Origin of the sequence: Enterococcus canintestini (genome assembly GCF_001885735.1) — a bacterium.
Classification (GTDB): domain Bacteria; phylum Bacillota; class Bacilli; order Lactobacillales; family Enterococcaceae; genus Enterococcus_C; species Enterococcus_C canintestini.
Genome location: NZ_JXKG01000002.1, coordinates 115,344 through 173,014 on the forward strand (window position 1 = coordinate 115,344; position 57,671 = coordinate 173,014).

At 36.7% G+C, this 57,671-nt stretch carries 47 protein-coding genes (2 of these 47 cut by a window edge); 36 read left to right on the forward strand and 11 right to left on the reverse strand.

Translation table 11 applies throughout. The features are described from left to right. Positions 1-365 carry the 5' portion of a hypothetical protein gene (locus tag RU96_RS02030; RefSeq protein WP_071863884.1) on the reverse strand. Its footprint begins 82 nt before the window's first position, so the window shows 365 of its 447 coding nt (coding positions 1-365); it begins with the start codon at positions 363-365; its stop codon lies off the left edge, out of view. A 101-nt stretch (positions 366-466) separates the two neighbouring features. Beyond that, positions 467-994 carry an HdeD family acid-resistance protein gene (locus RU96_RS02035; protein WP_071863885.1) on the reverse strand — a complete coding sequence of 176 codons (528 nt, stop codon included), beginning with the start codon at positions 992-994 and terminating at the stop codon, positions 467-469. Positions 995-1,151: 157 nt separating this feature from the next. Between RU96_RS02035 and RU96_RS02040 the strand changes: the two genes are divergently transcribed. Further along, complete coding sequence (locus RU96_RS02040; protein ID WP_071863886.1) at positions 1,152-1,628, forward strand: hypothetical protein; 477 nt, start codon at positions 1,152-1,154, stop codon at positions 1,626-1,628. 49 nt (positions 1,629-1,677) lie between these two features. Here RU96_RS02040 and RU96_RS02045 read toward each other — a convergent pair whose 3' ends face one another. Further along, the gene (locus RU96_RS02045; protein WP_071863887.1) at positions 1,678-2,274 is read right to left on the reverse strand and encodes a nitroreductase family protein; all 597 of its coding nucleotides are present in this window, start codon (positions 2,272-2,274) and stop codon (positions 1,678-1,680) included. Between the two features lie 171 nt (positions 2,275-2,445). Between RU96_RS02045 and lepB the strand changes: the two genes are divergently transcribed. From lepB to pheT, 6 genes are all read left to right on the forward strand, one after another. After that, complete coding sequence (lepB, locus tag RU96_RS02050; RefSeq protein ID WP_071863888.1) at positions 2,446-2,997, forward strand: signal peptidase I; 552 nt, start codon at positions 2,446-2,448, stop codon at positions 2,995-2,997. 130 nt (positions 2,998-3,127) lie between these two features. Beyond that, positions 3,128-6,670 (forward strand): PD-(D/E)XK nuclease family protein, encoded by a 3,543-nt coding sequence (locus RU96_RS02055; RefSeq protein ID WP_071863889.1) that lies wholly within the window; start codon positions 3,128-3,130, stop codon positions 6,668-6,670. Then, complete coding sequence (addA, locus tag RU96_RS02060) at positions 6,663-10,340, forward strand: helicase-exonuclease AddAB subunit AddA (protein ID WP_071863890.1); 3,678 nt, start codon at positions 6,663-6,665, stop codon at positions 10,338-10,340. The genes RU96_RS02055 and addA overlap by 8 nt, the downstream gene beginning before the upstream one ends. 60 nt (positions 10,341-10,400) lie before the next feature. Next, positions 10,401-10,724, forward strand: coding sequence for a winged helix-turn-helix transcriptional regulator (locus tag RU96_RS02065; RefSeq protein ID WP_071863891.1), 324 nt, complete (start codon positions 10,401-10,403; stop codon positions 10,722-10,724). Positions 10,725-11,068: 344 nt separating this feature from the next. Next, positions 11,069-12,112, forward strand: coding sequence for a phenylalanine--tRNA ligase subunit alpha (pheS, locus tag RU96_RS02070; protein WP_071863892.1), 1,044 nt, complete (start codon positions 11,069-11,071; stop codon positions 12,110-12,112). A gap of 6 nt (positions 12,113-12,118) precedes the next feature. Continuing rightward, positions 12,119-14,536 (forward strand): phenylalanine--tRNA ligase subunit beta, encoded by a 2,418-nt coding sequence (pheT, locus tag RU96_RS02075; RefSeq protein WP_071863893.1) that lies wholly within the window; start codon positions 12,119-12,121, stop codon positions 14,534-14,536. A 47-nt stretch (positions 14,537-14,583) separates the two neighbouring features. Here the strand turns inward: pheT and RU96_RS02080 are convergent, their stop codons facing one another. Both RU96_RS02080 and trpS read right to left on the reverse strand, forming a co-directional pair. After that, positions 14,584-15,258, reverse strand: coding sequence for a YoaK family protein (locus tag RU96_RS02080; RefSeq protein ID WP_071863894.1), 675 nt, complete (start codon positions 15,256-15,258; stop codon positions 14,584-14,586). A 166-nt stretch (positions 15,259-15,424) separates the two neighbouring features. After that, a complete protein-coding gene (trpS, locus tag RU96_RS02085) occupies positions 15,425-16,435 on the reverse strand; it encodes a tryptophan--tRNA ligase (protein ID WP_071863895.1) in 1,011 nt (336 codons plus the stop codon). A gap of 339 nt (positions 16,436-16,774) precedes the next feature. Here trpS and RU96_RS02090 point away from each other — a divergent pair, with 339 nt between their 5' ends. From RU96_RS02090 to cbpB, 8 genes are all read left to right on the forward strand, one after another. After that, positions 16,775-17,512, forward strand: coding sequence for an amino acid ABC transporter ATP-binding protein (locus RU96_RS02090; protein WP_071863896.1), 738 nt, complete (start codon positions 16,775-16,777; stop codon positions 17,510-17,512). A gap of 46 nt (positions 17,513-17,558) precedes the next feature. Further along, positions 17,559-18,365 (forward strand): transporter substrate-binding domain-containing protein, encoded by an 807-nt coding sequence (locus RU96_RS02095; protein ID WP_071863897.1) that lies wholly within the window; start codon positions 17,559-17,561, stop codon positions 18,363-18,365. 12 nt (positions 18,366-18,377) lie between these two features. Continuing rightward, complete coding sequence (locus RU96_RS02100; protein WP_071863898.1) at positions 18,378-19,025, forward strand: amino acid ABC transporter permease; 648 nt, start codon at positions 18,378-18,380, stop codon at positions 19,023-19,025. Positions 19,026-19,040: 15 nt separating this feature from the next. Further along, positions 19,041-19,697: an amino acid ABC transporter permease gene (locus RU96_RS02105; RefSeq protein WP_071863899.1), complete on the forward strand. Its 657-nt coding sequence runs from the start codon at positions 19,041-19,043 to the stop codon at positions 19,695-19,697. Positions 19,698-19,918: 221 nt separating this feature from the next. Then, entirely contained in the window at positions 19,919-20,731 is an 813-nt protein-coding gene (racE, locus tag RU96_RS02110; protein ID WP_071863900.1) for a glutamate racemase, read from the forward strand. 4 nt (positions 20,732-20,735) lie between these two features. Further along, positions 20,736-22,091, forward strand: coding sequence for a ribonuclease PH (rph, locus tag RU96_RS02115; RefSeq protein ID WP_071863901.1), 1,356 nt, complete (start codon positions 20,736-20,738; stop codon positions 22,089-22,091). A gap of 43 nt (positions 22,092-22,134) precedes the next feature. Further along, positions 22,135-22,647 (forward strand): metallophosphoesterase, encoded by a 513-nt coding sequence (locus tag RU96_RS02120; protein ID WP_071863902.1) that lies wholly within the window; start codon positions 22,135-22,137, stop codon positions 22,645-22,647. Between the two features lie 98 nt (positions 22,648-22,745). Further along, a complete protein-coding gene (gene cbpB, locus RU96_RS02125; protein WP_071863903.1) occupies positions 22,746-23,243 on the forward strand; it encodes a cyclic-di-AMP-binding protein CbpB in 498 nt (165 codons plus the stop codon). A gap of 86 nt (positions 23,244-23,329) precedes the next feature. On the opposite strand, the gene RU96_RS02130 is transcribed toward cbpB, so the two are convergent. From RU96_RS02130 to fabI, 3 genes are all read right to left on the reverse strand, one after another. After that, entirely contained in the window at positions 23,330-24,244 is a 915-nt protein-coding gene (locus RU96_RS02130) for a mechanosensitive ion channel family protein (RefSeq protein WP_071863904.1), read from the reverse strand. A 113-nt stretch (positions 24,245-24,357) separates the two neighbouring features. Beyond that, the gene (locus RU96_RS02135; protein WP_071863905.1) at positions 24,358-26,076 is read right to left on the reverse strand and encodes a Na/Pi cotransporter family protein; all 1,719 of its coding nucleotides are present in this window, start codon (positions 26,074-26,076) and stop codon (positions 24,358-24,360) included. Between the two features lie 267 nt (positions 26,077-26,343). Beyond that, positions 26,344-27,099 carry an enoyl-ACP reductase FabI gene (gene fabI, locus RU96_RS02140; RefSeq protein WP_071863906.1) on the reverse strand — a complete coding sequence of 252 codons (756 nt, stop codon included), beginning with the start codon at positions 27,097-27,099 and terminating at the stop codon, positions 26,344-26,346. A gap of 203 nt (positions 27,100-27,302) precedes the next feature. On the opposite strand from fabI, the gene fabZ reads away from it, so the two are divergent. Further along, a complete protein-coding gene (gene fabZ / locus RU96_RS02145) occupies positions 27,303-27,737 on the forward strand; it encodes a 3-hydroxyacyl-ACP dehydratase FabZ (RefSeq protein ID WP_071863907.1) in 435 nt (144 codons plus the stop codon). A gap of 396 nt (positions 27,738-28,133) precedes the next feature. Here the strand turns inward: fabZ and RU96_RS02150 are convergent, their stop codons facing one another. Then, complete coding sequence (locus RU96_RS02150) at positions 28,134-28,871, reverse strand: peptidylprolyl isomerase (protein ID WP_071863908.1); 738 nt, start codon at positions 28,869-28,871, stop codon at positions 28,134-28,136. Positions 28,872-29,057: 186 nt separating this feature from the next. Here RU96_RS02150 and RU96_RS02155 point away from each other — a divergent pair, with 186 nt between their 5' ends. The 17 genes from RU96_RS02155 to pcp all read left to right on the forward strand — a co-directional run bounded on the left by RU96_RS02155 (position 29,058) and on the right by pcp (position 48,328). Further along, entirely contained in the window at positions 29,058-30,149 is a 1,092-nt protein-coding gene (locus RU96_RS02155) for a DUF871 domain-containing protein (RefSeq protein WP_071863909.1), read from the forward strand. A gap of 191 nt (positions 30,150-30,340) precedes the next feature. Next, positions 30,341-30,961: an NUDIX hydrolase N-terminal domain-containing protein gene (locus RU96_RS02160; protein WP_071863910.1), complete on the forward strand. Its 621-nt coding sequence runs from the start codon at positions 30,341-30,343 to the stop codon at positions 30,959-30,961. Between the two features lie 19 nt (positions 30,962-30,980). After that, on the forward strand, positions 30,981-31,913 hold the full coding sequence (locus RU96_RS02165) for an alpha/beta hydrolase (RefSeq protein ID WP_071863911.1): 933 nt from the start codon (positions 30,981-30,983) through the stop codon (positions 31,911-31,913). 90 nt (positions 31,914-32,003) lie between these two features. Beyond that, entirely contained in the window at positions 32,004-33,317 is a 1,314-nt protein-coding gene (gene obgE / locus RU96_RS02170; protein ID WP_071863912.1) for a GTPase ObgE, read from the forward strand. A 160-nt stretch (positions 33,318-33,477) separates the two neighbouring features. Next, complete coding sequence (locus RU96_RS02175; protein ID WP_071863913.1) at positions 33,478-34,050, forward strand: DUF1269 domain-containing protein; 573 nt, start codon at positions 33,478-33,480, stop codon at positions 34,048-34,050. 85 nt (positions 34,051-34,135) lie between these two features. Next, complete coding sequence (rnz, locus tag RU96_RS02180; protein WP_071863914.1) at positions 34,136-35,074, forward strand: ribonuclease Z; 939 nt, start codon at positions 34,136-34,138, stop codon at positions 35,072-35,074. A 5-nt stretch (positions 35,075-35,079) separates the two neighbouring features. Then, entirely contained in the window at positions 35,080-35,871 is a 792-nt protein-coding gene (locus RU96_RS02185; RefSeq protein WP_071863915.1) for an SDR family NAD(P)-dependent oxidoreductase, read from the forward strand. Between the two features lie 300 nt (positions 35,872-36,171). Beyond that, positions 36,172-38,472, forward strand: a complete 2,301-nt coding sequence (gene recJ, locus RU96_RS02190; RefSeq protein WP_211269889.1) for a single-stranded-DNA-specific exonuclease RecJ — start codon at positions 36,172-36,174, stop codon at positions 38,470-38,472. Between the two features lie 11 nt (positions 38,473-38,483). Beyond that, the gene (locus RU96_RS02195; RefSeq protein WP_016171893.1) at positions 38,484-38,996 is read left to right on the forward strand and encodes an adenine phosphoribosyltransferase; all 513 of its coding nucleotides are present in this window, start codon (positions 38,484-38,486) and stop codon (positions 38,994-38,996) included. Positions 38,997-39,308: 312 nt separating this feature from the next. Beyond that, positions 39,309-40,202, forward strand: coding sequence for an oxygen-dependent tRNA uridine(34) hydroxylase TrhO (gene trhO / locus RU96_RS02200; RefSeq protein ID WP_071863917.1), 894 nt, complete (start codon positions 39,309-39,311; stop codon positions 40,200-40,202). 188 nt (positions 40,203-40,390) lie between these two features. Beyond that, positions 40,391-41,554, forward strand: a complete 1,164-nt coding sequence (gene hemW / locus RU96_RS02205) for a radical SAM family heme chaperone HemW (protein WP_071863918.1) — start codon at positions 40,391-40,393, stop codon at positions 41,552-41,554. A gap of 167 nt (positions 41,555-41,721) precedes the next feature. Next, positions 41,722-42,762 carry a heat-inducible transcriptional repressor HrcA gene (hrcA, locus tag RU96_RS02210; protein ID WP_071863919.1) on the forward strand — a complete coding sequence of 347 codons (1,041 nt, stop codon included), beginning with the start codon at positions 41,722-41,724 and terminating at the stop codon, positions 42,760-42,762. A 33-nt stretch (positions 42,763-42,795) separates the two neighbouring features. Further along, positions 42,796-43,335 (forward strand): nucleotide exchange factor GrpE, encoded by a 540-nt coding sequence (gene grpE / locus RU96_RS02215; RefSeq protein ID WP_071863920.1) that lies wholly within the window; start codon positions 42,796-42,798, stop codon positions 43,333-43,335. Between the two features lie 46 nt (positions 43,336-43,381). Further along, positions 43,382-45,211, forward strand: a complete 1,830-nt coding sequence (gene dnaK, locus RU96_RS02220; protein ID WP_071863921.1) for a molecular chaperone DnaK — start codon at positions 43,382-43,384, stop codon at positions 45,209-45,211. Between the two features lie 143 nt (positions 45,212-45,354). Beyond that, positions 45,355-46,521, forward strand: coding sequence for a molecular chaperone DnaJ (dnaJ, locus tag RU96_RS02225; protein ID WP_071863922.1), 1,167 nt, complete (start codon positions 45,355-45,357; stop codon positions 46,519-46,521). An 83-nt stretch (positions 46,522-46,604) separates the two neighbouring features. Next, complete coding sequence (locus RU96_RS02230) at positions 46,605-47,669, forward strand: iron-containing alcohol dehydrogenase (RefSeq protein WP_071863923.1); 1,065 nt, start codon at positions 46,605-46,607, stop codon at positions 47,667-47,669. 11 nt (positions 47,670-47,680) lie between these two features. Beyond that, the gene (gene pcp / locus RU96_RS02235; protein ID WP_071863924.1) at positions 47,681-48,328 is read left to right on the forward strand and encodes a pyroglutamyl-peptidase I; all 648 of its coding nucleotides are present in this window, start codon (positions 47,681-47,683) and stop codon (positions 48,326-48,328) included. A 54-nt stretch (positions 48,329-48,382) separates the two neighbouring features. Here pcp and RU96_RS02240 read toward each other — a convergent pair whose 3' ends face one another. Further along, complete coding sequence (locus RU96_RS02240) at positions 48,383-49,120, reverse strand: amino acid ABC transporter ATP-binding protein (RefSeq protein ID WP_071863925.1); 738 nt, start codon at positions 49,118-49,120, stop codon at positions 48,383-48,385. 1 nt (position 49,121) lies between these two features. After that, positions 49,122-51,272, reverse strand: a complete 2,151-nt coding sequence (locus RU96_RS02245) for an amino acid ABC transporter substrate-binding protein/permease (protein WP_071863926.1) — start codon at positions 51,270-51,272, stop codon at positions 49,122-49,124. A 366-nt stretch (positions 51,273-51,638) separates the two neighbouring features. On the opposite strand from RU96_RS02245, the gene uvrB reads away from it, so the two are divergent. The 3 genes from uvrB to RU96_RS02260 all read left to right on the forward strand — a co-directional run. Beyond that, positions 51,639-53,633, forward strand: coding sequence for an excinuclease ABC subunit UvrB (gene uvrB, locus RU96_RS02250; protein ID WP_071863927.1), 1,995 nt, complete (start codon positions 51,639-51,641; stop codon positions 53,631-53,633). Between the two features lie 52 nt (positions 53,634-53,685). Further along, positions 53,686-56,505, forward strand: a complete 2,820-nt coding sequence (uvrA, locus tag RU96_RS02255) for an excinuclease ABC subunit UvrA (protein WP_071863928.1) — start codon at positions 53,686-53,688, stop codon at positions 56,503-56,505. Positions 56,506-56,684: 179 nt separating this feature from the next. Beyond that, positions 56,685-57,671 carry the 5' portion of a carboxylate--amine ligase gene (locus RU96_RS02260; protein WP_211269892.1) on the forward strand. It continues 225 nt past the right edge of the window, so the window shows 987 of its 1,212 coding nt (coding positions 1-987); the start codon lies at positions 56,685-56,687; its stop codon lies beyond the right edge, outside the window.

A 57,671-nucleotide genomic window follows, 5' to 3' on the forward strand; every position in this document is an offset into this window, starting at 1 on the left:
TGTAGTAACTCTTTTGGTGCTTGATTTTTTTCTTGCATTCTTTTGGCAAGGAGTAAAATACACCGTTCTTTATCCAAACGATTTTGCGTGCGGTATAAAGTAGCAACACGCTCGATGTATTCATAGCGTTGGTAGTGGGTCGCCTCACATAAGTAGATGAGTAGATCCTCGGCTTGATCATATTGTTTTAAGTAAAAGTAATTTAAAGCTTCACGGTAAAGTTTCAACTCAAAATCTTCTTTATCAGCGTTAAAAGGATGATTTTCTAACCATTCTTTGACTGAAACTTTCCGTAAAATTTGGCCATTATCGTCTTTTACAATGATTACGGGTTGTTGTTTTTGTTGGCTTTTTTCAATTGGCATATTTTCACCTCCTAGTCCATTATTCATAACAAAAGTATTATAAAGGAAAAGGATTAAAAAAAGTGTTCATATTCTTTAAAAAGATTGTCATAATTAAAATTTTAATTATTTCTTAAGCGGAAAAAATCGACTAAACGCGAAATGCCTAAAACAACAAGCACACCTCCAAAAATTTGGAAAACAAGTAAAACACTGCGGAAAGGATTGAACAGTAATAAAGCACCTACAATCATTAATAAGATGCTAAAAACAAACCAACCTGTCCGAGCTACACCATCTTTTTTCAGTTGTAGTTCTTGAACTAATTGTGTGATACCGCTAATTAAAATAAATAGACCCAAGAAAACAGGAATAATAGAGACGAGTCCTTTGGCAAAAATTAAAATTAAAAGAGCGGCCACTAAAAGTAAGATACCTGTTGTTAATTGTGAACCTGAATGTCCTTGCTTTTGCGCGCGATAATGGTTAAATAGATTAATTGCGCCCATAATAGCAAAAAAGGCAGCGAAAATGTAGACAATCATGTTGAAAAAAGGTTCTGGCTTAATTAAAATCAAAATCCCCAAAATACCATAGGCAATCCCACTTAATAAAAAATTCTCACGAAATGTTTTAAAAAAATTATCCATTATAAAAACCCCTTTTCTTCTATTCTCTTTTTTATTGTAACGAAAAGTGACGAATAAAGGAAATAGTAGGTTTAGTTGAGGTGGATAAAGTTAGAGGACTTCAAATTGGGCTACCAATCTTTTTATGGTAAGATAAATGAGAGAGGAGGTAATTATAGTGACGACGTTTACCATTTTACTGTTTGTTTTTGTGGTCGTTTTATTTGCCTATTTGTTTTTGATCGAAAAAGAAATTGTTTTTAAATCACGCCGCAAATCCACCAGTTTTTATCTCATTTTATTGTTAGGCGTGGGAACGATTGTCATGGCTCTATTAAATCCGACAACTTTAGATGAAAATATGCGCAGGATATTGGCGGGACTGATTATTTTAAGTTTTTTAATGGATGCCAAAGGTTTTGCAGAAAATCATATTAGTGTGAATGCGATGGATAAAAAGGGAATTCCTTATAGTGAAGTGGAACGAATTGTTTTGTTAAAAACAAAAAATCAAGTGAAAGTTAATTTCTTTCGCCGCGGGATGCGCGGGCCATTGTTTGTGTTAAATGAACCGTTAGAAGAGATTGTTGAGTTTTTAGCAACGCATTTAAAAGAAGGTACGCCCATCGATATTTTATTAGACGAAAAAAAATAGACTAGTGCCAAACGATCCGTTTAGCAGCTAGTCTATTTTTGTATTCAAATTATTTAAAAGTTAAGAAACGTTCGTCGTCACTTAAGAAATCTTTTTCGCCAGCTTCAGCTTCTTTTGAGCCAAATACTAATTGTGAACGTAATTGCCAGTTGGCAGGAATATTCCATTCTTTAGCAACAGCTTCATCAATAACTGGGTTGTAGTGTTGTAAGTTAGCACCAAGACCGGCTTCTTCTAAAGCAGTCCAAGTGTTAGCAGTAGCAATACCATTTGATTGTTCTGCCCAATCTGGGAAGTTGTCAGCATATAATGCAAATTCTTCTTGTAAGTTTTTCACTGTATCCGTATTTTTAAAGAATAACACAGTACCAAGGCCTGCTTTAAAACCAGCTAATTTAGCTTGTGTATTTGGAAAAGCTTCTGCAGGTGTTAATGGTTTTAATGCCTCTTCAGTCATTTCCCATAATTTTTCATGTGCGTCACCAAATAAGATGACAACGCGAGGAGATTGTGCGTTAAATGCAGTTGGACTATATTTTACTGCTTCTTTAATAATTTCTTCAATCTCTGTTTCCTTAAGGTTAACGTTACGTCCTAATGCGTAGATTGAACGACGATTTTTGATTGCTGCTAAAAAGTTTGACATATAATAACCACCTTTTTTTATTAAGTAACAACGTTAGTATACATACTTACATTTAGTTAGTAAAATAATATGCTCACTTAAATTTTTCTTATTACTAGTCGCAAATTTTGGTGAAAAAAAGAGTCTATGGTAAAATTATAGTACGAAACTTGAGGAAGAAGGATAAAACGTTTGAAAAATAAAAATTATGAATGGCTGAAATCAGCGCTTTTTTTAATCGGCTTAGTTGTCATTTTAGTAGCAGTGCGTTTATTTATTTTTACTCCCGTTGTAGTAAAAGGAGATTCAATGGATCCCACACTACAAGATGGCGAACGGGTCATTGCTTTGTTAAATACGAAGGTAAAACGTTTTGATATCGTTACTTTTCCAGCTCCTGATGAGCCTGATAAGTACTATATTAAGCGGGTGATTGGGTTACCAGGAGATGAGGTTAGCTATCAAAATGATCAACTGTTAATTAATGGTAAAAAAGTAGCCGAACCTTATTTGGAAGAATACAAAAAACAGTTGTCTGATGGTATGCCACTAACATTAAGCCCAAATCAAGAACCGAACTTTAGTTTTGAAAAAGTGCCGGCCGGTAAAATTTTAGTCTTAGGAGATAATCGTCGTATTTCAAAAGATACGCGTTCGATTGGATTCATTGATGAAAAGACGGTTTCTGGTGATGTGAAATTTATTTTTTGGCCCTTAAAAGAAATAGGTTTTATTAACAAGTAGTTATGAAATTAAAGCAAAATAAAAGTTGACGATTGACGCGATCCGTTCAATTTGTCGGCTTTTTTTTGTTATACTATGATAGTACCTGTACTAGGATAACTTCAACTTAATGCAAGAAAGGAAGTTTGAGATGACGTTACAATTTTTAATTGGTAATGGTGCTTTGGATCATCGCCAAATTTATATAAAAAAAGCGCAAGAATGGCTCAGTCAAGATGAAGAAAATCAGGTTTTCTTTCTGGTACCTAACTATAATAAATTTGAACAAGAACAAGAAATTTTAAAGGCTTTAAAACCAGCAGGGGCAGTATCATTTTCGACTATTCGCGCGCAAGTCTTTAGTTTTTACCGCTTGGCGTGGTTTTATCTGCAAAAAACAGGCCAACTGGCTAATCAAACATTATCTGAAGCAGGTAGTTTGATGCTTTTGCAAAAGGTATTAGAAGAAAGTAAAGAAGAGTTATTACTTTATCGTGGCGAAGTAGAAAAAGCCGGTTTTTCCGCTAAATTATTAGGGTTATATCAAGAATTACAGGTGGGAAATTTAACACCAACAGATTTAGTTACTTCATTATCAAGTCAGGGTCAGCAGGCAAATGCCGATCAAACGTTAAAATTCGCGGAATTGAGTTTGGTGTTGAGTCGTTATGAAAACGAGTTAACAAAACGCCAACTACAAGTGGTGGACCCACTGGCTTTATTAACTGATTATTTTCAAGCTACAACAACTAATGGTCTTTTTGAAGCCCCTGATTTAACCAAAACCTTATTTATTGCCACCGACTTTCAAGAACTATATGCCCAAGAGCGCTGTCTATTGACGACATTGGCGCAAAAAGGGCACTTGTTAATGGATTTAGTTTTAGATAAAGCTTATGTGGAAACAGCGCCAGAAGTACTCGATTTATTTTACGATACTGGGAAAATTTACTACCAACTGTTACATGCGGCCCGCGAAAACGGCACAAAAGTATTAGTCGATTTAAAAGCTGCTCAAAAAAAGGAAGCAACTTTGCAAATTCCAGTTGAAGAATTTTGGCGTCAAACGCAAAACGATGGCAGTAAAGCTGTGGCTGCGTTACCCAAAGAAAATATTCATCTTTTTCAGGCGTTAAAACCAACTGATGAAGTGAATCGTCTTGCAATTGAAATTCGTAAACTGGTTGCAAGTGGAAATTATCGCTATCAAGACATTCAAATTTTAACCAATGATTTAGAAACTTATGGGCACTTAATTCCACCGGTCTTTCATGAATTTGAGATTCCTTTTTACTTGGATCAACAAGTTTCTATGGCGCAACATCCATTGGTGGAATTTTTACAAGCGTTGTTTGCTTTAGGGGAGTACCATTACCGCTTAAGTGATATTATGCGTCTATTAAAAACGGAATTGTTTATTCCAGATTATTTTTTTGAAAATACCACAACGGGTCTACAAGATTATCGTAATATTGTAGATCAGACGGAAAACATTGCTTTAAAGTTTAACTTTCAAGGGAGTTTTTGGACGCGAGTAGAAGATTGGCAGATTGTTCAATATGATTTTGAAAATGAAACACAAGAAGATGTGGATGAATTAACCACTAATAGTAATCGTTTACGGCAAGCTTTTTCTCAGCAGATTGGGGGATTTTTACAACGACTTGAAAAAAGTCGGACGGCAAAAGAAGCCGTAGTCGCCCTTTATCAATTTTTAATCGCTATTAAAGCAGATGTACGCGTTAAAGAATGGCGTGAAAAAGATATTGCCACAGGAAATTTAGAATTGGCCCGCAATCATGAACAGACTTGGTCGGCTTTAATGGCTTTAATGGATGATTATGTAGAGATTTATGGTGAGGATCCATTTAATTTAGCTAATTTTAGTTTACTTTTTACTACTGGTTTAGAAAATACTTTTTATGGAAAAGTTCCTTCTGCAATAGATCAAGTGCAGCTAAATCAATTAGGCCTCGCTCGGATTGGTCAAGCTAAAATTACTTTTGCCATTGGCTTGAATGATAAAAATTTTCCTGCGCCAGTTTCAGATGATAGCTTATTAACTATTGAAGACAGAGTCGTTTTAAATACTGCTTTAACCAATGACAAACAGTTGCGGGATTTAAGAGAAGAAAGTGTTTCAAAAGCTCCTTTTGTCGCTTATAAAGTTTTTTTATCTGCTTGTGATGAACTTTTTTTAAGTTATGCTATAAATCATGACACGGAGCAAAATTTACGTATTTCGCCGTATCTCCAACGTTTTGTTACGCGCGGCAATCTAGCTGTCGTGGCGCTAGAGGAATTGTCAATTACCAGTGAACCGGAAAATTTTGTGGCGACGTATCGTAATTTAGTTGGGCAATTAAATTTATTGTATCGATATGCAAAAGATGAGAAGTTGTCGCTAAGTGCAAAGTGGCGTACCTTAGAAAAAATGTTATTGGAGTCGACTTATCATAATTTGGCACAGCGAGCTTTTGAAAGCCGTGACCATGTGAATCTACCGGTTACATTACCTAAAGAAGTCGCTGAAAAACTATATGGTAAAGATTTATATTCCTCAATTTCACAAATGGAAAGTTTCTATCAGTGTGGCTATCGTTATTTCGCCAACTACGGATTACGCTTAAAAGAACGTGAGCTTTTCGGTTTAGATTCATTGACAACGGGTACATTGTTCCATGATGCGCTAGATCAATTTTTACAGGCTGTTTTTTCCAAACAGAAATTATTAGTCGAATTAGACGAACAAGAAGCACAACAGTTAATTGATACAGTTTTACAACAAATCTTTGCCGAACCGCGCTTTATGATTTTAAAAAGTTCAGCGCGTATGCATTATTTGCGTTACCGTTTGGCAAAGACAATTAAAAAAGTGGTTTGGGCGCTACAAAAGCAAAGTCAGCGGACTAAAATGACACCTTTGGCAACGGAAATCGTTTTTGGTCAATTGGCCGGGACAAATGGTATCAAAGGAATCGAGGAGCCTTTATCAACTGGCGGGAAATTAGCGGTGCGAGGAAAAATTGACCGTCTGGATATCGCTACGACTCCAGAGCATACTTGGCTTGGGGTAATCGATTATAAATCTGGTGCCAAAGACTTTAATTTAACTGATGCTTACTTCGGTTTAGCGATGCAGTTGTTAACTTATTTAGATGTTGCGTTAGTGAATGCGGCGGAATTAGTAGGAAATAAAAATGTTAAAGCAGCAGGCGCTTATTATATGCGAATTCAAGATCCGGTTTTAAAAGCAGAAGAGGCAAGTTTAGCTGAAGTTTTAAAAGCATATAAATATAAAGGAATTTTCTTAGAAGATAGTGAACTCTATCCTTTATTTGATGAGACATTAGCGGTAAAAGAACGCTCTGTCATCTATCCAATCTTAAGTAATAAAGATGGTGTATTAAATAAAGAAAGTAATTCAAAAGCATTTTATAAAGAGGATGATTTAACGTTATTGCGCCGTCATAATCGCAATTTAATGAAAAATGCAGCCGAAAACATCGTGACAGGACAGATTACTTTAAATCCTTATAAAAAGAGCAGTGGAGAAAAAGCGTGTACGTTTTGTCCATTTCGAAGTTTATGTGGTTTTGATGCTATGTTAAAACAAAATGATTACCACGAAATTCCAACTTTAGCAAAAGATGAAATTTTAAATGAAATAAAGGAGGAAAACGGCGATGTCTAAAATAAACCCAATTATTCCAGTGCGACCAGAAAATGAACGCTTTACTGATCGTCAGTGGCAAGCCGTTTTTGATGGTGGAAATAACTTATTGGTTTCCGCTTCAGCAGGATCAGGCAAGACCACGGTTTTAGTCAGACGAGTGATTGAAAAACTGAAAAGTGGCAGTGATATTGATCGTTTATTGATTGTTACTTTTACAGAAGCTGCGGCAAGTGAGATGAAAGAGCGGATTGAAAAAGCATTGCGCCAAAGCATTAATGAAGAAGGAAATAGTCAACTGCGCGCGCATTACGTCAAACAACTCGTCCTTTTACCACAAGCCAATATCTCGACACTGCACGCTTTTTGTATGACTGTGATTAAACGATTTTATTATCTTATTGACTTAGATCCGGTTTTTCGCCTGTTAAGTGATGAAACGGAAAAATTGTTATTACAAGAAGAAGTTTGGACGCAATTAAGAGAAGACTATTATGCCAGTGATGATGAAGTGTTCTTTAAATTAACGGAAAATTTTGGTAGTGATCGGTCTGACGAAGGTCTGACGGATTTGGTTATGCGTTTGTATCAATTTGCTTGTGCAGCACCTGATCCTAATGCGTGGCTGGAAAAATTGCCGGAAAATTACCAGGCAAAAGAGGGATTCCAAAATACTGCCTTATACCAAGAAAACATTAAGCCTGCTGTATCGGCAGAATTAGAGTTAGCGCGAGTAAACTATGCTAAAGCTATTGCTATGTGCCAAAATGAAGAAAAACTCTTAAAAGACTTGGAATTGTTAACGAATCAATTAGATCAAGTAAACCGGATATCTACAGCTATTTCAAATGATGATATGACTGCTCTTTTTGCTCAAATGGAAGGCTTGGATTTAAAGACGAATATTCGAAAAAAAAGAGGAGAACTTGCTGAACTTTCCGTTAGTGTAAAAGAATTACAAGCAACCGCCAAAGAAAGTGTCAGTCAAGTTACGACATATTTTCCTTATCCAGAAGCGGTTATGAATGATTTGTTGGCTAAATCTTATGATCTTGTCGTAAAAATGAGCGAGGTGACAAAAGCGTTTAGCCGCGCTTACACGCAAAAAAAATTAGCGAAAGGCGTATTAGATTTTAACGATTTAGAACATTATACGTTAGCAATTTTGGCAGCTCCTCAAAGTCCAGCCGCCAATTATTACCAAGCTAAATTTACTGAAGTGATGGTTGATGAATACCAAGACGTCAATCGTTTGCAAGAAGCTATTTTGAGCTATGTTAGAGACAATACCGAAAATGCTGGGAATATGTTTATGGTCGGAGATGTTAAGCAGTCGATTTATGCTTTTCGTTTAGCAGATCCCACCTTATTTATCGAAAAATACAATAGCTATCACCACGAAGATAATGGACGGCGAATTGTTTTATCAGAAAATTTCCGTTCCCGTAAAGAAGTCCTAGATTTTACTAATTTAGTTTTTGAGCAATTAATGGATGAACGCGTCGGCCAGATAAATTATGATGAAGCCGCGGCGTTAGTCGCAGGTTTTCCTAACTTTCCTGCCAGTGATGCATTTCAGACGGAATTACTTATTTTTGAAAAAGGTGGCAAAGAGGATGTTAAACATTTTGAAACGCGCCAAGCTGGTGAAATCCAATTAACTGCCTTGAAAATAAAAGAGTTAATGACGCAATCGTTTGAAATTTATGATAAAGAGAAAAAACAAATGCGTCCGGTAGAATATGGAGATATCGTTATATTGACTCCCACAAAAGGAAACAATCAGATAATTGTGGATACTTTTTATGAGCTCGGGATTCCTTTAGAAATTACGGATGCAGAAAGTTATTTCCAAACTACGGAAATTCAAACAATTATTAGTTTGTTAAAAATTATTGACAATCCTTATAATGACATTCCGCTAGCATCCGTTTTGCGCTCGCCAATTGTCGGTTTATTAGAAGACGAATTGGCACAAATTCGGTTGCAAAATAAAACTGGTTTTTATTATGAAGCTTTAAGAGATTATGAAAGTTACGGCACCGATGAGCAATTAAAAGCTAAAATACAAGTCTTTTTAGCACAGTTGGAAAGCTGGCGGGCTTTTTCAAAACGCAATGCGTTACCTGATTTAATCTGGCGTCTTTATGAAGAAACGGCTTATTTAGATTATTGTTTAGGTTTACCAAATGGTATCCAACGTCACGCAAATTTAATTGCTTTAGTTGAGCGGGCAAAAAATTACGAAAAAAGTAATTTTCGTGGCTTATATCAATTTATTCGTTTAATTGAAAAAATGCAGGAAAAAGATTTGGATTTAGCCGAACCTGCTACAAAATCAGTGGAAAATGCTGTACGGGTGATGACAATCCATGGTAGTAAAGGATTAGAATTTCCGCTTGTCTTTTTATTGGATATGGCCAGAGATATTAATCGCCTTGATTTTAACCGTAATTATATTTTTGAAGAACATTTGGGAGCCGGCATTAAATACATTGATCAAATGCGTCAAGTGAGTTATGAAACAATGCCCTACCAAGCGATAAAACAAGTCCGTTTAAATAAAGCTTTTTCCGAGGAAATGCGCAAACTGTATGTTGCTTTAACGAGAGCAGAACAAAAATTGTATTTAGTTGGCTCTTATGAAAGTAAAGAAAAGGCCTTACAAGCGTGGCAAAGTGCCCTTACGCAAGAAAGTCGCATCTTAAATCCCGCATTACGCTTAAAGGGAAGCCATGTCTTACTAAACTGGGTTGGCATGACTTTGATGCGTCATCCTGATATGGAGGCTATTTTTACTGAGGCCAAAGATCGTAGTTATACTGTGGAAAGTCCCGCGCATTTTACTATTCAATGGTTTGACCAAGAAGATGTGAAAAACTGGCGAGAAAACTACGAAAAGCTAGAAAATTCATCCGTTGCAACTCCTGAAGAAAATCTTTCATCAGATATAACAAGAATAAAGGAACGTTTAGATTTTATTTATCCTTATGAAAAAGCAACCCAAACTACTAGCTATCAGTCAGTAACCGAAATTAAGCGCGTGTTTGAAGATCCTGATAACACCCAGGAAAATCGCTTGGATTGGCAAAGTAATTTGGAAAAACAACAGACAGTAAATCGTTATACTGCAGAAAGTTTAGCAGTGCCAAAATTTGTGGCAGAAACCACGCAGGATGCTGCCAGTGTTGGAACGGCTACCCATACAGTTTTACAATTATTAGAACTTACACAAGCGCCGACTGAAACAACATTAGAGCAGTTTATTGCAAAATTAGTAGCTAACGGAATTTTAACCACGGAATTAGCACAAGAAGTTTCCATACCAGATATTCTTTGGTTTTTTAATACGCCATTAGGACAAGAGTTGCTCAGCCAACCTGAAAAAGTTCATCGGGAAGAACCGTTTGCCATGTTGCAAAAAACGACAACAATTTTTAAAGATTACGATAATAGTGTCGATGAATTGTTAATTCACGGTATTATCGATGGCTATGTATTAGATGATGAAATTTTACTTTATGATTTTAAAACGGATCATCTATGGCAAGGCAATGAAGCCGAATTGGTAAATCGTTATCAAGGGCAAATTAATCTTTATCGTCAAGCATTGACAGAAACTTATCAGCGCCCTGTTACAAAGAGTTATCTGATTTTTTTAAAGGGACGTAAAATAATTTCACTTTTGTAATCTTTTGTGCTTACAAAATGTAAGAAGCGTGCTATAATGTGACAAAAGAGGTGACCGAAAGTGGAACAAGTTGTAGAAACTGAATTTTGTTTGTGTCCAAAATTTGAAAAAGCTTTTTCAATTTTGGGAAAGAAATGGAACGGTTTGATTCTCGATGTATTATTAGAAGATGGGTCCCAACGCTTTGTTGATCTGGCAAATAAAATTCCCGAAGTAAGTGATCGAGTTTTAGTGGAACGTTTGCGAGAATTAGATGCTGAAGGTATTGTTGAAAAAGACGATAACTTATATCAGTTAACTAAAAAAGGCCGCGATTTAGAAACTAGTTTAATTGCTGTTAAAGATTGGGGCAATAAATGGATTGATGCTTCAGAATGCAGTTGATTTTCAGACAAAAGTTTTGTAAACTAAATACAATTAAATAAAAAGCAATGATGGAAACAAGTAATTTGGTTGATACGAAAAAAGGGAGACCTGTCATAGACTGAAAGCAGGGGTCGTAATCGAAAAATGAAATTCACTTCCTAGCTTGCTTAGTGAGAGCTAAGCCGGTTGTCTAGCAATCGTTATTAAAATAAAGTGCGTTGATTTTTGACGAATTAGGATGGTATCGCGAGACCTCGTTCCTTTAGGAATGAGGTCTCTTTTTTTTTGATAAAATAAAGATTTTCTTAGGCTTTAAGCTTAAATAAAAAATGAGAAAGTCTTTTCATTAAGGAGGAACAAGAATGTCATTACAAGCCAAGTTGGAATCATTGAAAAATGAAACTATGGAAAAAATTGACAACGTAAGTGATTTACAAGCGCTAAATCAAATTCGGGTAGAAACGTTAGGAAAAAAAGGCCCGATTACTGAGGTATTGCGTGGAATGAAAGATTTATCAGCCGAAGAACGTCCCAAAGTGGGAAGTTTTGCTAATGAAATTCGTGATGCATTAACAAAAGCCATTGAAACGCGTAAAGAAGTATTAGAAGAAGCGGCATTAACCGCTGCGCTTTCAAAAGAAAGTATCGATGTTACTTTACCAGGACAACAGATAAATAAAGGAAATCGCCATGTTTTAACCCAAATTATGGAAGAAATTGAAGATATTTTTGTCGGCATGGGCTATCAAGTTGTCGAAGGTTATGAAGTTGAAAGTGACCATTACAACTTTGAACGGATGAATTTACCAAAAGATCACCCAGCCAGAGATATGCAAGATACATTTTATATTTCCGATGATATTTTAATCAGAACTCATACTTCACCAGTCCAAGCACGGACAATGGAAAAACATGATTTTTCTAAAGGACCGTTACGAATGATTTCTCCAGGAAAAGTTTTTCGCCGTGATACTGATGATGCTACGCATAGTCATCAATTCCATCAAATTGAAGGTTTAGTTGTTGATAAACACGTTACGATGGGGGATTTAAAAGGAACTTTAGAGGTTATGATGCAAAAAATGTTTGGGGAAGATCGCAAAATTCGCCTGCGTCCAAGTTATTTTCCTTTTACCGAACCTTCTGTAGAAGTGGATGTAAGTTGCTTTAAGTGTGGCGGTGCAGGTTGTAATGTTTGCAAATATACTGGCTGGATTGAAATATTAGGCGCTGGTATGGTTCATCCAAACGTTTTAGAAATGTCTGGAATAAATCCAGAAGAATATGCTGGTTTTGCTTTTGGGATTGGACCAGATCGAGTTGCGATGCTGCGCTATGGTGTCAACGATATTCGTAACTTCTATCAAAATGACCTGCGCTTTTTAAGTCAATTCAAAGGAGAGTAAAAATTTATGTTAGTTTCTTATAAATGGTTAAACGAATATTTAGACCTTACTCAAATTTCTCCGAAAGAATTAGGGGATAAAATGTCTGTTACAGGCATTGAAGTAGAAGGTATTGAAGTGCCCGCAGAAGGATTAAAGAAAATTGTCGTCGGGAAAGTGGAAAAATGCGTTCCTCATCCAAATTCTGATCACTTATCGATTTGCCAAGTCGATATTGGTGCAGAAGAATTATCGCAAATCGTCTGTGGTGCTCCTAATGTTAAAGAGGGAATTAAAGTAATTGTGGCATTACCTGGGGCACGTATTGCTGGTAATGTAAAAATTAAAAAAGGTAAAATGCGGGGCGAAGTTTCAAATGGTATGATTTGTTCTTTACAAGAACTTGGTGTTTCAGAAAATGTCGTACCAAAAGAATTTGCTGATGGTATTTACTATTTGCCTGAAGATGCCGTTGTAGGAGAATCTGTTTTTCCTTATTTAGATTTAGATGATAGTATTATTGAATTATCTATCACTCCTAATCGTGCAGATGCCTTATCTATGCGAGGTGTGGCTTATGAAGTCGGGGCAATTTACAATCAAAAACCGCACTTTAAAGATGAAAAATTAGTTGAAAGTGATCAGGCAGCTCATGATAAAATTAAAGTGAGCGTAGCAGATGAAAAAGATGCGCCAGCTTATCAAATTCGTATCATTGAAAATGTTAAAATTGCGCCTTCACCACAGTGGCTACAAAATCGTTTAATGAATGAAGGAATTCGGCCGATTAATAACGTGGTGGATGTTACCAATTACATTTTATTATTATTTGGTCAACCGTTACATGCTTTTGACTATGCTAAATTAGGTAGTCAAGAAATTTTAGTTCGTCGGGCGAATGCTGGAGAAACACTTACTACTTTAGATGATGAACAAAGAAATTTAACCCCAGAAAATATTGTGATTACGAATGGAGAAAAACCAGTAGCCTTAGCCGGTGTAATGGGTGGATTAGATTCTGAAATTACAGATACGACGACAACAGTTGCCTTAGAAGCTGCTTTGTTTGATCCATTGTCTATTCGTCTAACCTCAAAACAATTCAATTTGCGAAGTGAATCTTCTGCTCGTTTTGAAAAAGGTATTAACAAAGGTGCTATTAACCAAGCCTGTGAAGTGGCGGCTGCGATGATTGCAAAACTGGCTGGCGGCACAGTTTTAAAAGGTGCGGTAGTAGGCTCTGCTGTTGAAGTTAGAAATGAAGAAGTTAGCATTACTTTAGCTAAAATCAATCGTTCTTTAGGAACTGACCTTTCTGTAGCGGACGTGGCGGCAGTGTTTGAAGCGTTACAATTTCCATTTACTGAAAGCGATGGATACTTTACAGTGACGATTCCACCTCGTCGCTGGGATATTCACATTGAAGCAGATATTCTTGAAGAAGTGGCCCGTATTTACGGTTATGATAAAATTCCAAGTACATTACCAAGTGGGGAAACTGTTGCAGGTTCTTTGACAGACGAACAATTAAAAACACGTGAAGTCCGTAGCACTTTAGAAGGTGCCGGGTTAACCGAAGCGATTAGTTACGCTTTAACCACAGAAGAAAAATCTAGTCAATTTATGCTACGTAAGAGTAATGTAACCCGCTTGGATTGGCCGATGACAGAAGATCGTGCTGTGTTACGTATGAACTTAATTAGTGGTTTATTAGATGATGTGGCTTATAATGTGGCGCGGAAAAATGATGCTATCGCATTATATGAAATTGGCCGTGTCTTTTACCAAGACGCAGATCCGTTGAAAAACTTGCCATTAGAAGAAAACCATGTTGCTTTTGCGTTGTCTGGGTTATGGCAAACAAAAGATTGGCAACAAGCAAGTGAAAAAGTTGACTTTTTCTTAGCCAAAGGAATTGTTGAAACACTTTTAACAACTTTAGGTGCAACAGATATTTCCTATGTTAAAACTACAGCAATAAAAGAAATGCATCCAGGTCAAACTGCTGAAATTTATGTGGGTAGTGAGAAAGTTGGTTTGGTGGGACAAGTTCATCCGACAGTCACGAAAGCTTATGATATTGGCGCAACTTTTGTAGCTGAATTAAACTTAGCTGCATTATTGGCAACTCAAAAATCACCATTAGTTTATCAAGCTGTTTCTAAGTTCCCAGCAGTCAGTCGTGATATTGCGATGTTAGTAAAAGAAGAGGTTACAAATCAAGAAGTTGTAGCGGTAATTAAAGAAGCAGCCGGTAAATTCTTAAATAAAGTTAGCTTGTTTGATGTTTATCAAGGTGCTAACATTGAAAATGGTTATAAATCACTTGCTTACAGTTTGACTTTTGTAAATCCAGAAGCAACCTTAACCGATGAAGAAATCAATAAAGCAATGGAAAAAGTAACCAGAAATCTAACTGAAAAATTAACCGTAGAAATTCGGTAATTAAAAAAAGCTGTTATCAGCGTCATTGTGACGCTGATAACAGCTTTTTAATGTTTTTCTTTAGTGAAATGAAGAATGAACAAAGGAATTAGTAAGATGACAGCAGAAAGAATAATTGTGGCAAATCCTAAAACATTTGCTAACAAACTATTTAAGGTAGCGCCACAAACAAAACTAAAAATGATAATCGCCGTATCTTTGAACTTGGCGCTAGCTTTTTGATCGTGATGAATAAAAGCATCCCAAGTTGTTTCACCTAGTGTCCGTAAATTTCCAGTCATCATTAAAGAAGTAAAAGGACCCGCATGAAGCTTGCGAAACTCTTGTAATTGGGCAGCGGCCGCTAATGACAAAAGGGCGCTGGCGAATTTATCAGAAATATAAGGTGAGAGAAGTGCCACACCTACCATCAAGCTAATTTCTAGTATTAAAACAATTTTTTGACGGCTTCTTAGACTAGTATCATCTGCTAATTGGTGTTGAAGAAAACGAGTGGCCACACTACCAATGAAAAAGGCTGTGATTGGCACTAGATAGCGTAAAATAGCAGTAAAATCACCTTGTCCTAAATTTAATCCTAATAAAATGAAGTTCCCCGTCTGTAGACCCGCAAATACTTCGCCGTGGAAAAGATATGTGTAAGCATCTAAACCACCAGCAGCAGCAGCTAAAAACACCCCAATAATTAACCGTTCATGTAAAGGATATTCTCTATCTTTCAATATTTTCACCTCACCAACAAGTCTTATCTTTAATCTAGTCGCAAGAAAAGATTTTGACAACTATTTTGTCTTTACAAAAAAGCGCAATTTAAGAAAAGATTTTCTTAAATTGCGCCTTGGTAAAAAGATTAAAATGTAAAAAAATCAAAATAAAGAAGAATGTGAATTAATTGAAATAAGCAATCCCCATTGCTGCCTTGACTTCTGCTAATGTTTGAGCAGCTACTGCTTCAGCTTCTTTAGAGCCTTTTTGTAAGATTGCCATAACGGCAGCTGGATCCTTTGCTAACTCTTCACGACGTGCGCGAATAGGGGCAAATTCAGCTTCTAAAACATCAATTAAGTAGCGTTTAATTTTGACATCACCTAAACCGCCACGACGATAATGATCTTTTAACTCCGCGATGTATTCTTTATCGGTTCCAAAAACATCTAAGTAGGTAAAAACCATATTACCCTCTACTTGTCCAGGATCCTCTACGTGAATGTGATTTGGATCAGTATACATGCTCATCACTTTCTTTTTAACAACATCGATAGAATCTGCAATATAAATGCCGTTACCAAGTGATTTACTCATTTTACCGTTACCGTCAATGCCTGGTAAACGTCCCATGCCTTTAGGTGGTAAAACAGCTTTTGGCTCAACCAAAACAGGACGGTAAGTATTATTAAAGCTATGAACGATTTCTTGGGTTTGTTCTAGCATTGGTTTTTGGTCTTCACCAACTGGGACAAGATTAGCTTTAAATGCGGTTATATCAGCAGCTTGGGAAACCGGATAAATGAAAAAGCCCGTCGGGACACCTTCACCGAAATTCTTTTGTTCGATTTCACTTTTTACTGTCGGATTGCGTCGCACACGTCCGACTGAAACTAAATTTAAAAAGTACATGGTCAACTCAGCTAGTTGCGGAATTTGAGATTGGATAAATAATGTCGATTTACTTGGATCAAGGCCGACAGCTAGATAATCCAAAGCGACCTCTAAGACATTAGAAGAAACTTTTTCAGGATTTTTGGCATTATCAGTTAGTGCTTGCATATCGGCAATCATAATGTAAAGTTTGTTGTTTGGATCAGCTTGCATTTCTACCCGTTTTTTTAAAGAGCCAACATAGTGACCTAAATGAAGGCGGCCTGTGGGGCGATCCCCAGTTAAAATAGTATTTTTCAAGAGTTTTCACCTTTTTCTGCTTTCTATTCTCATACATGTCAGTTTACCTTTTTTTAAACTTTACGGCAACTATCAAAAAAGCAAATAACTGGAAAATAGTAATGTAAACTGGGAGAATAAGTTAGGGATAGAACTGGTGCTAAAATATTACTGAAAACAAAAGTAAGTGACATATTCGTGTGATAAAACTTATCAAGTTGGCGAAATGTTATTGTCAGAAAAATCTGTCGATTCAAATCTTTTTTTGTAAAAAAACTTTACAAATGTTTTTTAATTTGCTTATAATACTACTTAAACCAAACATCAATAGAATTTAAATTTAAAACAGGAGTGACGCCAATGTCTATGATCGAATTTCAAAACGTGGAAAAATACTATGGTAAATTTCACGCACTAAAAAATATTAATTTGAATTTTGAAAAAGGGGAAGTTGTCGTAGTTATTGGACCTTCCGGCTCAGGAAAAAGTACCATGTTACGCTGTATCAACGGTTTAGAAAACATTTCTTCAGGCCATTTGTTAATTAATGATCAAGATTTATACAGCAAAAAGACGAAATTAACAGATATTAGAAAAAACATTGGGATGGTTTTCCAACACTTTAACTTGTATCCCAATAAAACTGTGTTAGAAAATATTACATTAGCGCCGATTAAAGTTTTAAAACAAAATGAACAAGATGCGATTGCTTTAGCAGAACGTTTATTAGATCGGGTAGGAATGTTGGATAAAAAAGATTCTTATCCTTCGATGCTTTCAGGTGGACAACAACAACGGGTAGCGATTGCCCGCGGGTTAGCGATGCAGCCACAAATGCTGTTGTTTGATGAACCAACTTCCGCGTTAGACCCAGAAATGATTGGTGATGTTTTAAATGTTATGAAAAAAATCGCCAAAGATGGTATGTCGATGATTGTCGTTACCCATGAAATGGGTTTTGCTAAAGAGGTAGCCGATCGCGTTGTCTTTATGGCTGATGGCGAGGTAGTGGAAGAAAGTCGCGATGTCGAAAATTTCTTCAATAATCCAAAAACTGATCGCGCGAAACAATTTATTAGTAAAGTGATTAATCACTAATAAAAAAAGTCTGTGATAAAAAGTGAAAAGGATTGGAGGAAAGTTGATGAAGAAAATCTTTTCGGCGTTTTTTGGATTTGCTGCAGTTTTACTTTTACTAAGCGGTTGTGGAAAAAGTGTAGCAGATCAAGATATCGCAAAAGTTAGTAAAGAAAATAATCAAATTATTTGGGGAGTAAAATACGATACCCGCTTGTTTGGAATGATGGATGTCACAACCAATGAAGTCAAAGGTTTTGATATTGATATTGCCCGCGGAATTACTGAAAAAATCTTAGGTAGAGATGGCAACGCTATTTTTGTGGAAGTTACCTCAAAAACGCGTATACCATTATTAAAAAACGGTAACATCGATGCCATTATCGCGACGATGACGATTACAGAAGAGCGTAAAAAGCAAGTGAATTTCTCACAAGTGTATTTTGACGCTGGTCAGTCATTACTTGTACCAAAAGATAGTAAAATTACGAGTGTTGATAGCTTAACAGCGGACGATACTGTCTTAGCTGTTAAAGGCTCTACTTCGGCGGTAAATATTCGTGAGCATGCACCTGATGCTAAAATTTTAGAGTTAGAAAATTATGCGGAAGCTTTCACTGCCTTACAGTCAGGCCAAGGCGATGCGATGACAACCGATAATGCAATTTTATTAGGTATGGCATCAGAAAATAAGAATTATAAATTGGCCGGTGAAACATTTACAGAAGAGCCGTATGGGATTGCCATCAATAAAGGGCAAGATAATTTCTTAAAAGAAGTGAACAAAGCCTTAGATGAAATGCATGCAGATGGCACGTATGATGAAATTTATAATAAATGGTTCCCAGGGGATAATACCGGGAAAGTAAAATAAAGGAGGCCGGTTATGCTGACACTATTTCAAGAATACAGCGGTATGTTTTTTGAAGGGTTCAAATTTACAATTTATTCCAGTGTAATTGCCCTTTTCTTTAGTTTAATTATTGGGACGTTAATGGCGATTTTGCAACTTTCCAGCAATCGAATTATCAAATTTTTAGCGCAAGCTTACGTGGAATTTTTCCGTAATATTCCACTGCTGATTATTGCCATGTTCTTTTTTGTCGTTGTACCTTTATACTGGGTTCAAATCGACGGATTTCAAGCTGGGACGATTGGCTTAGTCATTTATACTTCGGCCTTTATCGCCGAAACAGTTCGTTCTGGAATTCAAACAGTACCAAAAGGTCAGACAGAAGCGGGCCTTTCCCAAGGACTAACGTACAGTCAAACAATGCGTTACATTGTTTTGCCCCAGGCATTTAAAATTGTTGTCCCACCACTAGGTAATCAGTTTATCAACTTAGTCAAAAATTCTTCTGTCCTAGCGATGGTGGCAGGTCTTGATTTAATGTATCAAGGTGATTTAATTGCTAGTACCACCTTCAATACATTTGATACGTATATTATCGTCGCTTTGTTTTACTTAGTTTTAACATTGCCACTTTCTTATTTAATGAATCATTTAGAGAAAAAATGGGCCGTAACAGGCTAGAAAGGAGCGGGTTAGATGGATTTTTTTGATGCATTTTCTTTTGTTAATTTACGCTTTTTATTCGATGGTCTGCGGGTCACAGTAGAAGTGTCAATCTTATCGATTATTTTTAGTTTTATTATCGGTGGCGTCGTGGGTGTTATTCGTTTTAGTAATATCCCATTTTTATCCAAAATTTTAGGTTTTGTGATTGATATTATTCGTAATTTACCGTTATTGTTAATCATCTTCTTTACGTATTTTGCACTACCTCAAATTGGGATCCGCTTTGATATTTTCTGGTCTGCGGTTGTTGCGTTGACGATATTTGAATCTGCGATGTTATCAGAAGTTTTTCGAGCAGGGTTAAACGCAGTGCCAAAAGGACAGATGGAAGCAGGTCTTTCGACTGGTCTAACTTATAGCGAAACCATGCGGGCTATTGTAATTCCACAAGCTTTTAAATCGATGATTCCGGCAATTGTTAGCCAGTTAATTTCTTTAATTAAAGATACGTCTTTGGCGGTAATTATTTCATTGCCAGAACTGACTCATAATGCGAAAATTATTTATGGTCAAAATGAAAATTATGTATTGCCAATGTTTTTAGCTATGACGGTTGCTTATTTTGTCGTTTGTTACGCTTTATCTTTGGTATCGAAATATCTCGAAACAAAACAATACAACTATTAAATACTAGCAGCAATTTTTTAGGTGATAGGGTTATTGCCTAAAAAATTGCTGTTTTTAATTGCTATAAGAAATGTAAATATTTTTTATTTTAGCGTTAAATAAAGCTGCGTTTTAAAGATAATCAGCAAGACTTGAAAAAAAAGGAAAAAAAAGCGAAAATAGAGACATTAGTGGAATAAATTTGCTTTAATTTTAATTAAAGCTTTAAAGGGTGAAAAAATATGGGAAATAAGCACGCAATCGGTTTAATCGATTCGGGTGTGGGTGGCTTAACCGTTTTAAAAGAAGCATTAAAACAGCTACCAAATGAAAATTTGATTTATTTAGGTGATACAGCCCGGTGTCCTTATGGTCCCAGACCAGCGGAACAAGTAATTGAATTTACCCGACAGATGACACATTTTTTAATCCAAAAAGAAATTAAACTTTTAGTTATTGCATGCAATACCGCCACAGCAGTCGCCCTTGATGTGATTCGCCAAGAAATTGATATTCCGGTTGTAGGGGTTATTTTACCGGGGACACGAGCGGCAGTTAAAGCCACAAAAAACCATAAAGTTGGGGTTATCGGCACACAAGGTACAATTAAAAGCGCCTCTTACCAACGAGCACTGCAAACTAAAACTCCTAATATTCAAGTATTTAGTCTAGCGTGTCCGAAATTTGTTCCTTTGGTGGAGAGCAATCAATTTTCATCCCCAGTGGCTAAAAAAACGGTGGCAGAAACATTATCTCCTTTGCAATATAGCAGAATGGACACGTTGATTTTGGGTTGTACCCATTATCCGTTACTACGACCAATTATTCAAAATGTCGTAGGAAGCCAAGTGCAGCTCATTGATTCGGGTGCTGAAACGGTGGGGGAAGTTAGTGTGTTGTTGGATTACTTTGAAATTGCAAATAGTAGTGAAAATAAAAAACCACAGTATGCGTTTTATACAACTGGTTCAACAAAAATGTTTGATGATATTGCAAATGAGTGGCTGGATAATATCACTGTTCAGTCTACGCACGTAAATTTAGAAGGGAATTAATAAAATGAGACATGATGGCCGCGCTGTGCAACAAATTCGTCCGGTAACAATTAAGACCAATGTTTTTAAACATCCAGAAGGGTCTGTGGTGATTTCTTTTGGCGATACGCAAGTCGTTTGTTCGGCTACAATTGAAAATCGCGTACCCCACTTTTTAAAAGATAGTGGTAAAGGGTGGGTCAGCGCAGAGTATAGTATGCTTCCGCGGGCGACTAGTTCTCGTAACCGAAGAGAAAGTGCAAAAGGAAAGTTATCCGGTCGAACCATGGAAATTCAACGTCTAATTGCCCGTTCTTTACGAGCGGTAGTAGATTTAGAGAAGCTGGGAGAAAAAAGTATTATTGTCGACTGTGATGTTTTACAAGCTGATGGTGGTACCAGAACAGCAAGTATTACGGGGGCTTTTGTCGCATTGCGCCTAGCTGTCAATAAATTATTACAGCAAAACGAATTGACAGAAGATCCGATTAAAGAACATCTAGCAGCAATTAGTGTGGGAATTTTACCCGATGGTACTTGTGTGACAGATTTAGATTATGCAGAAGATTTTTCTGCTTTAGTCGATATGAATGTGGTCATGACTGAAAGTGGTCAATTTGTTGAATTACAAGGTACCGGTGAGGAAAGCACATTTAGTGGTGAAGAATTAAATGAGATGTTAATTTACGCTAAACACGGCATCAGCGATTTAATCGCTTTTCAAAAAGAGGCACTTTTAGGCAAAGAAAAAGTTGACCAGGATGATAAAAATGAAGACGATACGCGAACAATCGTGATTGCGACTAAAAATCCTGGTAAAGCCAAAGAATTTGCTGCAATGTTTGGTCAAGCAGGTTATAAAATAAAAACATTATTGGATTATCCTTCCATTCCCGAAGTTCAAGAAACTGGAAAAACGTTTGAAGAAAATGCCCGCTTAAAAGCAGAAACGATTGCTCAATTATTACAACGTCCCGTTTTAGCTGATGATTCTGGTTTGGCTGTAGATGCTTTAAATGGAATGCCTGGGGTCTATTCGGCTCGTTTTGCAGGAGAAACTAAAAGTGATGCCGCTAACAATGCCAAATTACTTCACGAATTAACCAATATTCCTGATGAAGATCGGACTGCTCATTTTCATTGTACGTTAGTATTTGCAGCACCTTTAAAAGAAAGTTTGGTTGTATCAGCAGATTGGCCTGGTAGAATCGGACGCATACCACGGGGAGACCACGGCTTTGGTTATGATCCACTATTTATTCCAGCCGGGATGGAAAAATCAGCAGCAGAATTATCAGGCTCTGAAAAAAATGCCATTAGCCATCGGGGGCAAGCACTAAAAAAATTACAAAAAAATTGGCAAGCATGGTTAGAGGCGTAATATCATTTTTTTCATTAAAAATAGTTAGTTAGAGGAGCGGAATATGAAGTATTTAGTCGTAAGTGATAACCATGGAGATCGTGAAATTCTTGTTGATATTTTAAATCGTCGTCAAAGTGAAGTTGATTACTTTTTTCACTGTGGTGATTCTGAGTTAGCTAGTAATGATCCGTTATTTGAAACGTATAATGTCGTGGCGGGAAACTGTGATTTTGATCCCGGCTTTAAAAATCAGTTGGTTGTAAAAACGAAAGAAGATACAATTTATTTAACCCATGGACACTTGTCAAACGTTCGTTTTGGCTTAACCCAAATTTCATTAGAAGCAAAAGAAGTTGCAGCGGATGTTTGTCTGTTTGGTCATACTCATCAAATTGGCTGTGAAGCGGTGAAAGGGTGCCTATATTTGAATCCAGGAAGTATTTCACAACCAAGAGGGCCGATTCAAATTCAAAGTTATGCGATTATTGAAAGTACAGAGAATAGTTGGGAAATACAATATTACGATCGTACACATGCGGCAGTAGCAGATTTACATTTTACCTTTAAAAAATAAATTGTAAGTTTTTCATAAGGCTAATAACGCAAGATGTTTCCCCTTACAATTTTTTGTACAATAAGGTTGTATGTTGGGTGGAAATGGAGGCAATCAATTTGATAGGAACCACTGTCCAAGAACTTTTATTAGAAAATCAGCATAATTTTTTAGTGCCAGCAGAAAACGTTGCATCACTAATGTATTCTAATCCGTTAGATCACGCATTGTTAGTTTTATCAAAAGTCGGTTATTCAAAAATTCCAGTGTTGGATAAAGATGATCGCTTTGTAGGGTTAATCGGTTTAAATGATATCGTCGGGAAAATGATCGATTTAAGAAAGATTGATACCGATAATTTAGCCGGTTTAACTGTTGCTGACGTGATGGAAATTGGAGTTGATTATGCCAAAGAAGATGCACAATTAGAAGATGTATTACACTTATTAGTCAACAATGCTTTTTTACCAATTGTAAATAGTGAACGGATCTTTTTAGGAATCGTTACCCGCAAGGAAGTTTTAAAAGCAACCAATCATTTGGTTCATGAATTGGAAAAACGTTATGAACTGGTAGCAAAATCTGAAAAAAAGAAAGATAAGCTATTTGTTGTTTAGGTAGTTGTAAATAAATAGCATTTCATAAAAAAACTTCCAGCCACCTCGTATTAATGTGAGGTTAGGCTGGAAGTTTTTTTGTTACTTTATGGAGCCGGTAAAATTGGTGTGGATGGAATAGATAAACCTGCTTCATTTAATTCTGTGATAGAGGCGGCTAGTAAATCTTCTTTAATTTTGAATTGCTGGCCATTTAAAACGTAAAAAGTTGTCCGAATAGCATAATTACTATTGCCTAAATCAACTAGACCTAAAATTGTCGGTGGTGTTTGAATTTCATCTTTATAAGTTGTGGTAATTTTATCGTTGGCGGTCTGAATAGCTGCCTTTATTTTATCTAAACCTTCATTTGGTTCAATTCGGACATCTACGATAACTTGCATATTGGAACGAGAATTATTACTAATGGTAGTGATATTACGATTTGGGATAAAATGAACGGTACCATTGGCGGAACGTAATTCAAGCGTTCTAATACCCACTGAAGTCACAGTACCTTCAATAGCCAGATTGCTTAAAATTACATAATCGCCGACATCAATTTGTTGTTCCATAATAATAAAGAATCCGGTGATAATATCATTCATAAATCCTTGAGCACCAAGACCAATAGCTAAACCAGCAATTCCTGCTCCGGCTAATAGTGACCCAACTGGAACCCCTAAAGTCGAAAGAAGTGAATAAATAAAGAAAAAGCCTAACGTATAATGAATGACATTGCGAATCAAAGTATTTAATGTGTTCATCCGGCTTTCGCTGAATTTTTGTCTTTTTTGATAAGATTGATAGCTGCGTTCAACTAAAAAATCACAGATACGTAATAAAACGCTAAATAATAAAATTAAAAAGAGAATCATTAATCCTTTTGAAATTAATAGTCCTGTGACTTTTTCCCAATCAATTGTATCCCACCAACGTTGAAACGCATTTAATTGGCGTACAGCAGGTTCTGTTAGACCAGAACCTGTCGAGTCTGTTGTTTGTGCTATGATGTGTAACATGCAAGTCCTCCCTTTATTGTACTATTCATTGAAGTGGAAAGATCCCACGTACTTATCTTAACAAAAAGAGTAAAAAAAAACTGCCTAGAATTCGGCAGTTTTTCATTTTTTAATTATTCGTTTAATTGTTGCAGGTATGAAGCAGGTGTTTTAAAGCCATAGACATTTCCTAAGATATATTTTGCGATGTGGAGTGTTCGATCACTGCTGCGTTCTAAATTTGAACTGATATCGATAAATAAGACACTATCAGCGGCACGACCATCACCTTTACTCATTAAACGGAAGTATTTTCTTCTTAATAAATCGACAAGTTCATTGACTTCTTTTTCCCGTGAAAGAATTTTTGTCGCTAAGTCGTGATCATCTGTTTCCAACACTGATAAGGCATCACGAATATTTTTTAAGACTTTATCAAATAACAAGACTAAATCTTCATCATATAAAAGTAAGGCAGTACGAGTAGGTTTGGGATTGTTGCCATTTCGTTTTTCTTTATTCCGTTGTTTTTGTTCCAATTCACAAGCTTCTTCCACAAAGCCGACGATGTTTTTACAGTGATCTCCAATTCGTTCAAAATCTTTCGTAAATTCCAATAACATGGCTTGTTCTTGGCTTTCTGTTTGAGATAGTTCTACCGTAGCAACTTTTGCTAAGTATTCCGTTAATTCTACATCAAAACGATTTATCGCTTCTTCGTATTGAAAAACATCATCTTTTATATCTTCAGCAGGTTTAACATAAAAATCTTTTGTCGCTGACAAGGCACGTAGCGCATAATCTCCCATTTGAATAACTTCATTTGAAGCCTGGCGCAATGCAATGCTTGGTGAAGTATAAAGAAAATCTTCATTTAATTCTACTGCGCGGATATCCAATGATTTTTCCGTACCTGGAATAATTTTTTTAACAAGTAATTCAATTTGTGGAATAAACCAAAATTGAATGGCTAAGTTAGAGAGATTAAATAAACCGTGGGCAAAAGCAATTTGCATGCTTGGGTTTAAATGGAAAACATCTGTCATTGCGATGACGACATGGGTAAAAGGTGTTAATAATAATGTGAAAATAATTGCACCGACCAAATTAAATACTACATGGGCACCTGCTGTACGTTTAGCAGCGATGCTAGCACCTAAAGCGGCAATCACGGCAGTAATCGTCGTCCCGATATTATCACCAAATAAAATTGGTAGTGCGGCTCCTAGCGCTAAACTATTTTGAGCGTACAGTTGCTGTAAAATCCCAATTGTCGCACTGGAACTTTGTAAAACCATTGTAAGTAATGTACCAATAAAAACACCTAAAACAGGATGGTGGGAAACGCTAATCATTAAATCATTAAATTGCGGTAAATCTTTTAAAGGTTCCATACTGGTTCCCATTAATTTTAAACCAAAAAATAAACAGCCAAATCCAAATAAAATTTGTCCGCTATTTTGAAATAATTTACGCTTCGTGAAAAATAAAAGGATGGCGCCAATTCCAATGATAGGTAGGGCATAGGCACTCAAATTAAAACCAATAATGAAGGCTGTAACAGTTGTTCCGACATTTGCACCCATAATAACGCCAATCGCTTGACGCAAAGACATAAATCCAGCACTAACCAAACCGACGGTCAAGACCGTGGTACCTGAGCTGCTTTGAATCAGGCCAGTGACAATAATTCCGGCTAGCACAGCCCGCAGTGGGGTAGAGGTGAATTTATTCAGCACTTCTCGCAGGCGATCACCAGCGGCTTTTTGTAAGCCATCTCCCATATATTTAATACCAAATAGGAAAATTCCTAGACCACCTAAAAAACTAAATAGCATTTCTTGATACGACATAAAACTTCCTCCAGCAATAAATTTGACCAATTACTGCTAGCATAGCGAAAAGAAGCGTAGTTGTAAACGGTTTTTGACAATTGTGAACAAAAAGTATAGCCAGATTTGTACATCTTTTTAAATACTATGAAAAAATTTCGATAAATTGGTATTTTTAATGGTCCCGCTGCTTAAAATAAAATTGACACTAAAATAGTGACGTCTAAAAGTTAGTGTAAAAAGCTAACTTTTAGACGTCACTTTAAAAATTTTTCTTTCGTTATTTTCTTAAGACAAATGCACACCCTTATCAACAAAAATTACTTCGCCGATAATGCCACTGGCTGCAGGACTAATAAGAAAAGCACATGTATTACCAACTTCTTCAATGGTCACACCAACGTGATCTGGTGTTCTTTCTTCTGAAAGTTGAATCAATTTTTGGTAATCTTTGACACCTGTGACTGCCAGCGTTTTGATGGCGCCAGCAGAGATTCCATTGACGCGAATGCCTTGGGGAGATAAATCGGCTGCTAAATAGCGAACGGCGGCTTCTAAGGCAGCTTTAGCAATTCCCATCATATTGTAGTTTGGCACGGCTCTTTGTGAACCTAAATAACTCAGTGTCACAATCCCACTGTTTTGGGCCAAATAATCTTTGGCATAACGTGTTACAGCAATTAAAGAATACGCACTAATATCTTGTGCAAGGGCATAGCCGGCTCGGGAAATATCTACTACACTGCCGGATAAATCTTCTTTATTTGCATAGGCTACGGCATGAACTACCCCGTGAATTTCTCCGGCGTAGTCGCCGATTTTTGTAAAACATTCTTTAATGCTCTCATCACTGGCGACATCGCATTCGACTTTAAAAGCCTCGCTGCCGATTAATTTTTCTAGTTGTTTTGCCATCCGCTCATTTTGATAAGTATAAATTACTTCAGCACCTTGATCGGTTAATGCTTTTGCGCATCCCCAGGCAATCGAACGTTTATTGGCAACACCCATCACGACAATTTTTTTTCCAGTTAATAAACTCATGTGTACACTCCTTGAATGATTATAATAAATAAATGCAATGTTTTCTTTGTATGATTTCTTATTATTAGATAAAATTGTTTGATTGTCAAACTATTTTTTTGGCTAAGTTTAGATATTTGCAAGTATTTTGTAGTTGTGATACTTTGATAATCAAAATAGATTATCTCGATTACTATTTTTGTTAAAAATAAGGAGGGGTTCTTATGAGCCAAACACTAAGCGTTGCCCAAGTAAAAGAATTGATTCCAAATCGCTTTCCGATTTTATATATTGATAAAGTAACGGCTTTAAAAGCGGGTAAGGAAATTATTGCTCAAAAACAAATCACTTATAACGAAGATTTTTGTCAAAGCCAGCCTGAAAATCCTCATATGCCCGGTACACTTGTCTTAGAAACATTAGCGCAAGCGGGTTCGATTTTAATTTTGAAATCACCTGAGTTTCTAGGTGCAACGGCTTATATTGGCGGGATTAACAATGCGCATTTTTATGAGTTTGTACGTCCGGGAGATAGTTTAGAATTGCGATTTTCTATTACAAAGCTAAAAGGAAATGTTGGAACCGCTGATGCAGTGGCTACCGTGGAAGGAAAAGTAGTCGCTGACTGTGTCTTTACATTTATTGTAGGGGCTAAATAATTAACAAAGATGCTGTGATAGAAGCGATTAGATTCAAGAAATAAGACGGAATTCTCGAAAATTGTTTTTCAAATTTTGAGAATTCCGTCTTATTTACGAAGAAGTTGCTTCAGTCACACCGTTTATTCGGCAAGAGGAGATGTGACAAATTTTGTCACAGACCTTTTAATAAACATGGTGACAAAAGCTGCTTCAGTCTTTTCTTTGTAGGTAAAGAGAATATCTGTTTTTTAAAAGAAGTAAGTTAAAAACACGAAAAATTTATAGATTCAATTGTTGAGCGTGCATCTTATTACGTATTACGTAAAAATTAAGCGGTAGGCTTATTTATAAAACATTGTAGTTTCAAAAAGTTTTTTAAAAACTTAATTATGCTGGAACAATTTCGTTTTATAGTTATGATTTTGCTTCTTGTAAAATTTTAATCGTTTTAATTTTAACTGCTGTTTCTGGTTTGTCGTTTTCGTTAGTTTTGACCGCTGCGATTTTATCTACAACATCCATACCCTCAATCACTTGACCAAAGACAGTATAAGTACCATCCAAAGAAGGATAACCACCATTTTTATAAGCTTCAATAATCTTATCTGGCACCCAACCTTTTAAAAGACCATCACTCATATCATCTTTATTTTGAACGATATAAAATTGGCTACCAATACTATTGGGTTCTTGGGACTGTGCCATAGCTAATGCGCCACGAATATGATAAAGCTGATTGGAAGGTTCTGCAGCAAATCCTTCGCCCCAAATACTTTCACCGCCTGTGCCATCACCTTTTGGATCACCGCCTTGAATCATAAAATCATTAATAACACGATGAAAAGTCAGACCGTCGTAGTAGCCTTTTTTAGCATGAGTGATAAAGTTTTCCACGGCTTTTGGAGCAATTTCAGGAAAAAGCTTTATTTTAATATTACCTTTATCTGTTTGAAGTTCTACTAAATCTTCGTTTTCTTTTACCTCAGGATCTAATTGGGGTAAATCAAGTTGGTTAACGTCAACTTTTTCTGAAGTTTCGGTTGTTTTGTTGGTGCTAGAAGCAGTGGTTGAAGTTGAACTGGTATTACAGCCAGTGATAAAAAGTGTCACTGAAAATAAAAGTGCAACCCCTAAAATACGTTTTTTAATCATGCGATAAGCTCCTTTATTTAAGATAGTTTTAGAATAACAAATATAAAAAAGTTTGACTAGTCGTGAAAAGAAGGGGCATAAATAAAGAATCCCAAATTAAAAAAGGGAAAGGTGTAGACCAATTAAAGCGCTTTTGTTATAATGTAAGAGCATTCAAAGTTAGCAGCAATAAGGAGGAAATGAGTAATGGGAAAATTAGGTATTTCAGTCTATCCAGAACGTTCAACTTTTGAAAAGGACAAGGCGTATTTAGATTTAGCGCATAAATATGGCTTTAAACGAGTTTTTACTAGCCTTTTGGAAATAGAAGGTGATAAAGACCAAGTATTAGCAGGTTTTAAAAAAGTGGTTGATTACGCTAATAGTCTTGATATGGAAGTTATGGTCGATATTAATCCTGGTTTGTTTGAACAGCTAGGTATTTCTTATGATGATCTTTCATTTTTTGATGAAATGGGAGCTTATGGCGTTCGTTTAGACCTTGGTTTTACTGGAGCCGAAGAAGCGAAGATGACGCGTAATCCGTATGGTATTAAAGTCGAAATTAATATGAGTCAAGGAACTAACTATGTCGATAATATTATGAGCTATTCACCAAATACAAACAACTTACTAGGTTCTCATAACTTCTATCCTCATCGTTATTCTGGCTTGAGTTATGATCATTTTGTTTTTTGTTCAAAAAAATTCCGTAAGTACAATTTAAATACGATGGCTTTTGTCAATTCTCATGCGGCAACGTTTGGTCCCTGGCCTACACAAGATGGTTTGTGTACATTAGAAGATCATCGTGACTTAGAAATCGCAACCCAAGTTAAGCATTTAATTTTAACCGGTCTAATCGATGATATTTCCGTTGGGAATGCCTATGCTTCAGAAGCAGAATTAAAAGCAACGGCAGAAGCTTTCTTTGCCGAATATCCAAGTTTAAAAGTAGATCCAGCAGATGACATCACTGCAGATGAACGAATTTGTTTATTTGATAACTTGCATAGTTACCGTGGCGATCGTTCTGAGTATATTTTACGCTCTACTATGACACGGGTCTATTACAAAGATAAACCTTTCCCAGCTCATAACACAAAAGACATGGAGCATGGCGATGTGTTGATTGATAATGTAGGTTATGGACAATATAAAGGTGAAACACAAATTGCTTTAAAAGCGATGAAAAATGACGGTCGTGTGAACGTTGTCGGTCGTATTAGTGATGATGAACTTTTCTTATTAGACTTTTTGAAACCATGGTCAAGTTTTAAATTAATCGAAAATAAATAGAGTTAAAATTTCCAGTTGACATCTTCTTTAAAATGAAAAGGTAAAAGTTACTTCTTCGTTTTAATGGCTGTGTTAGCTGGTTTTTTTGTTAAGGAAACGATTATTTTTAACTTTTCAAGTCGCTTTTTTTAGTTACGAATAGTTATCTCTAAAAATATTTTTGGTATAATAATAAAGTTGGAGGCGAGAAGATGGAAAAACAACTGGCACTTTTGCTAAATGAATTACAAGGAATTGGCCAGTCGGGTAAAAAATATGGTCATGATGTCTTTGATCAAGAGCGCTACGATCAACTTTTAGTGGTAACAGGAAAATTGTTGGCGCTACTAACCGATTGGGACGAAACTCAAATTCAACATTATCTTTATACCGATGATGGCTATGCTACCCCTAAAGTAGATGTCCGTGGTGTCGTTTTTGTGGCGGATAAACTGCTACTTGTTAAAGAAAAAAGTGACGATAGTTGGACACTTCCTGGTGGCTGGGGAGATATCGGGTATTCTCCTTTTGAAGTAGCTGCAAAAGAAATCTATGAAGAAGCTGGTATTGTGGTTACACCACTACAATTAATGGCAGTCAAAGACAAAGCCAAACATAATTATCCTGCTAGTTTAACGTATGTTTATAAATTTTTTGTTTATTGTAAAGCAAAGAACACAGCGATTAAAAAGGGATTGGAGACAGTTGATGTCGGCTTTTTTACGCAACAGGAATGTGAAAATCTAACACTTTCATTGGCACGAACATCAAAAGAAGATATCAAGGCTGCTTTTAGTTACCATCATCAACCAAAAAACACGATTTGTGATTAATTTTAAGTGAGGAAAAGAAATGAAAAAAGTCTGGATTACAATTGGTATTATTTTTGTTTTATTACTTGGCGGTTTAACTTTTGCGGGTAATTATTTTTATGATTACGCGTTTGTTCCGGCTGAAAAAGATTTTTTAGCTAATGATGAGGCACAAGCATCCGTCGATAACAAACCAACAGATAAAGCATTAACATGGTTTAAAGGGAGTACAAGAACTAATTGGTATTTAACGAGTCAAGATGGATTGAAATTAAGAGGAATTTATTTACCGGCTGAAAATGAAAGTCATAAAACTGCGATTATCGCCCACGGTTATATGGGAGATGCTGAATCAATGTATCAGTTTGCCGGAATGTATCATGAATTAGGCTATAATGTATTAGTACCAGATGCCAGAGGGCACGGTGAAAGTCAAGGGGATTATATTGGCTTTGGTTGGCCAGAGCGAAAAGATTACGTTCAATGGATAGATAGAGTCCTAACACAAAATGGTGAAGATGAGACGATTGTTTTACATGGTGTTAGTATGGGTGCTGCTACTGTGATGATGACATCTGGAGAAAAACTACCTGCAAATGTTAAAGCAATCGTAGAAGATTGTGGTTATTCTTCCATTAAGGCAGAACTTGTCTATCAGTATCAGCAAATGTTTAATTTACCGACATTTCCTATTATACAAGTGACAAATTTAGTCACACGCTTGCGCGCAGGTTTTTTCTTTACTGAAGGAGATGTCACCAAGCAATTGGAAAAAAATAAGACACCAATGCTCTTTATTCATGGCTCTGATGATACATTTGTGCCATTTAGCATGTTAGATGAAGTTTATGCTGCCACTAGCGCACCGAAAGAAAAATGGGTGGTAGATGGAGCGGAACATGCAGAAAGTTACAGTAAAAACCCAGAACGATACAAAGAGAAGGTTAAGAGCTTTTTAAGTCTTTATGAATAAAGTTGATAAATTTTAAAATCATAGACAAATAGCTATTTGGTCGTTACAATAATGAAGACTTAATTATGGGAATAGAATGGAGGACAAAAAATGTCCATGTTTTTAGATCAAGTAACAATTGACGTTAAAGCCGGCAAGGGCGGTGACGGTATGGTTGCTTTCAGACGTGAAAAGTACGTACCTGACGGTGGTCCAGCTGGAGGCGATGGCGGTCATGGCGGTGACGTTATATTAGTTGTCGATGAAGGCTTACGCACCTTGATGGATTTTCGATTTCATCGTCATTTTAAAGCTACTCCCGGAGAAAATGGGATGAGTAAAGGGATGCACGGTCGTGGAGCAGAAGATACGTATGTCAAAGTTCCACCAGGGACAACTGTTCGAGATGCCGAAACTGGTGCGTTATTAGGAGATTTGGTAACAGAAGGTCAAACGTTAGTCGTGGCGCGTGGTGGTCGTGGTGGTCGTGGCAATACTCGGTTTGCTTCACCGCGCAATCCAGCTCCAGAGTTAGCTGAAAATGGTGAACCTGGCCAAGAACGGAAAATCGAATTAGAATTAAAAGTGCTAGCAGATGTCGGGTTAGTTGGTTTTCCTTCTGTCGGTAAATCAACATTACTTTCTGTCATTTCTTCTGCCCGTCCTAAAATTGGTGCATATCACTTTACTACTTTAGTGCCAAATCTGGGTATGGTTACTACTAGTGATGGTCGGAGCTTTGCTGTCGCTGATTTACCTGGATTAATTGAAGGGGCTTCACAAGGCGTAGGCTTAGGCACGCAGTTTTTACGTCATATTGAACGTACGCGGGTCATTTTACATGTGATTGATATGAGCGGGATGGAAGGGCGCGATCCTTATGAAGACTACTTAGCGATCAATAAAGAGTTGGAAAGTCATAACTTACGTTTGTTAGAACGTCCTCAAATTATTGTCGCCAATAAAATGGACATGCCCCAATCAGAAGAAAATTTAAAAAACTTCAAAGAAAAATTACAAGAGCAAAAGACAGACGAATTCGCGGATGATATTCCAATTTTTCCGATCTCTGCAGTTTCTAAAAAAGGTTTACAAGCACTGTTGAATGCAACTGCTGATTTATTGGAAACAACACCTGAATTTCCTTTATATGATGAAGAAATTGAAGAAGATGTGGTGCATTACGGTTACCAGTCAGATGAACCTGAATTTGAAATTACACGTGAACCGGATGCCACTTGGGTCTTAAGCGGGGATAAAATTGAAAAATTATTCCAAATGACTAATTTTGCCCATGACGAAACGGTAATGCGCTTTGCACGACAACTAAGAGGGTTAGGTGTCGACGAAGCCTTGCGCGCTCGCGGTGCAAAAGACGGCGATATTGTTCGGATTGGCAATTTTGAATTTGAATTTGTCGAATAAATAAAAAAGCAAACGAGTACAGTGTAACTTTAAAGTGGTGGGAAAATGACACACTTTAAAAAAACACCGACTCGTTTGCTTTTCTTTTTTCTTTCTTTTACTTTACTGGTACACTCAACTTATAAAGCAAAATAATGCGATATAGTTAAGGAGGGTTATTATGAGTAAGCGGGTAATCGTAATGAATTTTGAAGTTGCATCAGAAAGTTATCAAGCATTTTCAGAAGTAAAGCAATTAGTTTTAAAGCGGGAATTAAAGGCAGAGCAAATGGCCGTTGTAACCCATCAAGATGATGGCAGTCATCAGTTTAAAATTGAAGATTTTATGGACTTCACAGGTAACGATAATGCCTCAAAAGGCGGATTTATCGGGATGCTAGTCGGGGTATTAATCAGCCCGTTAGCAATTTTGTTAGGTTGGTTTGGTGGTAGCATGATTGGTGCCACGCGGGATGCAAAAGAAATTAGTGAAGCGCAGGACATTTTCAAATTTCTTCTAAATAAAATAGCTCCCGGGCAAACAGGCTTAATAGTTATCGCCGAAGAAGAAGACAATCGTCCACTAAACAAAATTGTCTTTGAACAACTTCATGGTGAAATTACGCGTTTTGATTATGATGAGGTGCAAGAAGAAATTCAAAAAGCCCAACAAGTCACCAAAGAAACAAAAGAAAAAGCCAAAGATAGTTGGGCCAAAAGCCATGAAGATGATAACAAAAATTCAAAAGAATAAAACAAAAATAAAATTTGGCTTTTAGGCGTGTTATACTACTGTAGAACCTTTCGTTCGTTAAATTTTTAGAAAGCCAGGTTAAAAAATGGAATTAGAGTTTTTAGGAACCGGTGCTGGTGTGCCGGCAAAACATCGCAATGTGACAAGCATTGCATTGAGATTGTTAGATGAGCGCAATGCCGTTTGGCTATTTGATTGTGGCGAAGGAACGCAAATGCAAATTTTGCGGACCAATATTCGTCCTCGTAAAATTGAAAAAATATTTATTACACATTTGCATGGCGATCATATTTTTGGTTTGCCTGGTTTAATTAGTAGTCGTTCTTTTCAAGGTGGCATGGAACCTTTAGAGATTTATGGTCCAGTTGGGATTAAGCAGTTTGTTTTAAATGCTTTAAAAATCTCACAAACACGTTTAGCTTATAGTCTTAAATTTATCGAAGTAACGCCGGGTGTTGTTTTTAGTGATTCACAATTTACGGTTACTTGCGAGTTGTTAGATCATGGGATTGAAAGTTATGGTTATCGCGTCGTTGAACATGATCATGATGGTGAATTACAAGTTGCAAAATTATTAGAATTAGGAATTAAACCTGGTCCCATCTTTGGCCAATTAAAAAAAGGAAAAACTGTAACGCTTGCAACAGGTGAAATAATCAAAGGATCAGACTACGTCGGGCAAGCAAAAAAAGGACGGATTGTCACCATTTTAGGGGATACTAGAATTACGAATGCTTCGGTGAAATTAGCCCAAGATGCCGATGTCTTAGTACACGAAAGTACTTTTAATAAAACAGAAGCGAAAATGGCGCGCAATTATTATCATTCTACAACGCACCAAGCAGCAGAAGTTGCAAAAGCTTCCCACGCCAAATGGTTGATTTTAACCCATATCAGTGCCCGCTATTTAGCGCAAGATGCTCTAAATCTGGAAAAAGAAGCGCAAGAAATTTTTCCCAATACGAAAATTGCCAAAGATTTTGATATTATTGAAATTCCCTTTCAAAACGAATTAAAGGACTGATGATAATGGATTTAACAGATAAAGTTGTTTTGGTGACAGGTGGTTCTGGTGGATTAGGAGAAGAAATTTGTTATGAAGCCGCAAAAAAAGGGGCAATTGTTATTGTTTGTGCCCGCCGCATCAATTTAATCGGTAAAGTCAAGGAACAATGTGAGGAGTTAAGTGGCAAAGCTGCTTACGCTTTTCAATTGGACGTTGCGCAACCTGAAAGCGTGTCCTCGATGCTTGAAAAGGTTCAAAATGAAGTGGGAAGTGTTGATGTATTAGTTAATAATGCTGGTTTTGGAATTTTCGCCGATTTTGTTTCTTTTGATATGCAAAAGGCTTACCAAATGTTTGAAGTTAACGTTTTAGGGATGATGGTCTTGACACAACAAATTGCGCTAGGAATGCTAGAAGCTGGAAAACCAGGTACTATTGTAAATATTGCGTCAATGGCTGGGAAAATGGCTACACCTAAGACTGCTGTATATTCTGCAACAAAATTTGCTGTGTTGGGTTTTTCCAATGCGTTACGCTTGGAACTAAAACCAGCAGGTATTCATGTTATGACTGTTAATCCAGGGCCGATTGCTACTAACTTTTTTGAACAAGCAGACCCAAGTGGCAATTATTTAGCTAATTTAGGTAATATGGTCTTAGAACCGGATGTGTTGGCTAAAGCTATTATAAAAGGAGTACAAAAGAGTAAAAGAGAAATCAATCGTCCGCGGGTAATGGCGGCGGCTAGTCAATTGTATAATCTGTTTCCTAAAGTTGGCGACTGGCTAGCTGGTGGCATCTTTAATCAAAAATAAGCAAGTTTAAGAGATTGTGACAGAAAGCTACTTCTGTCAGGTTGTTTATTTCTAAAAAAGGCGATGTGACAAGACTTTTGTCACATCGTCTTTTTTGAGGAAAGCCAATTTAGTCATTTTGTGCAAAAAAGCTTTCGTTGGAATCGTTTGAATGGATAAGGAGATGCTAAAATGATTGGCTTAGTTTTGTAAAATCTATTTGTAGTTTAGCTCAAATGGTCAAATAACAATTAAAAGCGTAGTGGAAAACTTTCCAAGTTTTGTTGCTTTTGCTATAATAATCTGGTTGGGAGTGATTTTTTGAGTAGCTCTATGTATAACTGGCAACTTCCGAAAAAGACGGAAATGCCAATAGAATTTTTGCAACAATGCGAAAAACTTAATTTAAATAAAACGTTAGCCCGCCTTCTTTGGCAGCGAGGAATCCAATCAGAAGAAGCGTTAGCGGAATTTTTGCAACCACAAATTGAAAGATTACATGATCCTTTTCAGTTATTTGAGATGGAAAAAGTGGTGGAGCGTATCCAAGCGGCTGTTTTAAATGGTGAACGAATTATGGTCTATGGTGATTACGATGCAGACGGTATTACCAGTACGACTATCATGACCGAAGCCTTGGAGCTTTTAGGGGCAGATGTTAGTTTTTATTTGCCCAATCGCTTTAAAGATGGTTATGGTCCTAATCTTGCAGTCTATAAAGAGATGATTGCTAGTGGAATTCAGCTGATTATTACTGTTGATAATGGGGTATCAGGACATGAAGCGATTGGTTACGCCAATGCACAAGGTGTTGATGTTATCGTTACCGATCACCATGAATTACCAAAGACATTGCCTAATGCTTTTGGTATCATCCATCCTCGTCACCCGAAAGGTAATTATCCCTTTGGCGAACTTGCCGGTGTCGGTGTGGCATTTAAAGTAGCATGTGCACTTTTAGAAGAAGTTCCCGCTGAATTTTTGGATTTAGTGGCCATTGGGACTGTGGCGGATATGGTTTCTTTAACTGATGAAAACCGTATTTTGGTCACCTATGGACTAAAAGCATTGCAACAAACGGAGCGTTTAGGCTTACAGGCTTTGTTAGAAATTAGTGGAGTTGATGAAACTAAACTCGATGAACAAAGTATTGGTTTTGCTTTAGCCCCCCGCTTAAATGCGATTGGTCGCCTCGCTGATCCTAATAAAGCGGTTACTTTACTAAAGACATTTGACCAAAGCGAAGCTGAATCATTAGCAAAAGAATTAGATAGTATTAATAAAGAACGTAAAAGTTTAGTTGAAACGATTACCAAAGAAGCACTGGCGTTAATTGAGCCTGAAGATGATATTCATATTATTGCAAAACAAGGATGGCATGAAGGCGTCTTAGGAATTGTCGCCGGCCGTATTTTAAAAGAAACAGGTAAGCCCGCTCTTGTGCTAACGATTAAAGAAGATGGCATTGCTAAAGGATCTGGTCGTAGTACTGAGTCACTTAATATGTTTGAAATGTTAGATAGCTTGCGGGATTTATTTACAAGTTTTGGGGGGCATCATGCGGCAGTGGGAGTTAGCTTGCCACAAGGTGCGTTAACAGAATTTAAAGAGCGGGTAGAAAATTTTGCCAAAGGACATAAAGAGCTGTTATTGGGGAATTCACTAGCAATTGATGCAGTGATTTCAATTTCTGAAGCTAATTTAGACTTAATTAAAGAGTTAAAAAAATTAGCTCCTTTTGGAATGGACAATCCCCAGCCATATTTTATGTTTCAACATGTTTATCCAAAAGATATCAAAACTATTGGTGCCGATAATAATCATCTTAAATTTACTTTAACTGACAATGATCATGCCCAGCTAATGACCATTGGTTTTGGTTTTGGCAATCAAGCTGCTGTCATTGAAAACAATGAACTATCCTTAGTTGGACAACTTCAAATTAATGAATGGAATGGTCGTCAATCGCCACAGCTACAACTAGTAGATTTTGCAGCTGTCGGTTTACAAGTGATCGATTTAAGAGCAAAGAAAAATCGACAACATTTACGTTTTGCAGCTGATACGCTTTTTATTCATTTCAACCATAAATTACCAGAAGAATTCCAAAAATTTCATTTTGCAGAAGTAGTTCATTTTCAAGATTTAGCGCATCTAAGTGCATTAGAATCAACGAAAAGATTTTCTAGTATTGCCTTTTTAGACTGTCCCAATGACGCTGTAACTTTAAAAGAAATCAGAACAGCAACAAATGTCCAACAAGTATATTTAATTTTAAGTGCCAGTGACGATGCTTATTTAGATGGGTTAGGTACAAGGGAACAGTATGGACGTTTGTTTAAATTAATCGCTCGCCAAAAAACGTTAGACGTGCGTTATAAATTACCAAGTATTGCGCAATTTCTAAGAATACCCGAAAAATTATTAATTTTTATGATTCAGGTGTTTTTTGATCTGGAATTTGTTACAATAAGCGATGGTGTTTTGCGCCAAGCTGAGATAGCTGGCAAAAAAGATTTGACTTCAAGTCAAGTCTATCAAAACAGACAACAAAAAATTAAAACTGAAGAGTTTCTTTTGCTAAGTGACATAGCAACTTTAAAAACATGGTTTGAAAACTAGGAGGAAACAAAATGGATTTAAAAGACTATATTGCAAGTATTCCCGATTATCCTTCAAAAGGAATTGTTTTTCGCGACATTTCACCTTTAATGGCAGATGGAATGGCATATCGTGAAGCCACAAAACAAATTGTAGATTACGCTAAAGAAAAAAGAATCGACATGGTAGTTGGACCTGAAGCTCGTGGTTTCATCGTTGGGTGTCCAGTTGCTTATGAATTAGGAGTAGGCTTTGCACCAGTACGGAAAAAAGGTAAATTACCCCGCAAGACAATCGAAGTAACATATGATTTAGAATACGGTACAGATACCTTAACGTTGCATGAAGATGCAATTAAGCCAGGACAACGTGTTTTAATTTGTGACGATTTATTAGCAACAGGTGGTACGATTAAAGCGACGACAGAATTAGTTGAAGAATTAGGTGGCGTTGTTGTTGGCTGTGCCTTTTTAATTGAATTGATGGACTTACATGGTCGTGATAAAATTAAAGATTACGATATGATTACTTTAATGGAATATTAGTCTAAAAGGTATCTTGCGAATATACTCGCAAGATACCTTTTTAATTTTTTTAAACCAAGTATTGCAATGGAAAAAATACTTGTTAAAAAGCGACTTTCCTTTAAAATTTTAAAAGTAATTGTGAAAAATATTCAAAGCTAATATTGTCGTAGCGACTATAAAAAAACTGATTACAAAAGAAATAAAACGTAAAAAGAAGAAAAATGTGGCAATAAATATTCTAATGACCGCGAGTTTGCGCTGTTTTATACAAGCAGAGAAATTTCTTCTAGCCTGCTGATTCGCTATACTACTAGCGAAAGGGGATTTGATATGGATTACGAAGTGTTACTCTACTATAAATATACAACGATTGAAGACCCAGAGAGTTTTGCAAAAGAGCATTTGGAGTTTTGTCAAAAACTGGGTTTAAAAGGTCGGATTTTAGTTGCAAAAGAAGGAATTAACGGTACTGTGTCTGGTTTAAAAAAAGCGACTTTAGCTTACCAACAAGCTATGCAAAACGATGACCGCTTTAAAGATATTGTTTTTAAAGTGGATGAGGCAAAAGAACATGCCTTTAAAAAAATGTTTGTGCGTCCGCGGCAAGAAATTGTGTCATTGAAATTGGCGGAAGATTTAAACCCTAATGACTTAACGGGAGATTATTTATCACCAATGGCATTTAAAGAAGCGTTGTTGGATGAAAATACTGTAGTAATCGACGCTCGCAATGATTATGAATATGATTTAGGACATTTTAGAGGGGCGATTCGTCCTGAAATTCGCAATTTCCGTGAATTACCCCAGTGGATATTAGAACATAAAGAAGAATTTATGGAAAAACGCGTCGTAACTTATTGTACTGGTGGAATTCGTTGTGAAAAATTTTCCGGTTGGCTTGTAAAAGAAGGATTTAAAGACGTTGGACAATTACAAGGCGGTATTGCAACTTATGGTAAAGATCCAGCAGTTCGTGGTGAACTGTGGGATGGTAAAATGTATGTTTTTGATGAACGGGTTAGTGTAGAGATCAATCAGGTAGATAAACAGGTAGTTGGTCGCGATTATTTTGATGGCACGCCTTGCGAGCGATATATTAATTGTAGTAATCCTGAGTGTAATCGTCGGATTTTGGCTTCTGAGGAAAATGAAGCCAAACATTTAGGTGCTTGTAGTGAAGCTTGCAAAAATCATCCCCGCAACCGCTATGTAAAAAACAGCTAACGAATTAAAGAGGCTAGAAGGAAATTTTCTAGTCTTTTTAATTTTTACATAAAAAACGCCAGACCTTAATGAAATGACCTGTTGCGTAAGCTTTTAAAAAGCCTTTGTATCTTGAATATATGACTTATGGTAAGATAGACGAAGTAATAAGTTATGAAAAAGTAACGTTAATTGAGAGGAAATAAGTAATGAAGCAAGTAGAAAAACAAATAGATAAAGCTATTTCGGCATATATTCATATTCCTTTTTGTGAACATATCTGTTATTATTGCGACTTTAATAAAGTCTTTTTAGAAGGACAGCCGGTAGATGAGTACATTGATTGTTTATTAAAAGAAATGGCACTTGCCTTAGAAAAAAATCCTATTCAAAAAAGTCCCACATTGTACGTTGGGGGTGGAACGCCAACCTCGCTTTCAGTGGGGCAATTGGATACTTTATTAAGTGGCATTAATCAACTTTTTCCCATGGAATCTGTTAAAGAGTTCACCGTTGAAGCCAATCCGGGTGATTTAACTTATGAAAAGCTACAAGTAATGAAAAACTATCAAGTCAATCGCTTGTCCATGGGGGTTCAGACTTTTGACGATGTATTGCTTAAAAAAATCGGTCGTAAACACACGGTAAAAGACGTTTACGCTACGATGAATTTTCTAGAAAAAGCGGATTTTCAAAATGTTTCCATTGATTTAATCTATGCATTACCCGGCCAAACACTAACAAGTTTTCGTGATACACTAAAACGGGCAATTGAACTAGATTTACCACATTATTCACTTTATTCTTTAATCTTGGAAAATAAGACAATGTTCATGAATTGGGTAAGACAAGGACGTCTAGAGATGCCAGATCAAGAAATTGAAGGTCAAATGTTTGAAGAAACAATGATTGCCATGCAAAATACGGGAAAATTTCAATACGAAGTCAGCAATTTTGCCAAACCAGGCTTTGAGTCACAACATAATTTAGTTTATTGGAATAATGAACATTATTTTGGTTTTGGCGCTGGCGCAAGTGGTTATCTCGGTAATGAACGCTATAAAAATTTTGGTCCAATTCAACATTATTTAAAACCTTTGCGAGAAAATCAATTACCTATCTATGAGACAGAAATATTAAGCCGAAATAATCAAATAGAAGAAGAAATGTTTTTGGGTTTACGCAAAAAAAGCGGAATTTCAAAGTTTAATTTCAAGCAAAAATTCGGAGTGGATATGGAAGTGATTTATGGGGATGTGATGCGTGATTTGGTCAAAAAAGATTGGCTTGTGGTGTCTGATAAACATATTGCTTTGACTAAAAAAGGGTTGCTGATTGGAAATGAAATTTTTGAGAAGTTTTTGTTAGATTAATTTTTTAATTCTTTGAAACCCTTGATATAGCTGAAAAAGGCGATTAGCACTCTTTGTATAAGAGTGCTAATTTTTTGTTGCGCATTTCTTGACAATATTCTTTCTTGTGGTATATTAATATGTGTTAGCACTTAGAATGATTGAGTGCTAAATACGAGGTGATGAATATGTTGACGAACAGACAACAAGATATTCTGCGTCTCATTATCCAACATTATACGAAGACCGGGTTGCCGGTAGGATCAAAGTCGTTAATGGCCGCTGGAATTAAGGCGAGTTCTGCTACGATACGTAATGATATGAAGGCCTTAGAAGAAGCTGGTCTATTACAAAAGACCCATTCTTCCTCTGGTCGTATTCCTTCGATGAAGGGTTATCGTTATTATGTTGATCATTTATTGAAACCTACCCGTGTAGCCAAGACAGAGATGCAGGTGATTAAGCAATCTTTTGGTCAGGAGTTTCATGAAATTAATGATATTATTCAGCGCTCTGCTGAAATTTTATCAAGCTTGACTAGTTATACTGCGTTTTCGTTAGGTCCAGATATGAAGGATAGACGTCTGACAGGATTTCGGATTGTGCCTTTAAATAGCCGTCAAGTGATTGCGATTATTGTAACAGATCAGGGCAATGTCGAAAGTCAAGTTTTTGCCTTACCGCAAAATGTCAGCGGAGCCGACTTGGAGAAGATGGTACGGATCATCAACGATAAACTAGTAGGTGAGCCGTTACTTACGGTTTACCAACGTCTGCGTACTGAGATTCCGATGATCTTGCATAAGTACTTTCAAACAACTGAAGGTATTTTAGATTTATTTGATTTAATGTTAGGTCAAATTTTTGAAGAAAAAGTGTTTGTAGGCGGTCGAATGAATATGATTGATTTTGAACCATCACAAGATGTGGCTCAGTTTAAATCCATTTACCGCTTTATGAAAGACCCTGAAGAATTGATGCAACTTTTGATTCCTCCCACAGATAGTATCGCTATTAGAATTGGTGATGAATTGGGCAATGACTTATTTCATAATATGAGCTTGATTCAAGCTAGTTATGATATTTCAGGTCATGGTAAAGGAGTTATAGCATTATTGGGGCCTGCAAGTATGCAGTATTCTAAAATGTTTGGTTTACTTGATGTATTTTCTCGTGAACTAGCTGAGAAACTAGCGGAATACTACCGCGGGTTAGATGCAACAAGTTAAATAAGAAATTTGCATAGAAAGGTGGCAAGTTCAGTGTCAGAAAAAGATCAAGAAGTAAAAGATCAAGAATTAGAAGAAGAAGTAGCCGAGTTGAAAGATTTAGAAGAACAAGAATCGGTTACAGATGAGTTAACTGAATTGACAACAAAAATTGATGAATTGGATGATCAATTACTACGTGCCCGAGCGGAAATTGCTAATATTACCAATCGTAATCGTAATGAAAGAGAATTGTTACAACGTTATCGTTCCCAAGATTTAGCCAAAAAATTATTGCCAGCAATTGACAATTTGGAACGGGCAATGGCAACTGAAGTGACAGATGATCAAGGTATGAACTTGAAAAAAGGTGTCGAAATGACACTGGCTAGTTTACAACAAGCGCTAAAAGAAGAAGGAATTGAAGAAATTCCTGCAGCTGGTGAAACTTTTGACCCAAATTTCCATCAAGGCGTACAAACAGTTGAAGCAAGTGATGATGTGCCTGCAAATACAATTGTGCAGGTATTACAAAAAGGCTACAAATTACATGATCGCGTTTTGCGACCAAGTATGGTTGTTGTAGCACAATAAATGATTAAAAATTTACTAGAGATAATTAACAAAGGAGCGTTTTATTATGAGTAAAATTATTGGTATTGACTTAGGTACTACAAACTCTGCTGTTGCAGTCTTAGAAGGCGGCGAAGCAAAAATTATTGCAAATCCAGAAGGTAACCGTACAACTCCTTCAGTTGTTTCTTTTAAAAACGGTGAAATTCAAGTTGGGGAAGTTGCAAAACGTCAAGCAGTGACAAACCCAAATACAGTTTCTTCTATTAAACGTCATATGGGTGAAGCTGGTTATAAAGTTGAAGTAGAAGGTAAATCTTATACACCACAAGAAATCTCAGCGATGGTTTTACAATATATTAAAGGTTTTGCTGAAGATTATTTAGGTGAAAAAGTTGAGAAAGCAGTTATTACAGTCCCTGCTTACTTTAACGATGCCCAACGTCAAGCGACAAAAGATGCTGGTAAAATCGCAGGTCTTGAAGTGGAACGAATCGTAAACGAACCAACAGCAGCTGCGCTAGCTTATGGTCTAGATAAAACAGATCGTGATGAAAAGATCTTAGTTTTTGACCTTGGTGGTGGTACTTTTGACGTTTCTATTTTGGAATTAGGCGACGGTGTCTTTGACGTATTATCAACTGCCGGTGATAACCATTTAGGTGGGGATGACTTTGATAACAAAATCATCGATCACATGGTTGCAGAATTCAAAAAAGAAAATGGAATTGATCTTTCAAATGATAAAATGGCAATGCAACGTTTGAAAGATGCTGCTGAAAAAGCGAAAAAAGATTTATCTGGTGTAACAAGTACACAAATTAGTTTACCATTTATTACCGCAGGCGATGCTGGTCCATTACACTTAGAAATGACATTAACGCGGGCTAAATTTGATGAATTAACAGCTGACTTAGTTGAACGTACTAAAGTTCCTGTACGCCAAGCCTTAAAAGATGCTGGTTTATCACAATCTGAAGTAGATGAAGTTATTTTAGTTGGTGGTTCAACTCGTATTCCTGCAGTTGTAGAAGCAGTTCGTAAAGAAACTGGCAAAGAACCTAATAAATCTGTTAACCCAGATGAAGTTGTTGCGATGGGTGCCGCTATTCAAGGTGGGGTTATTACAGGTGACGTAAAAGATGTTGTCTTACTTGATGTTACACCTTTATCATTAGGGATTGAAACAATGGGTGGCGTATTTACTAAATTGATTGACCGTAATACTACTATCCCAACAAGTAAATCACAAGTATTCTCAACCGCAGCAGATAACCAACCAGCTGTTGACATTCACGTGTTACAAGGTGAACGCCCAATGGCAGCAGATAACAAAACTTTAGGTCGTTTCCAATTAACTGATATTCCGGCTGCTCCTCGTGGTATCCCTCAAATCGAAGTAACCTTTGATATTGATAAAAACGGGATTGTAAATGTATCAGCCAAAGATTTAGGAACACAAAAAGAACAAAAAATTACAATCAAATCTTCATCAGGTTTATCAGATGATGAAATCGAACGGATGGTAAAAGATGCTGAAGCAAATGCTGAAGCAGATAAAGCCCGTAAAGAAGAAGTAGACTTACGTAATGACGTCGATGCTTTATTATTCTCTGTTGACAAAACATTGAAAGAATTAGAAGGTAAAGTTGACGCTGACGAAGTTAAAAAAGCAGAAGATGCACGAGATGAATTAAAAGCGGCAGTTGAAGCAAATAATTTAGAAGATATGAAAGCGAAACGTGATGCATTGAGTGAAATCGTGCAAAACTTAACGGTTAAATTATATGAACAAGCTGCGCAACAACAAGCTGAAGCTAACCCAAATGAAGCACAAGGCGGCGCAGATGACGTTGTCGATGCTGATTTTGAAGAAGTAGATGGCGACGATAAATAATTTTAGTCTATAAGATCTATTTTGTACTTTAGGAGGAAAAAGCCAAGGCCATTGCTTTGGCTTTTTCTATGAGATAGTTTAGCTTCCTTTTAAAATGTGTTAAAATACCCAAGTGAGAATAAAAGTATGTGGAGGGAAAGCCTATGGCAGACAAACGTGATTATTACGAAGTCCTCGGGCTGCAAAAGGGAGCTTCCGATGACGAAATCAAAAAAGCATATCGCAAGCTTTCCAAAAAGTATCACCCGGATATTAATAAAGAACCTGATGCTGAAGAAAAATTTAAAGAGATTTCAGAAGCTTATGAAATCTTAAGTGATCCGCAAAAACGTGCAGCTTATGATCAGTATGGTCATGCTGGTACCGATCCTAATTATGGTGGTGGCTACGGTGGTTTTGGTGGCAACTATGGTGGATTTAGTGGCGGCGGTAGTTTTGGTGGCTTTGAAGATATCTTTGAATCCTTCTTTGGTGGCGGTGGTGGCCGTTCTGTTGATCCAAACGCACCGCGCCAAGGGGCAGATTTACAATATGCGGTGAATTTGAAGTTTGAAGAAGCAATTTTTGGCGTCGAAAAAACGGTTAAATATAACCGTGAAGAAATGTGTCATACTTGTGGTGGGAATGGTGCTAAACCAGGAACTCAACCAGTGACATGTTCAAAATGTCATGGTGCAGGTACGATTAATGTGGAACGTCAAACACCACTAGGACGAATGATGAGTCGTCAAACTTGTGATGTGTGCCATGGTACTGGTAAAGAAATTAAAGAACCATGTCCAACTTGTCACGGTTCTGGTCATGAAAAAAAAGCGCATGAAGTAAAAGTTACAGTTCCAGCTGGGGTAGAAGACGGCCAACAAATGCGTCTGCAAAATCAAGGTGAGGCTGGCGAAAATGGCGGACCTTATGGTGATTTATACGTTGTCTTCCGAGTAGAAGAAAGCGACATCTTTGATCGCGATGGGGCTGAAATCTACTATGAATTACCACTTAATTTTGTCCAAGCAGCACTAGGGGATGAAATTAATGTACCAACTGTTCATGGTGAAGTGAAATTAAAAGTGCCTGCTGGAACACAAACAGGTACCAATTTCCGTTTGCGTGGAAAAGGTGCGCCAAAACTTAGAGGAACAGGTAACGGTGACCAACACGTCAAAGTTAAGCTGATTACGCCGAAAAACTTAAATGAAGAGCAAAAACAAGCTTTACGTCAATTTGCGGAAGTGAGTGGCACAAAATTAACCGAACAACAATCAGAAGGTTTCTTTGATAAAATGAAAGATGCTTTTGGTGGTAAGAAAAAATAGACAAAAGAGTTCATGGAAAATTCCCATGAACTCTTTTGCTTTTTGCGGTATAGTTAAAATAATTGAGAAAAAGGAGTGATTTTATGCGCGTTTTTACCAGTCCCGAAGAGTACATACAAGGTCCGGATGCCTTTAAAACGCAACTACATCGGCTACTTAGGTTAGGTAATCGAGCGTTAATAGTGTCTGATTCTTTTGTAATGCAAATGCTAGGAACAGATTTTGTCCATCATTTAGTCGAGCAAGAAATTGCAAGTACGACAATTTTAGTTGATAACGTCATCTCAGGAGAACTTTTAGTAGAAGCTAAAGAAGTTATAAAAAATTTTAATTGTCAATTTGTCATTGCTTTAGGTGGTGGTAAGGCAATGGATTTGGGGAAAATGATTGCCCATGTGAGTAATTTACCAATTGCTGTCTTACCGACTTCTGCTGCGACTGATGCGGCTACTTCCCGTATTTCAGTGATTTATGACGAAAAAGGAAATTTCCAAAAGTATGATTTTTATGAAAAAAATCCAGCGATTGTTTTGGTAGATACGAATGTTATTTTAAATGCACCGCAAACCATGTTAATTGCAGGATTTGCCGATGGGATTGCAACTTATATTGAAGCTAGAAGTATCTTTGAAGAAAATGGACGAAATACACGCCATGAAAAACCAACGTTGGCCGCGTTAAGCCTAGCGAAAAGTTGCCATGATATTTTAATTGATGAAATTGCAAATGCTTGTCACGCTCAAAGAAAAGGGATGATTACGCAATCCTTTGAAAATGTCGTTGAAGCTAATATTTTGTTAAGTGGTCTAGGTTTTGAAAATGCGGGCTTAAGCTTAGCTCATGGCTTTCATAATGTTATTATGGGAGACAAAGAATTAACTATTACAGGTAGTCATGGTCAAATTGTTGCAGTGGGTGTTTTACTGCAATTGTTAGCAGAACAAAGACTGGCAGAATATCCTTTTTATCATGATTTATTTGCTGATCTCTTATTACCGACAACACTTAAAGAACTTAACTTGAAGATAGAAGAAATTAATTTGCAGCAATTTGCTGAAAAAATTTTAGAAACTAAAAAAGCGGGAAATCATATTTCTCCACAAGTGAACACTAAAAGAATTATTATGGCGTTAAAACAACTAGCTTAATGGAGGACAAAATGAAAATTTTAGTAACGGGCTTTGACCCGTTTGGCTCTGAGAAAATTAACCCAGCTTTAGAAGCGGTAAAAAAATTACCAACCCAAATAAGTGGTGCTAAGATAATTACCTTAGAAATTCCCACTGTATTTAATGAAGTTGGACCAATTATTCAGCAAGCAATTCAAACTTATCAGCCTGATCTGGTTTTAAATGTTGGGCAAGCAGGGGGACGCTTTAATATTACGGTAGAAAAAGTTGCTATTAATCTAGCAGATGCGCGAATTGCTGATAATCAGGGAAATCAGCCGCTTGATGAAGTTATCTTTGACGATGGTCCAACGGCTTATTTTACCCAATTGCCAGTTAAAGCAATTGTTTCGGCTCTTAATGAAAACGAAATTCCTGCCGCGGTTTCGTATACGGCGGGTACCTTTGTTTGTAATTATGTCATGTATTATGTCCAGCATTTAATTTCTACGCGTTATCCCAAAATAAAAGGGGGCTTTATTCATGTTCCTTATATTCCAGCCCAAGTAGTTACTAAGCCAAATCAGCCGGCGATGAACTTAGAAGATATTGTTAAAGGATTGGAATTGGCAATTACTATAATGGTTACTTACAATGGTTTAGAAGATATTAAAACTATTGGCGGTACAGAGCATTAAAAAAGCAATCATTTCCCAAGTTAGTCTTGGTGGAAATGATTGCTTTTTAGTTGCTTAAATATTTAATACTTTGTTCAAGAAGTCTTGTGTCCGTGGGTTAGTTGGATTGTTAAAGACTTCATCTGGCGTGCCATCTTCTAAGAACTTCCCACCATCACAGAATAAGACGCGGTTGGCTACTTCTTTGGCAAAGCCCATTTCATGGGTAACAATCACCATGGTCATCCCTTGTTGAGCTAATTTTTTCATAACGTTTAAAACGTCACCTACCATTTCAGGATCAAGAGCAGAAGTAGGTTCGTCAAACAACATAATATCTGGATTCATCGCTAATGCCCGAGCAATTGCAACCCGTTGTTTTTGGCCACCAGATAAGCTATCTGGTAAGGCATCCTTTTTATCAGCTAAACCGACAGTTTCTAACAAACTAACAGCTTTTTTCTCTGCATCAGTTTTTGACATGCGACCAAGGTCTGTTGGTGCTAAAGTAATATTTTGTAAAACTGAAAGATGTGGGAAAAGGTTAAAGTGCTGGAAAACCATGCCAATATGTTGGCGGACTTTATTAATATCGGTTCCTTTAGCCATTAAGTGGGTACCATCAATTTCGATATCACCACTAGTTGGCTCTTCTAAACGGTTTAAACAACGTAAAAAAGTACTTTTCCCAGAACCAGAAGGGCCGATAACACAAACAACTTCTCCTTCATTGATGGTAATACTCATATCGTTTAAAACGGTATTATCGCCGTATTTTTTTACTAAGTTTGTTACTTTGATTTTTTCTGCCATCTTATTTCACCTTCTTTTCTAAAACTTTAGCCAGACGAGTTAGGGCAGTGATAACAATTAAATACATCACACCAACAATTAAATAGACATACGTACTTTGCATATTACGTGCGACGATAATTTTACCTGTTTGCAACAATTCAACAACCCCGATAACAGAGATAATTGTAGTATCTTTTAAGGAGATGACAAATTGGTTAACAAAAGATGGAATCATAATTTTAATCGCTTGTGGTAAAATGATTTTTCGCATCGTGTGGGTATATCCTAGACCCAGGCTACGAGAGGCCTCCATTTGACCCACAGGAACAGCGTTAATACCACCACGAACGATTTCAGCGATATAAGCACTCGCATTTAAAGTTAGGGTAATCACACCAGCTGTATAATCTGGAATAGTAACCCCAATTGCATCTGAAAGTCCAAAGAAGATAAAGAATGCCAGTACCATCATCGGAATCCCACGAATAATGTCGACATAAATTGAAGCGAAAATTCGCAAACCTTTAATTGGTGCTACGCTGAATAAACCAAAGATAACGCCAATCACAAGAGCTAACGCAAATGATATTAAAGCTAGGGTGATGGTTTTCCATAAGCCTTCTAATAATACTTTCCAGTTATTTTTTAATAAGCCACCAATAGTAGATTCATCAACTGTCGATTTTTTTTGTTCATTTCCATCGGCAATGTATTTATCTAAGATTTTGTCGTACTCACCAGTACGTTTCATTTCTTTTAAAGCTTCGTTGAACATTTCTAATAATTCAGGAGATTGCCCTTTTTTGACAGCAAAGCCATAAGAACCACCGCTTTCGCGTTTAATTGGCGTAGCGAGTTCTTGTCCTTGGCTAATGGCGTAGCCAATCACAGGATAATCGTCCATAATAGCATCGATTTGGCCGCCGCGAACTGAATCGTATAGGCCATCTGCTGTATCGTATTGCTTAATGGTATAACCATATTTGTCTTTATTTTTTTGAAGGAAATCGGCGCTTTCAGTTCCAATTTTAGCGCCAACTTTTTTTCCTTTTAAATCAGCATAAGATTTGATTTCATCATTGCCTTTTTTGATGGCTAATTGAATCCCAGATTCAAAATAAGGATCAGAAAAATCAAAACTTTCTTTACGTTCATCTGTGATTGTCATGCCGGCAATCATCGCGTCGGCTTGGTTACCTTGAACTGCTTGGACAGCGCCAGCAAAACCAATGTGATTCCATTTTAGGTTAAAGCCTTGCATTTCTGCGGCTTTATTTAATAAATCAACATCAATACCTTCATACTTGTTATCTGTATTTTGAAATTCAAAAGGAGCAAAGGCTGTATCGCTAGCAATTACGTATTCAGATTTTTTTGGTTCAATTTTTTTCATAGCAGTAGCAGCTTCATCATCGCTTTTGGCAACGTATTTTGCGACGATTTTATCATACTCGCCATTGGCTTTTAAATCTTTTAAACCAGCGTTGAATTTTTCCAGTAATTCGGCATTTTTGCCTTTTTTAACGGCGAAACCATAAGAATTACCTTTTTCTTTTTCGCCAACTAATTGTAAAGGTTGACCTTGTGTCACCGCATAACCCAAAACAGGTTCATCATCAAAAATAGCTTGGACAGTATCGTTGTTTAATGAGCCATATAAGGCATCTGCTGCGTCATATAGTTTGATATCAAAACCGTATTTTTCTTTATTTTCCTCTAAAAAAGTAGCGGATTCGGTTCCGACTTTAGCGCCGACAGTTTTACCTTTTAGATCGTTATAATCTTTAATTTTTTCATTGCCTTTTTTTACCGCCATTTGAATACCGCTGTCGTAGTAAGGGTCAGAAAAATCAAAAGATTTCTTTCGTTCGTCTGTAATGCTCATCCCAGCAATCATCGCATCTAGTTGGTTAGATTGCACACCTTGAATGGAACTGTCAAAGCCTAATGGTTTTAGTTCGATTTGGAAATTTTGGTCTTTGGCGATTGCTTTTAACAAGTCAATATCAATACCGACATACTCATTTTGATCATTTTGAAATTCAAAAGGGGCAAACGTAATATCCGTGCCGATTTTGTAGGTTTCTTCTGCAGCTGCAGCTGGTTTACTAACAGCTAAAGTTAAAAAACCCGCCAAGAAAGACAAACATAAGAGCAGTTTTCTTTTCATTGTTAATTCCTCCTATAAATAAATGTTAAAAGACTTTTAACTACCAAATAAAAATGATAGCAAGATTAAGCCTGCTTAACTAGTTATAACAAAGTGCTTATAAAATTCGCATATGAAATATTATATGCAGTAATTCTTCTCTTCACAATGCTTTTTTGCTGATTATGAGAAAAAAAGTCTAAAAAAGTAACAACTCATGTAATAAAACATAACATTAAGAAAAACTTCAGACGCGGTTCAAAAGTGGCGAAAATATGTTCGCTATGTTAAAATATTTCGTGGACAAAATGCGTATTTATTTTCTTTTATATAGGAAAAGAATACAATTTTTGTAAAGAGAAAATAATATCAGGGAGGAAGATGTGAATGATTGATCGAGTAACCTCCAATCAATTTCAGTTAGTTTCAAAATATGAACCTGCTGGGGACCAACCAGAGGCGATTAGCCAATTAGTAGCTGGGGTTAATGGCGGCAAGAAAGCACAAGTTTTATTAGGTGCAACTGGTACTGGTAAAACTTATACAATTTCAAATGTTATTAAAGAGGTTAATAAACCAACTTTAATTATTGCCCATAATAAAACTTTAGCAGGACAATTGTATGGAGAATTTAAAGAATTTTTTCCTAACAATGCTGTAGAATATTTCGTCAGTTACTATGATTATTATCAACCAGAGGCATATGTTCCATCTTCTGACACCTATATTGAAAAAGACTCTAGTATTAATGATGAAATTGACAAATTACGTCACTCCGCCACTAGCGCGTTATTAGAGCGCAACGATGTGGTAGTTGTGGCTTCGGTATCGTGTATTTTTGGCTTAGGTTCACCAATGGAATATCAAAAACAAGTCGTGTCATTACGTGTCGGCATGGAAATCAGTCGGGACCAATTATTGCGCGACTTAGTTGAAATTCAATTTGAACGCAATGACATCGATTTTCAACGGGGACGATTCCGGGTCCGAGGAGATGTTGTTGAGATTTTCCCAGCTTCAAGAGATGAGCGTGCATTGCGGGTTGAATTCTTTGGTGATGAAATTGATCGCATTCGTGAAGTTGATGCTTTGACAGGCGAAATAATCGCCGAAACAGAACATGTTTCGATTTTTCCTGCCACTCACTTTGTAACAAATGAAGATCATCTGGAAACAGCAATTGCTTCTATTCAAAAAGAATTAGATATGCGCCTGAAAATTTTACGTGAAAACAACCAATTATTAGAAGCACAACGCCTTGAACAACGAACCAATTATGATATCGAGATGTTAAGAGAGATGGGGTACACTTCTGGGATTGAAAATTATTCACGTCATTTAGATGGTCGTAAAGAAGGAGAGCCTCCTTATACATTACTAGATTTCTTTCCAGAAGATTATCTGATTGTGATTGATGAATCTCACGTTACTATGCCGCAAATTCGCGGGATGTATAATGGTGATAGAGCACGAAAACAAATGCTAGTGGATTATGGTTTTCGTTTACCATCAGCTCTTGATAACCGGCCACTGCGCTTAGAAGAATTTGAAGAACATGTACACCAGATCATCTACGTTTCTGCTACTCCAGGACCATATGAGGCAGAACAAACGGATACCGTAATTCAACAAATTATTCGACCGACTGGTTTATTGGATCCATTGATTGAAGTGCGACCAATTATGGGACAAATTGACGATTTAGTCGGAGAAATTAATGAGCGGGCAGCAAAAGACGAGCGCGTGTTTGTGACAACATTAACGAAAAAAATGTCAGAAGATTTAACAGACTACTTTAAAGAGTTAGGAATTAAAGTGAAATATCTTCACAGTGATATTAAAACGTTGGAACGAACTGAGATTATTCGTGATTTACGTTTAGGTAAATTTGATGTTTTAGTGGGAATTAACTTATTAAGAGAAGGTCTTGATGTACCAGAAGTATCTTTAGTTGCGATTTTAGATGCAGATAAAGAAGGTTTCTTACGCAGTGAACGTTCTTTAGTTCAGACAATTGGACGGGCAGCTCGTAATTCAGAAGGAAAAGTAATTATGTACGCTGATAAAATTACTGATTCTATGCAAAAAGCAATGGATGAAACCTCTCGTCGTCGTAGTATCCAAGAAAAATACAACGAAGAACACGGTATCATACCTAAGACCATTATTAAAGAAATTCGTGATTTAATCGCAATTACAAAAGCTAGTGATGATACAGGTGAAGAAGTTACACTAGCCAATTACGATGAATTGACCAAAGAAGAAAAAGATACTTTATTAATCAAATTAGAAGCAGAAATGAAAGATGCGGCAAAAGCGTTAGATTTTGAAACAGCCGCGACGTTGCGAGATACAATTTTAGAACTAAAAGCAACAGAATAAAATAAGTTTAAAAGCGTCTTTTGGCGCTTTTAAACGATTAAGGAGTAAAAATATGGCAAATGATAAAATCGTAATTCATGGCGCCAGAGCCCATAATTTAAAAAATATTGATGTCACGATCCCACGAGATGAACTAGTTGTAGTTACGGGACTTTCTGGTTCGGGAAAAAGTTCACTTGCTTTTGACACGTTATATGCTGAAGGACAACGACGTTATGTTGAAAGTCTATCGGCTTATGCGCGTCAGTTTTTAGGCCAAATGGATAAACCAGATGTTGATAGTATCGATGGTTTAAGCCCGGCAATTTCAATTGATCAAAAAACCACGAGTAAAAATCCCCGTTCAACTGTCGGTACCGTAACTGAGATTAATGATTATTTGCGGTTGTTATATGCTCGTGTTGGTCATCCTATTTGTCCAAATGATCATATTGAAATTACGAGCCAATCGGTAGAACAAATGGTCGATGAAGTTTTAACATTACCTGAGCGTACGAAAATTCAAATTTTAGCCCCGATTGTTTATCAAAAAAAAGGACAACATAAAAAAGTTTTTGAATTAATTCAAAAAGAAGGGTATGTGCGGGTCCGGGTAGATGGTGAAATTTATGATATTAGTGAAGTGCCGGAATTAGAAAAAAACTTAAAACACGAAATTGCGATTGTGATTGACCGTATTGTGGTAAAAGACGGTATTCGTTCGCGTTTATTTGATTCTTTTGAAGCGGCACTGCATTTAGCTAAGGGCTACGCAGTTGTGGATGTCATCGGACAAGAGGAAAAACTGTTTAGTGAACATTACTCCTGTCCTTATTGTGGTTTTACCGTTGGCGAGTTAGAACCGCGTTTGTTTTCTTTTAATGCGCCTTTTGGAGCTTGTCCAGAATGTGATGGCTTAGGGGTGAAATTAGAAGTGGATTTGGACTTGGTGATTCCAGATCAAAGCAAAACATTACGTGAAGGAGCAATTATCCCTTGGAATCCCATCAGCTCACAATATTATCCGGAAATGTTAGCGCAAGCTTGTGATAGTTTTGGGATTGATTTAGATACACCATTTGAAGAGCTGCCTGAAGAACAACAGCAAATTGTTCTAAGAGGTTCCAATGGAGAAACTTTTCACTTTCATTATGAAAATGATTTTGGTGGTGTGCGGGATGTTGAAGTACCTTTTGAAGGGGTTTTAACTAATATTAAACGCCGCTATCATGAAACCAATAGTGACTTTACCAGAGATCAAATGCGTCTATACATGACAGAGCTTACGTGTGAAACTTGCCATGGTTATCGTTTGAATCCACAAGCTTTGTCGGTCCAAGTGAATGGTACCCACATTGGTGAAGTAAGTGAAAAAGCAATTCATAATGCATTAAACTTTTTTGAAACAGTAAAATTAACCGAACAAGAACAGATGATAGCAAAACCAATTTTAAAAGAAATTAACGATCGTTTGAATTTCTTGCAAAATGTAGGGTTAGATTATCTGACTTTAAGTCGAGCTGCTGGAACATTATCAGGTGGTGAAGCCCAACGAATTCGTTTGGCGACGCAGATTGGGTCAAACTTATCTGGGGTGTTGTATATTTTAGATGAACCATCGATTGGTTTACACCAACGAGACAATGATCGCTTGCTTGATTCTTTGCGGAAAATGCGAGACTTGGGGAATACGTTAATCGTGGTTGAACATGATGAAGATACAATGCGGGCGGCAGATTATTTAATTGACGTAGGTCCTGGCGCAGGAGCCCAAGGTGGCGAAATTGTAGCAGCCGGCACACCGGAGGAAGTAGCTGCCAATGAAAATTCTATTACAGGTCAATATTTATCAGGCAAAAAAATAATTCCAGTACCAAAAACACGTCGTAAAGGCAACGGTGATAAACTAAGAATTACAGGTGCTGCCGAGAATAATTTGAAAAATGTTAGTGTTGATTTTCCATTAGGGAAATTTATTGCCGTTACTGGGGTTTCAGGTTCAGGTAAATCAACGTTAGTAAATGAAATTTTGAAAAAAGCATTGGCGCAAAAAATCAATCGTAATTCAAATAAACCGGGTAAATTCAAGAAGATAACAGGTTATGAATCGATTGAAAAAATAATCGATATCGATCAAAGTCCCATTGGCAGAACGCCTCGTAGTAATCCGGCCACTTATACAAGTGTTTTTGATGATATTCGTGATTTATTTGCTAAAACGAATGAAGCTAAAATTCGTGGTTATAAAAAAGGTCGTTTTAGTTTTAATGTGAAAGGCGGACGTTGTGAGGCGTGTCGCGGAGATGGTATCATTAAAATTGAGATGCACTTTTTACCAGATGTTTACGTACCTTGTGAAGTTTGTCATGGCAAACGCTACAACTCTGAAACTTTAGAAGTTCATTATAAAGGAAAAAATATTGCTGAAATTCTAGAAATGACTGTAGAGGATGCCGTTGAATTTTTCAAACATATCCCCAAAATTCATCGTAAATTACAAACGATTGTTGACGTTGGTTTAGGATATGTCACTTTAGGTCAACCAGCAACGACTTTATCCGGCGGTGAAGCCCAGCGGATGAAATTGGCCAGTGAACTGCATAAAAATTCTAATGGAAAAAGTTTTTATATCTTGGATGAACCGACCACTGGGTTGCATACAGATGACATTGCCCGTTTATTAAAAGTTTTGGAACGTTTATCAGATGCAGGCAATACTGTTTTAGTAATTGAACATAATTTGGATGTCATTAAATCAGCAGATTATGTGATTGATCTTGGTCCAGAAGGTGGTGACGGTGGTGGTATGATTATCGCCAAAGGAACCCCAGAACAAATTGCAAAAGTAAAAGAAAGTTATACCGGTCAATATTTGAAAAAAGTTTTAAACTAAATCACTAATATTTCTTTTAGAAATAGAGCAGTCAGAAGATAGCTTTTGATTGCTCTTTTTCTTTATGGTATGATACGAATGTTGTATTAATAGAAGATTCTATAGTTAAAGTAAAACATAAAGTGAGTGTGGTAAAAGTGGAACGACAATCTTTTGTCCCCATATTATTAGGTAGTGATATGAATGTTTACGGCATGGCCCGAGCATTTTATGAAGAATATGGTATAAAATCAACAGCATATGCTTCTTTTCAATTGGCACCAACAAAATATAGTAAAATTGTCGATGTTAATGTGATTTCTGGTTTTGATCAAGATCCAGTTTTTATTGATGAATTATTGAAATTAGCTCAAACCAAGTATCACGATCCCAGTGTAAAATATTTATTGGTAGCTTGCGGAGATGGCTATGCGGAATTGTTATCCCAGCATAAAGAAGAGTTAAAAGAACATTATGTTTTTGCGGCAAATGATTACGCTTTGTTTGAGAAATTAATTAATAAGGTTAGTTTTTATGATATTTGTGAAAAATATCAACTGCCTTATCCTAAAACATTAATTATTACAAAAGATATGGTTATTGACGGCAAATTAAATCAAGAGTTGCCTTTTGATTTTCCGGTGGCTTTAAAACCGGCCAATAGTGTGGAATGGTTATCTGTCGATTTTGAAGGACGTAAAAAGGCCTTTATTATCGATAATTTACCCGAGTTTAATATGATTTTAGATCGTCTATACAAAGCTGGCTATACAAGTGAAATGATTGCTCAAGATTTCATTCCTGGGGATGATAGCAATATGCGCGTGTTAAATGCCTATGTCGATCAAAATGGGCAGACTCGTTTTATGTTTTTAGGCCATCCGCTATTAGAAGATCCTGCGCCAGCAGCTGTGGGAAATTATGTAGTGATTGTGCCAGATGAAAATGATGAAATCTACCAAACAATCAAAGCCTTTTTGGAAAAAATCAATTATGTTGGTTTTGCTAATTTTGATATGAAATATGACCGTCGTGATGGGCAATATAAATTATTTGAAATTAACTTGCGCCAAGGACGAAGTAGTTTTTTTGTTACTTTAAGTGGTTTTAATTTAGCCAAATATGTAACAGAAGACCTGGTTTTTAACAGCGTCTTTAGAGAAACTGAATATGGGCGTAAAGATAAT

Excerpts from the sequence above, each read along its gene's own strand:
- RU96_RS02035 (WP_071863885.1), bottom strand. The coding sequence starts at position 994 with ATGGATAATTTTTTTAAAACATTTCGTGAGAATTTTTTATTAAGTGGG.
- RU96_RS02045 (WP_071863887.1), bottom strand. The coding sequence starts at position 2,274 with ATGTCAAACTTTTTAGCAGCAATCAAAAATCGTCGTTCAATCTACGCA.
- RU96_RS02055 (WP_071863889.1), top strand. The coding sequence starts at position 3,128 with ATGACGTTACAATTTTTAATTGGTAATGGTGCTTTGGATCATCGCCAA.
- addA (WP_071863890.1), top strand. The coding sequence starts at position 6,663 with ATGTCTAAAATAAACCCAATTATTCCAGTGCGACCAGAAAATGAACGC.
- pheS (WP_071863892.1), top strand. The coding sequence starts at position 11,069 with ATGTCATTACAAGCCAAGTTGGAATCATTGAAAAATGAAACTATGGAA.
- pheT (WP_071863893.1), top strand. The coding sequence starts at position 12,119 with ATGTTAGTTTCTTATAAATGGTTAAACGAATATTTAGACCTTACTCAA.
- RU96_RS02090 (WP_071863896.1), top strand. The coding sequence starts at position 16,775 with ATGTCTATGATCGAATTTCAAAACGTGGAAAAATACTATGGTAAATTT.
- RU96_RS02095 (WP_071863897.1), top strand. The coding sequence starts at position 17,559 with ATGAAGAAAATCTTTTCGGCGTTTTTTGGATTTGCTGCAGTTTTACTT.
- RU96_RS02100 (WP_071863898.1), top strand. The coding sequence starts at position 18,378 with ATGCTGACACTATTTCAAGAATACAGCGGTATGTTTTTTGAAGGGTTC.
- RU96_RS02105 (WP_071863899.1), top strand. The coding sequence starts at position 19,041 with ATGGATTTTTTTGATGCATTTTCTTTTGTTAATTTACGCTTTTTATTC.
- racE (WP_071863900.1), top strand. The coding sequence starts at position 19,919 with ATGGGAAATAAGCACGCAATCGGTTTAATCGATTCGGGTGTGGGTGGC.
- rph (WP_071863901.1), top strand. The coding sequence starts at position 20,736 with ATGAGACATGATGGCCGCGCTGTGCAACAAATTCGTCCGGTAACAATT.
- RU96_RS02120 (WP_071863902.1), top strand. The coding sequence starts at position 22,135 with ATGAAGTATTTAGTCGTAAGTGATAACCATGGAGATCGTGAAATTCTT.
- RU96_RS02130 (WP_071863904.1), bottom strand. The coding sequence starts at position 24,244 with ATGTTACACATCATAGCACAAACAACAGACTCGACAGGTTCTGGTCTA.
- RU96_RS02135 (WP_071863905.1), bottom strand. The coding sequence starts at position 26,076 with ATGTCGTATCAAGAAATGCTATTTAGTTTTTTAGGTGGTCTAGGAATT.
- fabI (WP_071863906.1), bottom strand. The coding sequence starts at position 27,099 with ATGAGTTTATTAACTGGAAAAAAAATTGTCGTGATGGGTGTTGCCAAT.
- fabZ (WP_071863907.1), top strand. The coding sequence starts at position 27,303 with ATGAGCCAAACACTAAGCGTTGCCCAAGTAAAAGAATTGATTCCAAAT.
- RU96_RS02150 (WP_071863908.1), bottom strand. The coding sequence starts at position 28,871 with ATGATTAAAAAACGTATTTTAGGGGTTGCACTTTTATTTTCAGTGACA.
- RU96_RS02155 (WP_071863909.1), top strand. The coding sequence starts at position 29,058 with ATGGGAAAATTAGGTATTTCAGTCTATCCAGAACGTTCAACTTTTGAA.
- RU96_RS02160 (WP_071863910.1), top strand. The coding sequence starts at position 30,341 with ATGGAAAAACAACTGGCACTTTTGCTAAATGAATTACAAGGAATTGGC.
- RU96_RS02165 (WP_071863911.1), top strand. The coding sequence starts at position 30,981 with ATGAAAAAAGTCTGGATTACAATTGGTATTATTTTTGTTTTATTACTT.
- obgE (WP_071863912.1), top strand. The coding sequence starts at position 32,004 with ATGTCCATGTTTTTAGATCAAGTAACAATTGACGTTAAAGCCGGCAAG.
- RU96_RS02175 (WP_071863913.1), top strand. The coding sequence starts at position 33,478 with ATGAGTAAGCGGGTAATCGTAATGAATTTTGAAGTTGCATCAGAAAGT.
- rnz (WP_071863914.1), top strand. The coding sequence starts at position 34,136 with ATGGAATTAGAGTTTTTAGGAACCGGTGCTGGTGTGCCGGCAAAACAT.
- RU96_RS02185 (WP_071863915.1), top strand. The coding sequence starts at position 35,080 with ATGGATTTAACAGATAAAGTTGTTTTGGTGACAGGTGGTTCTGGTGGA.
- RU96_RS02195 (WP_016171893.1), top strand. The coding sequence starts at position 38,484 with ATGGATTTAAAAGACTATATTGCAAGTATTCCCGATTATCCTTCAAAA.
- trhO (WP_071863917.1), top strand. The coding sequence starts at position 39,309 with ATGGATTACGAAGTGTTACTCTACTATAAATATACAACGATTGAAGAC.
- hemW (WP_071863918.1), top strand. The coding sequence starts at position 40,391 with ATGAAGCAAGTAGAAAAACAAATAGATAAAGCTATTTCGGCATATATT.
- hrcA (WP_071863919.1), top strand. The coding sequence starts at position 41,722 with ATGTTGACGAACAGACAACAAGATATTCTGCGTCTCATTATCCAACAT.
- dnaK (WP_071863921.1), top strand. The coding sequence starts at position 43,382 with ATGAGTAAAATTATTGGTATTGACTTAGGTACTACAAACTCTGCTGTT.
- dnaJ (WP_071863922.1), top strand. The coding sequence starts at position 45,355 with ATGGCAGACAAACGTGATTATTACGAAGTCCTCGGGCTGCAAAAGGGA.
- RU96_RS02230 (WP_071863923.1), top strand. The coding sequence starts at position 46,605 with ATGCGCGTTTTTACCAGTCCCGAAGAGTACATACAAGGTCCGGATGCC.
- pcp (WP_071863924.1), top strand. The coding sequence starts at position 47,681 with ATGAAAATTTTAGTAACGGGCTTTGACCCGTTTGGCTCTGAGAAAATT.
- RU96_RS02240 (WP_071863925.1), bottom strand. The coding sequence starts at position 49,120 with ATGGCAGAAAAAATCAAAGTAACAAACTTAGTAAAAAAATACGGCGAT.
- RU96_RS02245 (WP_071863926.1), bottom strand. The coding sequence starts at position 51,272 with ATGAAAAGAAAACTGCTCTTATGTTTGTCTTTCTTGGCGGGTTTTTTA.
- uvrB (WP_071863927.1), top strand. The coding sequence starts at position 51,639 with ATGATTGATCGAGTAACCTCCAATCAATTTCAGTTAGTTTCAAAATAT.
- uvrA (WP_071863928.1), top strand. The coding sequence starts at position 53,686 with ATGGCAAATGATAAAATCGTAATTCATGGCGCCAGAGCCCATAATTTA.